At 37.1% G+C, this 57671-nt stretch carries 57 protein-coding genes and 3 pseudogenes (1 of these 60 running past the window's edge); 39 read left to right on the top strand and 21 right to left on the bottom strand.

Going from position 1 to position 57671, the window contains the following annotated elements; genetic code table 11:
- The 9 genes from J2S17_RS18475 to J2S17_RS18435 all read left to right on the top strand — a co-directional run.
- Positions 1-960 carry the 3' portion of a S1C family serine protease gene (locus J2S17_RS18475; protein ID WP_307477294.1) on the top strand. It extends 261 nt beyond the left edge of the window, so the window shows 960 of its 1221 coding nt (coding positions 262-1221); its start codon lies off the left edge, out of view; its stop codon occupies positions 958-960.
- A 109-nt stretch (positions 961-1069) separates the two neighbouring features.
- Positions 1070-1231 (top strand): CxxH/CxxC protein, encoded by a 162-nt coding sequence (locus J2S17_RS18470; protein ID WP_307477250.1) that lies wholly within the window; start codon positions 1070-1072, stop codon positions 1229-1231.
- Positions 1232-1310: 79 nt separating this feature from the next.
- Positions 1311-1790, top strand: coding sequence for a 23S rRNA (pseudouridine(1915)-N(3))-methyltransferase RlmH (rlmH, locus tag J2S17_RS18465; RefSeq protein ID WP_307477293.1), 480 nt, complete (start codon positions 1311-1313; stop codon positions 1788-1790).
- 119 nt (positions 1791-1909) lie between these two features.
- The gene (locus J2S17_RS18460) at positions 1910-2854 is read left to right on the top strand and encodes a HamA C-terminal domain-containing protein (protein WP_307477249.1); all 945 of its coding nucleotides are present in this window, start codon (positions 1910-1912) and stop codon (positions 2852-2854) included.
- Entirely contained in the window at positions 2855-5047 is a 2193-nt protein-coding gene (locus J2S17_RS18455) for a DEAD/DEAH box helicase (RefSeq protein ID WP_307477248.1), read from the top strand.
- Positions 5048-5298: 251 nt separating this feature from the next.
- Positions 5299-5472 carry a hypothetical protein gene (locus J2S17_RS18450; RefSeq protein WP_307477247.1) on the top strand — a complete coding sequence of 58 codons (174 nt, stop codon included), beginning with the start codon at positions 5299-5301 and terminating at the stop codon, positions 5470-5472.
- A gap of 192 nt (positions 5473-5664) precedes the next feature.
- Complete coding sequence (locus tag J2S17_RS18445; protein ID WP_307477246.1) at positions 5665-6555, top strand: pentapeptide repeat-containing protein; 891 nt, start codon at positions 5665-5667, stop codon at positions 6553-6555.
- Entirely contained in the window at positions 6552-7274 is a 723-nt protein-coding gene (locus J2S17_RS18440; RefSeq protein WP_307477245.1) for a nucleotidyltransferase domain-containing protein, read from the top strand. The genes J2S17_RS18445 and J2S17_RS18440 overlap by 4 nt, the downstream gene beginning before the upstream one ends.
- The gene (locus tag J2S17_RS18435) at positions 7261-7647 is read left to right on the top strand and encodes a hypothetical protein (protein ID WP_307477244.1); all 387 of its coding nucleotides are present in this window, start codon (positions 7261-7263) and stop codon (positions 7645-7647) included. The genes J2S17_RS18440 and J2S17_RS18435 overlap by 14 nt, the downstream gene beginning before the upstream one ends.
- A 214-nt stretch (positions 7648-7861) precedes the next feature.
- On the opposite strand, the gene J2S17_RS18430 is transcribed toward J2S17_RS18435, so the two are convergent.
- Together J2S17_RS18430 and J2S17_RS18425 are read right to left on the bottom strand one after the other, a co-directional pair.
- Positions 7862-8332 carry a hypothetical protein gene (locus tag J2S17_RS18430; protein WP_307477243.1) on the bottom strand — a complete coding sequence of 157 codons (471 nt, stop codon included), beginning with the start codon at positions 8330-8332 and terminating at the stop codon, positions 7862-7864.
- Positions 8333-9125: 793 nt separating this feature from the next.
- Positions 9126-9998: a polysaccharide deacetylase family protein gene (locus J2S17_RS18425; RefSeq protein WP_307477242.1), complete on the bottom strand. Its 873-nt coding sequence runs from the start codon at positions 9996-9998 to the stop codon at positions 9126-9128.
- A gap of 252 nt (positions 9999-10250) precedes the next feature.
- Here J2S17_RS18425 and J2S17_RS18420 point away from each other — a divergent pair, with 252 nt between their 5' ends.
- From J2S17_RS18420 to J2S17_RS18405, 4 genes are all read left to right on the top strand, one after another.
- On the top strand, positions 10251-11513 hold the full coding sequence (locus tag J2S17_RS18420) for a vWA domain-containing protein (protein ID WP_307477241.1): 1263 nt from the start codon (positions 10251-10253) through the stop codon (positions 11511-11513).
- A gap of 175 nt (positions 11514-11688) precedes the next feature.
- Complete coding sequence (locus J2S17_RS18415; protein WP_307477240.1) at positions 11689-12438, top strand: methionine ABC transporter ATP-binding protein; 750 nt, start codon at positions 11689-11691, stop codon at positions 12436-12438.
- Positions 12431-13093 carry a methionine ABC transporter permease gene (locus J2S17_RS18410; RefSeq protein WP_307477239.1) on the top strand — a complete coding sequence of 221 codons (663 nt, stop codon included), beginning with the start codon at positions 12431-12433 and terminating at the stop codon, positions 13091-13093. The genes J2S17_RS18415 and J2S17_RS18410 overlap by 8 nt, the downstream gene beginning before the upstream one ends.
- Positions 13094-13111: 18 nt before the next feature.
- Entirely contained in the window at positions 13112-13942 is an 831-nt protein-coding gene (locus J2S17_RS18405; RefSeq protein WP_307477238.1) for a MetQ/NlpA family ABC transporter substrate-binding protein, read from the top strand.
- A gap of 1374 nt (positions 13943-15316) precedes the next feature.
- On the opposite strand, the gene J2S17_RS18400 is transcribed toward J2S17_RS18405, so the two are convergent.
- Positions 15317-16696 (bottom strand): sensor histidine kinase, encoded by a 1380-nt coding sequence (locus tag J2S17_RS18400; RefSeq protein WP_307477237.1) that lies wholly within the window; start codon positions 16694-16696, stop codon positions 15317-15319.
- A 9-nt stretch (positions 16697-16705) separates the two neighbouring features.
- Positions 16706-17416: a response regulator transcription factor gene (locus J2S17_RS18395; RefSeq protein ID WP_307477236.1), complete on the bottom strand. Its 711-nt coding sequence runs from the start codon at positions 17414-17416 to the stop codon at positions 16706-16708.
- Between the two features lie 210 nt (positions 17417-17626).
- On the opposite strand from J2S17_RS18395, the gene J2S17_RS18390 reads away from it, so the two are divergent.
- The 6 genes from J2S17_RS18390 to J2S17_RS18365 all read left to right on the top strand — a co-directional run bounded on the left by J2S17_RS18390 (position 17627) and on the right by J2S17_RS18365 (position 23719).
- Entirely contained in the window at positions 17627-18394 is a 768-nt protein-coding gene (locus J2S17_RS18390) for an ABC transporter ATP-binding protein (RefSeq protein WP_307477292.1), read from the top strand.
- Positions 18381-20222: an FtsX-like permease family protein gene (locus J2S17_RS18385; protein WP_307477235.1), complete on the top strand. Its 1842-nt coding sequence runs from the start codon at positions 18381-18383 to the stop codon at positions 20220-20222. The genes J2S17_RS18390 and J2S17_RS18385 overlap by 14 nt, the downstream gene beginning before the upstream one ends.
- Positions 20223-20236: 14 nt before the next feature.
- Positions 20237-20599 (top strand): YxeA family protein, encoded by a 363-nt coding sequence (locus J2S17_RS18380; protein ID WP_307477234.1) that lies wholly within the window; start codon positions 20237-20239, stop codon positions 20597-20599.
- A gap of 230 nt (positions 20600-20829) precedes the next feature.
- Complete coding sequence (locus tag J2S17_RS18375) at positions 20830-21459, top strand: spore coat protein (RefSeq protein WP_307477233.1); 630 nt, start codon at positions 20830-20832, stop codon at positions 21457-21459.
- Between the two features lie 519 nt (positions 21460-21978).
- Positions 21979-22170, top strand: a complete 192-nt coding sequence (locus J2S17_RS18370; RefSeq protein WP_307477232.1) for a hypothetical protein — start codon at positions 21979-21981, stop codon at positions 22168-22170.
- A 100-nt stretch (positions 22171-22270) separates the two neighbouring features.
- Positions 22271-23719: a DEAD/DEAH box helicase gene (locus tag J2S17_RS18365; RefSeq protein ID WP_307477231.1), complete on the top strand. Its 1449-nt coding sequence runs from the start codon at positions 22271-22273 to the stop codon at positions 23717-23719.
- A 224-nt stretch (positions 23720-23943) separates the two neighbouring features.
- On the opposite strand, the gene rluF is transcribed toward J2S17_RS18365, so the two are convergent.
- Entirely contained in the window at positions 23944-24654 is a 711-nt protein-coding gene (gene rluF, locus J2S17_RS18360) for a 23S rRNA pseudouridine(2604) synthase RluF (RefSeq protein ID WP_307477230.1), read from the bottom strand.
- A 327-nt stretch (positions 24655-24981) separates the two neighbouring features.
- Here rluF and J2S17_RS18355 point away from each other — a divergent pair, with 327 nt between their 5' ends.
- The 4 genes from J2S17_RS18355 to J2S17_RS18340 all read left to right on the top strand — a co-directional run bounded on the left by J2S17_RS18355 (position 24982) and on the right by J2S17_RS18340 (position 29048).
- Positions 24982-26445, top strand: a complete 1464-nt coding sequence (locus J2S17_RS18355; protein ID WP_307477229.1) for a protein adenylyltransferase SelO — start codon at positions 24982-24984, stop codon at positions 26443-26445.
- Between the two features lie 274 nt (positions 26446-26719).
- On the top strand, positions 26720-26995 hold the full coding sequence (locus tag J2S17_RS18350; protein ID WP_307477228.1) for a GNAT family N-acetyltransferase: 276 nt from the start codon (positions 26720-26722) through the stop codon (positions 26993-26995).
- A 134-nt stretch (positions 26996-27129) separates the two neighbouring features.
- Complete coding sequence (locus tag J2S17_RS18345) at positions 27130-28797, top strand: BCCT family transporter (protein ID WP_307477227.1); 1668 nt, start codon at positions 27130-27132, stop codon at positions 28795-28797.
- 2 nt (positions 28798-28799) lie between these two features.
- Positions 28800-29048: a hypothetical protein gene (locus J2S17_RS18340; RefSeq protein ID WP_307477226.1), complete on the top strand. Its 249-nt coding sequence runs from the start codon at positions 28800-28802 to the stop codon at positions 29046-29048.
- Between the two features lie 36 nt (positions 29049-29084).
- Here J2S17_RS18340 and J2S17_RS18335 read toward each other — a convergent pair.
- A pseudogene (locus J2S17_RS18335) lies at positions 29085-29192 on the bottom strand (SDR family oxidoreductase); the annotation flags it as partial.
- A 416-nt stretch (positions 29193-29608) separates the two neighbouring features.
- Between J2S17_RS18335 and J2S17_RS18330 the strand changes: the two are divergent.
- The 3 genes from J2S17_RS18330 to J2S17_RS18320 all read left to right on the top strand — a co-directional run bounded on the left by J2S17_RS18330 (position 29609) and on the right by J2S17_RS18320 (position 32886).
- Positions 29609-30976: an alanine/glycine:cation symporter family protein gene (locus J2S17_RS18330; RefSeq protein ID WP_307477225.1), complete on the top strand. Its 1368-nt coding sequence runs from the start codon at positions 29609-29611 to the stop codon at positions 30974-30976.
- 82 nt (positions 30977-31058) lie between these two features.
- Entirely contained in the window at positions 31059-32519 is a 1461-nt protein-coding gene (locus J2S17_RS18325) for a carboxylesterase/lipase family protein (protein WP_307477224.1), read from the top strand.
- A gap of 16 nt (positions 32520-32535) precedes the next feature.
- Positions 32536-32886: a hypothetical protein gene (locus J2S17_RS18320; protein ID WP_307477223.1), complete on the top strand. Its 351-nt coding sequence runs from the start codon at positions 32536-32538 to the stop codon at positions 32884-32886.
- Between the two features lie 77 nt (positions 32887-32963).
- Here J2S17_RS18320 and J2S17_RS18315 read toward each other — a convergent pair whose 3' ends face one another.
- Entirely contained in the window at positions 32964-34055 is a 1092-nt protein-coding gene (locus J2S17_RS18315) for a CdaR family transcriptional regulator (protein ID WP_307477222.1), read from the bottom strand.
- Between the two features lie 192 nt (positions 34056-34247).
- On the opposite strand from J2S17_RS18315, the gene J2S17_RS18310 reads away from it, so the two are divergent.
- Together J2S17_RS18310 and J2S17_RS18305 are read left to right on the top strand one after the other, a co-directional pair.
- Entirely contained in the window at positions 34248-35387 is a 1140-nt protein-coding gene (locus J2S17_RS18310; RefSeq protein WP_307477221.1) for a glycerate kinase, read from the top strand.
- 20 nt (positions 35388-35407) lie between these two features.
- A complete protein-coding gene (locus J2S17_RS18305) occupies positions 35408-36760 on the top strand; it encodes a GntP family permease (protein WP_307477220.1) in 1353 nt (450 codons plus the stop codon).
- Between the two features lie 116 nt (positions 36761-36876).
- Here J2S17_RS18305 and J2S17_RS28940 read toward each other — a convergent pair.
- From J2S17_RS28940 to J2S17_RS18280, 6 genes and pseudogenes are all read right to left on the bottom strand, one after another.
- Positions 36877-36978 (bottom strand): annotated as a pseudogene (locus tag J2S17_RS28940) (SDR family oxidoreductase); the annotation flags it as partial.
- Between the two features lie 112 nt (positions 36979-37090).
- Positions 37091-37453, bottom strand: coding sequence for a ribonuclease toxin immunity protein CdiI (cdiI, locus tag J2S17_RS18300; RefSeq protein WP_307477219.1), 363 nt, complete (start codon positions 37451-37453; stop codon positions 37091-37093).
- 18 nt (positions 37454-37471) lie between these two features.
- On the bottom strand, positions 37472-39523 hold the full coding sequence (locus J2S17_RS18295) for an EndoU domain-containing protein (RefSeq protein WP_307477218.1): 2052 nt from the start codon (positions 39521-39523) through the stop codon (positions 37472-37474).
- Positions 39524-39665: 142 nt separating this feature from the next.
- Positions 39666-40610, bottom strand: coding sequence for an MFS transporter (locus J2S17_RS18290; RefSeq protein WP_307477291.1), 945 nt, complete (start codon positions 40608-40610; stop codon positions 39666-39668).
- Between the two features lie 350 nt (positions 40611-40960).
- The gene (locus J2S17_RS18285) at positions 40961-41854 is read right to left on the bottom strand and encodes a LysR family transcriptional regulator (protein ID WP_307477217.1); all 894 of its coding nucleotides are present in this window, start codon (positions 41852-41854) and stop codon (positions 40961-40963) included.
- A gap of 404 nt (positions 41855-42258) precedes the next feature.
- Positions 42259-42423 carry a hypothetical protein gene (locus J2S17_RS18280; RefSeq protein ID WP_307477216.1) on the bottom strand — a complete coding sequence of 55 codons (165 nt, stop codon included), beginning with the start codon at positions 42421-42423 and terminating at the stop codon, positions 42259-42261.
- A 27-nt stretch (positions 42424-42450) separates the two neighbouring features.
- Between J2S17_RS18280 and J2S17_RS18275 the strand changes: the two genes are divergently transcribed.
- Together J2S17_RS18275 and J2S17_RS18270 are read left to right on the top strand one after the other, a co-directional pair.
- Entirely contained in the window at positions 42451-42870 is a 420-nt protein-coding gene (locus J2S17_RS18275) for a hypothetical protein (protein ID WP_307477215.1), read from the top strand.
- Positions 42867-43473: pseudogene (locus tag J2S17_RS18270) on the top strand (hypothetical protein). Before J2S17_RS18275 ends, J2S17_RS18270 begins: the two are co-directional and overlap by 4 nt.
- Positions 43474-43514: 41 nt before the next feature.
- Here the strand turns inward: J2S17_RS18270 and J2S17_RS18265 are convergent.
- Positions 43515-44270, bottom strand: a complete 756-nt coding sequence (locus tag J2S17_RS18265) for a sulfotransferase family 2 domain-containing protein (RefSeq protein ID WP_307477214.1) — start codon at positions 44268-44270, stop codon at positions 43515-43517.
- A 426-nt stretch (positions 44271-44696) separates the two neighbouring features.
- On the opposite strand from J2S17_RS18265, the gene pxpB reads away from it, so the two are divergent.
- Genes pxpB through J2S17_RS18240 form a run of 5 tightly spaced genes read left to right on the top strand, consistent with a single transcriptional unit; the run spans position 44697 to position 49211 of the window.
- On the top strand, positions 44697-45410 hold the full coding sequence (gene pxpB / locus J2S17_RS18260) for a 5-oxoprolinase subunit PxpB (protein ID WP_307477213.1): 714 nt from the start codon (positions 44697-44699) through the stop codon (positions 45408-45410).
- Positions 45407-46405, top strand: coding sequence for a 5-oxoprolinase subunit C family protein (locus tag J2S17_RS18255; RefSeq protein ID WP_307477212.1), 999 nt, complete (start codon positions 45407-45409; stop codon positions 46403-46405). The genes pxpB and J2S17_RS18255 overlap by 4 nt, the downstream gene beginning before the upstream one ends.
- A gap of 12 nt (positions 46406-46417) precedes the next feature.
- Positions 46418-47191, top strand: coding sequence for a LamB/YcsF family protein (locus J2S17_RS18250; RefSeq protein WP_307477211.1), 774 nt, complete (start codon positions 46418-46420; stop codon positions 47189-47191).
- Between the two features lie 21 nt (positions 47192-47212).
- Positions 47213-48403: an NRAMP family divalent metal transporter gene (locus tag J2S17_RS18245; protein ID WP_307477210.1), complete on the top strand. Its 1191-nt coding sequence runs from the start codon at positions 47213-47215 to the stop codon at positions 48401-48403.
- Between the two features lie 16 nt (positions 48404-48419).
- A complete protein-coding gene (locus J2S17_RS18240; RefSeq protein ID WP_307477209.1) occupies positions 48420-49211 on the top strand; it encodes a putative hydro-lyase in 792 nt (263 codons plus the stop codon).
- Between the two features lie 247 nt (positions 49212-49458).
- On the opposite strand, the gene J2S17_RS18235 is transcribed toward J2S17_RS18240, so the two are convergent.
- From J2S17_RS18235 to J2S17_RS18205, 7 genes are all read right to left on the bottom strand, one after another.
- On the bottom strand, positions 49459-49665 hold the full coding sequence (locus tag J2S17_RS18235; RefSeq protein WP_307477208.1) for a hypothetical protein: 207 nt from the start codon (positions 49663-49665) through the stop codon (positions 49459-49461).
- Positions 49666-49843: 178 nt separating this feature from the next.
- Positions 49844-50230, bottom strand: coding sequence for a DUF3221 domain-containing protein (locus J2S17_RS18230; RefSeq protein ID WP_307477207.1), 387 nt, complete (start codon positions 50228-50230; stop codon positions 49844-49846).
- A 239-nt stretch (positions 50231-50469) separates the two neighbouring features.
- The gene (locus tag J2S17_RS18225; protein ID WP_307477206.1) at positions 50470-50973 is read right to left on the bottom strand and encodes a DUF6262 family protein; all 504 of its coding nucleotides are present in this window, start codon (positions 50971-50973) and stop codon (positions 50470-50472) included.
- A 129-nt stretch (positions 50974-51102) separates the two neighbouring features.
- A complete protein-coding gene (locus J2S17_RS18220; RefSeq protein ID WP_307477205.1) occupies positions 51103-51306 on the bottom strand; it encodes a hypothetical protein in 204 nt (67 codons plus the stop codon).
- A 17-nt stretch (positions 51307-51323) separates the two neighbouring features.
- Positions 51324-51836 carry a tyrosine-type recombinase/integrase gene (locus tag J2S17_RS18215; RefSeq protein ID WP_307477204.1) on the bottom strand — a complete coding sequence of 171 codons (513 nt, stop codon included), beginning with the start codon at positions 51834-51836 and terminating at the stop codon, positions 51324-51326.
- Between the two features lie 478 nt (positions 51837-52314).
- Entirely contained in the window at positions 52315-53103 is a 789-nt protein-coding gene (locus tag J2S17_RS18210; protein WP_307477203.1) for a TraX family protein, read from the bottom strand.
- 120 nt (positions 53104-53223) lie between these two features.
- Positions 53224-53697: a hypothetical protein gene (locus J2S17_RS18205; RefSeq protein WP_307477202.1), complete on the bottom strand. Its 474-nt coding sequence runs from the start codon at positions 53695-53697 to the stop codon at positions 53224-53226.
- Positions 53698-54139: 442 nt separating this feature from the next.
- Here J2S17_RS18205 and J2S17_RS18200 point away from each other — a divergent pair, with 442 nt between their 5' ends.
- The 4 genes from J2S17_RS18200 to J2S17_RS18185 all read left to right on the top strand — a co-directional run bounded on the left by J2S17_RS18200 (position 54140) and on the right by J2S17_RS18185 (position 57160).
- On the top strand, positions 54140-54451 hold the full coding sequence (locus J2S17_RS18200) for a magnesium transporter CorA family protein (RefSeq protein ID WP_307477201.1): 312 nt from the start codon (positions 54140-54142) through the stop codon (positions 54449-54451).
- Between the two features lie 126 nt (positions 54452-54577).
- Positions 54578-55672, top strand: coding sequence for a polysaccharide deacetylase family protein (locus tag J2S17_RS18195; RefSeq protein WP_307477200.1), 1095 nt, complete (start codon positions 54578-54580; stop codon positions 55670-55672).
- A gap of 67 nt (positions 55673-55739) precedes the next feature.
- Positions 55740-56456, top strand: a complete 717-nt coding sequence (locus tag J2S17_RS18190) for a sulfite exporter TauE/SafE family protein (protein WP_307477199.1) — start codon at positions 55740-55742, stop codon at positions 56454-56456.
- Positions 56457-56635: 179 nt separating this feature from the next.
- The gene (locus J2S17_RS18185; RefSeq protein ID WP_307477198.1) at positions 56636-57160 is read left to right on the top strand and encodes a methyl-accepting chemotaxis protein; all 525 of its coding nucleotides are present in this window, start codon (positions 56636-56638) and stop codon (positions 57158-57160) included.
- Positions 57161-57671 lie beyond the last annotated feature (511 nt).

Genomic DNA, 57671 nt, shown 5'->3' with positions numbered 1-57671 from the left:
GCAGCAGATGCCGTTGTCAGCATCTCGAATATTCAAGCCTCAGGTTTTTGGTCAAATGATGAGAATGCAGAAGGCGTAGCAGCTGGTTCAGGCTCAGGTGTCATCTATAAAAAAGAAGGCGGTAGAGCTTTTATTGTGACCAATTATCATGTAGTTGAAGGAGCAAAGCAGCTTGAAGTGAGTCTTACAAATGGTGAAAAGCTGCCAGCTAAAGTGGTCGGTAAAGATATTTGGACTGATTTAGCAGTCATTGAAGTGGACGGTTCACAAATTAAAACGGTTGCTGAATTTGGCGATTCAGACTCATTGAAAATTGGAGAGCCAGTGATCGCGATCGGGAACCCTTTAGGGCAATTTGAAGGCTCAGTTACACAAGGAATTATCTCAGGCTTAGAGCGGACAGTGCCAGTAGATATTGACCAAAATGGCACGGTGGATTGGCAAGCTGAGGTTATCCAGACAGATGCAGCAATTAACCCTGGTAATAGCGGGGGCGCCCTTGTGAATATCAGCGGGCAAGTTGTAGGGATCAATTCAATGAAAATTGCCCAATCAATTGTTGAAGGAATAGGTCTGGCCATTCCCATCAATTTTACAAAAACCGTCATTACTGATCTGGAGCAGCATGGAGAAGTGAAGCGCCCATATATGGGACTGCAGCTTGCTTCTGTTAATGAAATCCCAGGCTACTATCAAGATGAGGCATTAAAGCTTCCTAAAGATGTGACATCTGGTGTAGTCGTCAGCGGAGTGGAGCCAAATAGTCCAGCATCTTCGGCAGGACTTCAGGAAATGGATGTAATCGTTGAGATGGACGGAGATAAGATCAACGATGTATTAGAGCTAAGACATCATCTTTACATCAAGAAAAATATCGGCGATAACTTGAAGATTAAATACTATCGTAATGGTCAATTGGAAGAAACAACAATGAAGCTAGCAGCAGAAAATACATTCTAAAAGGAGAACAAGGAAGCATCCAAAGCTTCCTTGTTTTTTTATGATTTGGTAAGATGAGATGTGGATAAATAATAATAGATAATAAAGCAAGTAAAAAGGAGACTGTAACATGATTTATAGCTGCGAAGAACATATTGAAGTAGCAATCGACACGATTGTGGACGAATACGAAACATTTCCCAAATTAACGAAGGTATCAGATGTGGATAACTTAACAACAACCTGTGAATATTGTCAAAAACCTGCAATATATATTGTAGCGAACAAGTGATTCCATACAAGATGTGGATTAAAAATGTGGATATGTGGATAACTTCTGTGGATATCTTGTTTATGAAATGAGGATGGCTGTGAATATCTCAATAATCACTGTAGGAAAACTAAAAGAAAAATACTTAAAGCAAGGAATCGATGAATACCTAAAAAGACTTTCGGCCTATGCAAAAATAGAAATCATCGAAGTTCCTGACGAAAAAGCCCCAGAGGAATTAAGCGAAATCGAAATGCAACAGGTGAAACAAAAAGAAGGAGAACGCATCCTTGCAAAAATTCACCCCGACACTCATGTTATCGCTCTCGCTATCGATGGCAGGATGAAATCATCTGAAGAACTGGCAGACAACCTGGACAAACTTGCTACCTACGGGAAAAGCAAAATTGCATTTGTAATTGGCGGGTCACTGGGGTTAAGCGATGAAGTGCTGAACAGAGCAAACGATAAACTTTCTTTCTCTAAGATGACTTTCCCGCATCAGTTGATGAAGCTGATTTTGCTGGAGCAGGTTTATCGGGCTTTTCGGATTAATCGGGGGGAACCGTATCATAAGTAAATGAGGTTTTTTGTTAAGAATAAAAGAAGCCTAACTTATTTAGTTAGGCTTCTTTATGTGGTATAATTACCTATAAATTTACCAATTACTAACATTAATTTTTGATAGTTGGAGGATATATGACTACTGTTGCTAGTGCTTCAAAAATACTCAATACAAGAATAATGGAATGTGATTTAGTTACATATTATATAGGCTATGACTTGAATGATGATGGAGAGATGGTTTATCGATTAAATGAATTTATAAGTTATCTCATAAACATTATCCCAGAGTTTGCATTTGGGTTTCATCAAGGAACCTCAACTTCTAATGATGAGCTTGTTAATAAAATATACCAAGCGGCGAAGTCAATATACAAGATTAAAGAGTTTAGAGAAGTTTCAGATTTGTATTTATCAGACCAAGTACTTGACGATGATATAGAAATTGATAAAAAGTATTTGAAGAGAGGAGAATTTGGAGAAGTAATATTGCATTTTATCTTGAAAAACTTTCATGGAACAGTTCCGTTAATATCAAAGGTTTATTTTAAAGATTCATATGGACATGCAGTTCATGGTTTCGATTCTGTACATATTAACGAATTAAATAGGACTTTGTGGTTGGGAGAATCTAAACTTTATACAGATGGTAAGAAAGGGCTCTTAGCATTAATCGAAGATCTTAAAGAACATTTCAAAAGGGACTATTTAAACGACGAGTTTACAATAATATCAAATAGGCTTAAAGATACAGCACCTAATGAAAAAGTGGATCATTGGTTAAGTTTATTAGACAATACAACGAAATTAGCTGACCAACTAAATCAAATTGTAATACCGTTAATTTGTACTTACTCATGCGATCTATTTACTGAACATTCAGATGAAAGAGATGAAAAATTTATTCAAGCCTATGAGAATGAGATAAAAAAATTAAAAAAGTATTTTGATGATAAATATGATCATCCGCTAAAAAGTCATTTAAATATAATAGTTATATTATTTCCGGTTAAATCTAAAGTTGATTTAGTCAAAGGACTACATAAAAAACTTGTTATTATGCAGAATTTAGGTGAATAAATGGGTATTAATATAGAAGAAATTTACAATAAGGAATTTATTGATTTTGAATACAGTTTTACTTTAACGGGTATTTGTTCAAGGTACTTGAGAAGTAAGGATGATCAAATAGGAAGAGATATTTTATTGGCTATAATTGATAATTGGGAAAAGGTTGATGAAGGAACGAAAAAGATTTGGCTAGACTTACTGGACTCAGCAGGTTTCTATCCGTATTTAAAAGTATATGACAATAATGACATAAAAGATTTAGGTCAAGAAATCAGGACATATTATCACGAATCTAATAATATTAATAACATTACTTTACATAGAGAACAAAAAATAATTTTATCTCATTTAGAAAACAATAAAAATTTAGTTGTAAGTGCTCCAACAAGCTTTGGGAAAAGCCTTTTAATAGAGGAGATAGTAGCAAGTGAAAAGTATAGAAATATAGTAATTATACAACCAACTCTTGCACTTATACATGAAACATTTAAAAAATTAATAAAGTATAATAATTCCTATAATATAATAGTAACTACCAGCCAAGAAGCTGAAAGTAATGAAAATAATATTTTTATATTAACTGCAGAAAGAGTAATAGAGTATAATAATCTTCCTAAAATTGATTTTGTAATAATAGATGAGTTTTATAAGTTAAGTTCCAAGAGAGATGATGAACGATCAGATGTTTTAAATATGGCAGCTAATTTACTTATAAATAAACATAGATCACAATTTTATTTACTAGGGCCCAACATAACCAATATCTCACCAGGTTTTGCTGAGAAATATAATGCAATCTTCTACAAAACCAATTATTCCTTAGTAAATATCGAGATTATTGATTTATATACAAAATATAAAAAAGAGCTTAATTCTCCAGGGAAAATAAAATTTAAAGAAAATCTTTTATTTGAGTTATTATTGGACTTAAAAGAAGAACAGACAATTATTTATTGCTCCTCACCAAATAAGGTAATGAGTCTATCTATCAAATTCTTGGATTACCTTATGCAAAAAGAAAAGATAGAAAAAGAAGAAGATCTAGAGTTAATTGAATGGATAAATGAAAATCTAACCTCACAATGGTCTTATAACACACTTTTAAAATATAAAATTGGGATTCATAATGGAGCAATTATTAAGCATCTCAATGAAAGTGTGGTCGATTATTTTAACAACAAAAAATTAAAGTATTTATTTTGTACTTCTACTCTTATTGAGGGAGTGAATACTACTGCAAAAAATGTGGTGATATTCGATAATATTAAGGGTGGAAAAGATATTGATTATTTTGATTTTAGTAATATTAAAGGTAGATCGGGCAGATTTATGAAACATATATTAGGGAAGGTTTATTTATTTAATGAAATTCCAAATAATAATGATGTAATAATAGATATTCCTTTCTATGATCAGGTTGAGGCTTCAGATGAAGTTATTATTAGCTTGGAAAAAGATATTATTAAAAAGGAACAAACTGAACGTTATAATAACTTAGTTGAGACTTTAGGCGATTATTTTGAGGTAATCAAAAATAATAGTATATCTGTTAATGGACAATTAAATATAATAAAAGAAATAGAGAAAAATCTTACTGACAATCAAGAACTGATTTGTTGGGAGGGTATTCCCACATATAAACAATTAACATTTATATTAGAGTTAGGTTGGGATAACCTTTTAAAACCTGGTGAGACTACCTTACCAATGACAAAAGGAAAATTAGTTTTTATGACTAATAATTTTGGAGTAAAAGATGGTTTTATAGAATCTATACGGTCTGAATACATATATCAATCTAAGCAGACTGCTAACAAGAATAAAAATAAGAATCAAATTTTGGACTCAGCAATACTTAATACAATGCAGGTTCATAGACATTGGTTAAAGTATAAGGTACCTAAATGGTTAAATGTAATTGATAAGCTTCAAAGGGAAGTTTGTCATAAAAATGGAATAAAACCTGGAAATTATAAGATATATGCAAGCTTAATAGAAAATGAATACGTTTCAAATAATTTATCACATCTAATAGACTTAGGTGTTCCTTCTTCAGCAATTAAAAAAATTGAAAGGTATATTCCTAAAGATTTACCTATAAATCATGTTTTAAAATTTATTAGAGATGAGAAAGTTTGGAATGAGGGCAGTCTTTTAAATTATGAGAAGAAAAAAATTCAAAATTTAATAAGTTTCACATAGATTATCATGTAGAACCTGAATCATAAATAAATGGTATTTATAAAAACAGTAAGGGCACCATTCAAATCTAAATGGAATGGTGCTGTTTTTAATAAATTGACATTTTCTGCATGAGGGCTTTTCTAAATTTTTCTAACAAATTCTCTTCTAATATAAAGTAATTTTCTTTTTGAAGTCTCCTTTCATATTTACAATATATTCCGGATACAAGGCCTTATCCTAATCATTACGTTTCTATTGGGGAGTTTATATTGTTAGAAAATTTAAGGATAGCTGACTTTAGGGAAATAAACTTACTACATTTTTATAATAATGACAGTAAGTTAGAGGAGTATGTATTATTAAGAAATATATCAGAGAGATTTTCTATGCCAATTACTCCTGAGGAAAAAGAAGGCTACCTTTTTACACAATTAATTACTTAAATAATTAGAATACTTTGATTTGATGGTATTTGTTTTAATAGTTCAATTTCTTTTTCTTATGAAACTGGTTATAACATAGTCGATTCATTAAAGAGAATAGAAAAAGTGAAATTTGAATTTGTTGATGAAAAATTCGATTCTAAAATATACTATTATTAGTGGATTTTGGTTTATATATAGGGGGATATATTATTGGACCTTGAAATAATAAGTATTAAGGAAATTAATTTAGAAGTAGAACGTGAAAAAGTATGTATTAGATATGAAGAAGAAGATAATCTCTTATTACAGAAAGTTAGACTATTTAAGTCTACTTTTTCAAATGTTGGTCTTAAAAAAGCTAATTTTAATAGTTGTAGTATAAATAATTCACTTTTTGAAAATTGTTATTTAAGATATGCAACTTTTAATAATGTGGATTTAACAGGTTCAGTTTTCATTAATTGTGATTTATCGAATATAAAACTTAATTCATGCAATATTAGATATGTTGAATTTAAAAATTGTCAAATTAATTTAAAAGAAGTTTTGGGATGTTTACCACAAGAGACAAATTTGAAAATACAATTATTAAAAGAACTTAGATTAAATCAAATAAGCATTGGTGATAACAAAGGTGCGGACGAATTATTATTAAAAATTTTAGATGCTGAAAAGTCATTATTGATGGAACGTGTAAAATGCGAAACTAGTTATCATCAAGAGAGAGAAGATTTTGTTTCTAGAGTTAAAGCCTACTTTAATTATATTTTGTTAAGTCTGAATGATTTGATCTGGGGATATGGTTTAAAGTTATCGAGACTTTTTAGAGCAGCACTTACTATAATAATTGTATTTGCTATTTTAATTTACTTTTGCACCAATGCAGAATATCTTTCAACAACAACAGCCGGTAATGTTTTAGTAGAATTGAGTTTTTGGGATTCTATATATGTTAGCTATACTAATTTTATAACAATGGGCTATGGAAACTATATTCCTAACACAACGACTACAAAAATTATTTTTGTTACTGAAAATACATTAGGTTATATATTTCTTGGTTTTCTTGTATCAGGAGTTTATAGGAGAATCTCGAAATGATAGAAGGATATAATTTTAATTATATAAAAGGTCTAGAAGTTGTAATGGTTTATGGTTCGGTGGCAAGAAATGAGGCTGATATTAATTCTGATATAGATATTTTTGCTTTAGTAGTAGATTCTCTTACAGAAATAGAAAGAGAAAAGTTAATAGAGAAAATATATTACCAATTTCCTGCTAAAGAAGTGAATGTCTCTTTATATACTAAAGAGATATTCAACAAAATGTCTAGAGATGGGTCCCTATTTTTATGGCATTTAAAAAAGGAAGGAAAATATCTTTTTAATAAAAGAAATGAAAATATCTTTATAAACTTATCAAATTTTGATGGCTATCAAAAGAATATGAAATTGTATAGGGACTTATTTAGCAGTGTTCAGAAGAGTTTGGTAGAAAATGGAGTAAATAGTTATGATTTATCAATGTTATTTTTCTTATGTAGAAACATTAGTATATTAACCTGTTTTAAAATAGGTAATCCTAATTTTGGACGATATTCTGCATATGAAAATCTTACAAAATATTTAAATTATGAACCAGTAAGTTATTCAAATTTTATCTCTTTATCTAAATGGAGAATTGATTACACCAGGGGGCTTGAAGAGGAGTTGGCTTATCCTAATAGGGATAGATTAATAAAGATGATAAATGAAGTATCAAATTTACTAGATGTATGTGAAAAAATTATTAACAGTGAGGATAAAAATGAAGAGTATTGAGATATTAAAATCTTTTTATAGAGAAATCAATAAAGATAAAACCTTAATTTTTAATTACTCAAAGGTTAGCGAATTTGAAAGGAATTTATTTATATCAATTTCAAATTTTATTAATAAAAAATATAATTATCAGCTTAAAGGATTAACTAAATTACACTTTCACAGATTAGAAAATGCTATTGATATAACTAGTGATGATAAGATATTAATAAATCGTGCTAATAAATTAAATTCAATGATAACTACACGGACGATTACTATGGGCTATGGCGGCAATGCTGAAAAGAAGATAATAAAAAATTACAAATTAGACATATTTATTGAAGCATTGAAAGAATATATAGAGGAATACGAAAGAAAAGCCCTCACTTAGATACATCACGGTGAACCGTATCATAAGTAAATGAGGTCTCTATTATAATAATGTGAATTTTATAGAATTGTTTGGTTAGACATTATTGGTTGATAATTCAACTATATGAGCGTAGAACAGTATAAATAAGGTTCAATCCTATCTTTTTATTAGTAGGTAATTAAACGCAGAGAGGATATTAATTATCCTTTCTGCGTTATGAGTTTTTAAAATATTATTGGGATTTCCTATCAAAATATAAATTTAAATCCGTTTTATCTGTATCTTCTGCTAGAGCGTCATGTATAGTATTGTTTAATAATTGCATTTTTTGTTTTTCGAAAAATGGGACCATTATTAAATAGGGTGTTCCTGATTTTTCAATTTTTAATATTGTTTGAAGACCATTACCTGCAATGCCTATTCCTAAAATTAGAAGTAACAAACCAAAGATAAAGCTATTTCCCAGAGATCCCAATCCTATGAAAAATATAAATAAACCTAAAATAATTGGTTTGATATAGTATTTGGTAGATAACATAGCTCCAGATATATTTTTTAGAGGGACATTTTGTTGGTCTTTACCAGCAGGGATAAATCCTAATAATGTGTTTGATAAATTTGTTTTTACAAACCTATTATCGACCTCAACCTTACCTTTTATCCAAAAGAATAGTAAACTAGTTGAGAATTCAATTTCTTTCATTTTTTATCCTCCTCTTACAAAATTAACAAATATTAAAATCAGTACTATATTATCATAAAAATTACATAAAATGTACATTTTTATGAAAAGCATGATCCGATAATCCTTGTTTTTTATCCTTTTGTTATGGAAGGAAAATAGTGTTTTTTTAATACAAAAGACTATTTAAATCACTTGGATACAGATTATGCAGTAAATGTAGACAATACTTTAATGAGTTAAAAGAGTCGAGAGAATTATTTTCTAATAATTTCCCATCAACAGGGCTAAATATTGTAAGTGAATACGACCTATATGGGATTATTGAGATATGTAGCACACTCTGTGAATTAGCTCAGTACACCAGTGTGCAAATTATGAGGAATGAAGCAGCGTAGATTTAAATTATTTAAAAAACACACCTGTAGCTATAAGGGCATAACAGATTCAGAAGATTGGCGTAGATTTGATTATATTAGAAGGAAACAGCCATTTCTAGCTAGTATATATTATACAATGACCGAGTGAATGGTAGAGGACTACTTTGGAGCTTGGTGTCCTGATGATGATTAAAACTCACTTAGATATAATACGGTTCACCGTATCATAAGCAAATGAGGTTTAGTAGAATTTTTAAAAATAACTGGGCTGATAGAAAGTAGACCAGTTATTTTTTTCGGAGTAAATTAAAGGATAGGAATGAAGAGCTAATTCTAAGTTTATCAATGTGTTTTCATTGGGAAGGGAATATAGAGGTTGAAATTAAAAGGAAAACTTTAATACAAGAAATGAAAAGAAATAGAAGAAAGATCTTCTATTTCGCAAATGGAACATTCAACAATTCTGGTACAGTGACAAATTCGTAGCCTTGCTCTTGCAGTGTCGGGATAATTTGGTGAAGTGATTCGATTGTATTGGTTCGATCTCCATCCACACCTGCACCGTCATGCATGAGAATAATCGCTCCTGGCTGCACGTCGTCTAACACATTTGAAGCGATAACCTCTGGCGGGTCTTCCTGCCAATCTAACGAATCCACCGACCAGCCAATCACTAAATATTGCATCTCCGCAAGCTTTTCGACCAATTCATTGTATAAGAAACCATAGGGGGGTCTGAATAAATGTGGTCGGTAACCAATAATGTCATTAAGAGCATCTTCAGATCTAGTTACTTCCTGCTCTAGCATTTCGATGTCGGATTCATCTACAAGGTTAGGGTGGATGTATGTATGGTTTCCAATTACATGACCTTCATTTTGAATCTGCGTGACTATTTCAGGATAAGCAACAGCTCTCGAGCCTAATAAGAAAAACGTTCCCGGTACATTGTACTGGTTTAATACTTCTAATACATCATTAGTAAAACGTGGGTCAGGGCCATCATCAAAAGTTAAAGCAACTCGTTTTTGATCAGTAGAACCTTGTAAAAAAAATATATCTGGATACCGTTGCTGTAAGACTGTCATATCAACAGGTTGCTGACGTGCTCGATTGGGGATTTCCGGTCCTCCTCTAAGGTCAGGAAAACCTTCCTTGGGATTATCCCGTTTGTCCTTTTTCCACCATTGCTGCGAGATATCACCCAAGGATTCCTCATCCGCATGTATAATCATGACATTTGTCATTTGAAAAAATAACAAAAGTCCAACTACCAACGTCCACTTGATTATTTGCTCTTTTTTCATCCATTCATCTCCTTTTATATTAAAAACTTATTGTTATTTTTGATAAAAAAGGATAGTTTATTCAAAAAGAAGGAAAACACCCTTTTTTTTCCTAACTAACCTCACTAACATTCATCTGGTGAACTGTTCTACAATTTAAACCTCAATAGAAACAATAAATATTTCCATATCAAAAGAAAAAAATTTTTATGAATTGTAGTAATCAATTCCTATTATTATAATAAAAAGAAAACTAGAATGGAGATTTCTGTCATGTCTAACACAGTTTCCCTAAAAAAAGGAGCTAATACACTTCTCCCATCAAGCGGAATAATCACTATAGAAGTGCAATGGTCTTCTTCATCAGAATTGGATGTTAGTTCTTTCTTAGTGACTGCCGATGGGAAGGTGCCATCCGATGATTACATGGTATTTTACAACCAGGAAACAGATCCTGAACGAAGTGTTTCGCTCAAGGAAAATGAGAAAAACAGAGTCGTTTTTACAATTGATTTAGATCGACTTTCACCTTCAATCCAGCGTGGTGCTTTTACAGCTACTCTAGATGGTCATTTAACGTTTAGCACGGTTCAAGGTCTTTGTATAAATGTTAAGAGTGTACAGGGAGAAGTTCATTATCAGGTGGATGATGTGGCTGAGGAGAAGGCACTTGTAATTGCTGAGGTTTATCGACATCAGTCCAATTTTAAATTTCGCGCGATTGGCAGAGGATTTAATGGAGGATTAAAACCGTTGGCAGAGTCCTTTGGTGTGGATGTTGAAGAGCCTGAGAGTCCTTCTTTGCCTCAAGTTGAAGCGCCTCCGGCTGAAGCTGCTCCCGCGCCGAAAATTAACTTATCCAAAATAGACCTGCTTAAGAAAAAGGTTGCCGTTTCTTTGGAAAAGAAGAAGATTCCGCAAGTGAAGGCGCGTGTAGCTGTTGTTTTTGATGCTTCTGGTTCGATGACAGCATTATATGCAAAGGGAACAGTGCAACGCGCGTTTGAGAGGGTGCTTGCTGTAGCTGCATGTATGGATGATAATGGAGAATTAGATGTTTGGTTTTTCGGCTCAAAGTCTATGAGAGCGAAGAGCGTAAACGAGCGGGACTATGAGGATTATATTAAACGGACGTATCCCACACCAAAGATATTCAGTGGGCTGGGGGTAGGTAATAATGAGCCTGCTGTGATGCGGGATGTGATTAAAAAATACGTGAAGGAAGAACCGAGAAATGATATTCCAACGTATGTGATCTTTTTCAGTGATGGCGGGATTTATGAGGATAAAAAGATTTCAAAGATATTAGTAGACTCCTCAAAACAGAACCTATTTTGGCAATTTGTCGGGATTGGCAATGCAAATTACGGCGTACTGCAAAAGCTCGATAATCTGCCTGGCAGGTTCATTGATAATGCTGGCTTTTTCGCATTGGATGATTTGGATAATATAACAGACGAAGAATTATACAACCGTCTGCTGGATGAGTTTCCTACCTGGCTTGCTGAGGCGAAAAGGCATGGTCTCTTGCATTAGGATAAGAAAATGATTGCAAGCAAATGCTATAAAAGGTCCGGCCCCGTCGAATGGAGCTGGATCTTTCTATTCGCCCTAGTTGACTAAATCTTCTGCCAAAATGACATCCTAAAATTATTAGGCTATAATAATAGACGTTATGATCACCTTTCCCATAATAGAAAGGGGTTTTTTTATGATTAAATTACATCAAGTGAGTAAAAATTTTTCGCAGTTCCAGGCCATTAAGTCTGTCTCTTTAGTAATAAATAAAGGTGAGATCCATGGAATCATCGGAGCGAGCGGCGCGGGTAAATCAACCTTGCTGCGGCTAATGAATTTGTTGGAATCCCCAGATGATGGTGAAGTGGAAGTGAATGATCAAAAGCTGACAAGCTTGAGCAGCATAGATCTTCGACAAGCACGGAAATCAATAGGGATGATCTTTCAGCATTTTAATCTAGTGGCGAATAAAACGGTTTTCGAGAATGTGGCTGTATCTTTGGAATTGGCAAACTATCCAAAGAAAGAACGTCGGAACCGCGTGATGGAGTGTCTGCAATTTGTCGGACTCGAGACTTTCATGGAAAAATATCCTTCACAATTAAGCGGTGGAGAAAAACAGCGTGTGGCTATTGCAAGGGCATTGGCGAATAACCCGCAAGTGCTGCTATGCGATGAACCAACCTCTTCGCTTGATCCGAATACCACGGCTGAAATATTAGGTGTGTTAGAAAATGTAAATAAAAGTCTCGGTGTGACCATTGTCATTGTCAGTCATGAGATGGAAGTGATTAAGAGCATTTGCAATCGCGTAACGGTCATGACAGATGGCGAAATCTATGAAGAAGTATCAATTGAACCAAAGGGAATCCAAGATATAGATGATAGTCCCAAACGCTTTGTAGAACAACTAACAAAGGATGGTGAGATGCACCATGCCTGAGATATTAGTTCAATATGAAGCTGAGATTTGGGGAGCGATTGGCGAAACCTTTGTAATGGTGGGTGTTTCTATTTTCGCTGCCGTTCTAATAGGGCTCCCGGTTGGAACATTGCTTTTCCTTTGCAGGAAGGGGCAAATGATTGAGAACAAGTTTGTTTTTTCGACATTAAATTTATTCGTCAATATTATCCGTTCTTTCCCGTTTTTATTATTGGTAGTTTTTTTAATCCCATTTACAAGATTCATCATCGGGACTGCTATTGGCACAGCAGCTGCAACCATTCCGCTATCCATCATCGCGATTGCCCATTATTCGCGATTGGTCGAGCAATCTTTATTGGACGTGCCAAGGGGTGTGATGGAAGCAGCTATTTCAATGGGTGCTTCTGTTAAGGAAGTGATCTTTAAATTTCTTTATGTCGAGGCCCGTTCTGGACTAGTTCTCGGATTAACCACATCGATTATCAGTTTCATCTCCTATTCAACGATTATGGGAGTGGTGGGAGGCGGTGGCATAGGTGACTTTGCCATTCGTTACGGCTATCAGCAATTTAAAACTGATTTGATGATATATATGATTATCATCATGGTCATACTGGTTCAGCTTATACAATTCACTGGAACCACTGTATCAAGAATGATTGATAAAAGATAACTAATGGAGGAAAACATAATGAAGAAAATCCTTTTACTTATGACCGTGTTCCTATTTATTTTAGCTGGCTGCGGTCAAGATAATGAAGCCAAAGATAGTGAAAAAGCGCAAGGTAATGGCAATGAAGAAGTAACATTGAAAGTAGCTTCACTGATTCCCCCAATGACGGAAATTCTTGAGCTTGTGAAACCAAAACTAGCAGAGGACGGCATTAACCTCGAAATGGTTGTATTAGGTGATAATGTTCAGCCTAACAGTGCACTTGCGGCAAAAGAAGTGGATGCAAACTTCTTTCAGCATGTTCCTTATATGGAGGAATTTAATCGAAACAATGAGGCAGAACTAGTGCCAATTACACCTATCTATTTTGCGAATTATGGTGTGTACTCTAAAGAATACAATTCGGTGGAAGAATTACCGGAGGGTGCTGTAATTGCCATTGCGAATGACATTTCAAATATAGATCGTTCATTGGCTCTGTTAGCTCAACATGATGTCATCACATTACAAGAAAAAACGGGTCCATATTATACGAAAGCTGATATTGTTGACAACCCAAAAAACTTTAAGTTTGAAGAAGTAGATTTATTAATGTTAGCGAGAATGTATGATGATGCAGATGCAGTAGTCATGACACCTGCTTATGCTTCACCGCTTGGATTGACACCAAAAAGTGATGCACTCTTAACTGAAGGAGTAGATAATGAATTTGCGATAACCCTAGTAGCACGCAAAGATAATGCAGACTCGGAGCCCATTCAAAAATTAGCCGAAGTCATGACGAGTCCGGAAGTACGCGAATTCCTGGAAGAAAATTATGATGAAACAGCCATTCCAGCTTTTAAATAAAGAGATCAAGAAAGAGTCTGTCCAAAGGTCATTTTGTACCTTGGACAGACTCTTTTCTTAAGGAGGTTTTTTTTGGCAAATTAGCACAAAAAAAGTCTTAGCCCCGATCAATCTGTATTCTAAAAATCGGATTAGAACATCAAATCAGCGAAAATCGAACCAATCGTGTTCTAATAATCGGATTAGAACATCAAATCAGCGAAAATCGAACCAATCGTGTTCTAATAATCGGATTAGAACATCAAATCAGCGAAAATCGAACAAATTGTGTTCTAAAAATCGGATTAGAACACCAAATCAGCAAAAATCGGACAAATCGTGTTCTAAAAATCAGATTAGAACATCAAATTAGCTAAAACCAATCAAATCGTGTTCTAAAAATCGGATTAGAACATCAAATCAGCGAAAATCGAACAAATCGTGTTCTAATAATCGGATTAGAACATCAAATCAGTCAAAACCGCACAAATCATGTTTTAATAATCGGATTAGAACACCAAATCAGCGAAAATCGAACAAATCATGTTCTAAAAATCAGATTAGAACATCAAATTAGCTAAAACCAATCAAATCGTGTTCTAAAAATCGGATTAGAACACCAAATCAGCAAAAATCGAACAAATCATGTTCTAAAAATCGGATTAGAACATCAAATCAGTCAGCGAAAATCAAACAAATCGTGTTCTAAAAATCGGATTAGAACATCAAATCAGTCAAAACCGCACAAATCATGTTTTAATAATCGGATTAGAACACCAAATCAGCGAAAATCGAACAAATCGTGTTCTAATAATCGGATTAGAACATCAAATCAGTCAAAACCGAACAAATCGTGTTCTAAAAATCGGATTAGAACATCAAATCAGCAAAAATCGAACAAATTGTGTTCTAAAAATCGGATTAGAACATCAAATCAGCGAAAATCGAACCAATCGTGTTCTAATAATCGGATTAGAACATCAAATCAGCGAAAATCGAACAAATTGTGTTCTAAAAATCGGATTAGAACACCAAATCAGCAAAAATCGGACAAATCGTGTTCTAATAATCGGATTAGAACATCAAATCAGTCAAAACCGCACAAATCATGTTTTAATAATCGGATTAGAACACCAAATCAGCGAAAATCGAACAAATCATGTTCTAAAAATCAGATTAGAACATCAAATTAGCTAAAACCAATCAAATCGTGTTCTAAAAATCGGATTAGAACATCAAATCAGCAAAAACCGAACAAATTGTGTCCTAATCATAATTCATTTTAAATGAGAGATTCTTTTTTAAATTTCCGATTTTTGATTCTTCTTTGCTGATTCTCCCTTTTGGGACAGCCTTATAAAATGACCGTTGAAGCAGAAACCTCACCATAAGACACTATTCACTCAATCGAATCTCCACTGCTGTACCAATCCCAACTTTACTCGACAAACTCACGCTTCCGTCATGTGCCTCAACGATATCTCTGGAAATCGCCATGCCGAGTCCTGTGCCGCGAATGTTTTCAGTATTTGTTCCTCGGTAGTAGCGTTCAAAGATTTGTTCAAGGTCTCGTTCTGCAATGCCTTTTCCGTTATCTTCAATGGAAATGCTGTCTGCTGTGACACGAATTGTTACTGCGACGGTTTCATCATTGTGAATGAGCGCATTGTAAACAAAGTTTAAAATGGCGCGTTTCATTAGATGGCGGTCGATATTCCACTTCAAATCAGGGGAAGCACTAGTAAAGGAAATCTCATATTTGCCAAATTGCGGGTCATTTAACAAGTCAATCACAATTTCACGTACAAAGCTTTCGAGCCGTGTTTCCTGCAAGGTGAGAGGCATGTCCTGATTGCGCAGGCGCATGGTTAAATTAAAGTCATCAAGCAGGTCCTTCATATAAATCGATTGACGTTCAATGACTTCAGCGTATTCTAACCGTTCGATTTGCGATACGTCTAAGTCGCGTAGTAATTCCGCATATCCTTGAATGGAGGCGAGGGGCGTTTTCAAATCATGAGATACATTGCTAATCCATTCATCCCGCATGTTTTCAAGCTTCAATCGTTCTTCTTCATGGGTTTGCAGTGTTTTTGAGACATCATTTAAATTGGCAAAAACGGGTTTGTAGATGCCAGGTCTTTTCGTTTCTTGCACAGAGAAATTTCGTGTTTTGAGCTGTGATATTCGGTCGATCAAATAGGAAACTGGCTTTGTTAAGACCGTACTAAACAGCAAGCCAACAAGCATTGCAATGAGCAGATCGACGATGATAATAGCGATTAAAGACTTTGTCGCATAAGACAAAATGGATTCTGCATCCACCATGAATACTGCGCGTTCTTCTTTAGAATTCGGGACAGCGATTAAATAGCTGTAAGATTCAAATTCTCCGATAAAATAAGTGTTAAACTCATCATCCATATACTTATATTTGTGAACTAGCTCAATTGGGCTGTAGTGTGTTGGTACATTATTGGGTGCAAGAGCAGATGATAAAACCTGCCCGTTTTTATCTAAAATTTGCAGCCAGCCGCCGAAAGCATGAAGTGCTTCTAAGCCTTCATCTGAGACAACAGGCTGTCCATTTTCAAGCGAAAAATACTTATTGAATTCTCGTGTAAAGGTTTCACCTGAGTCGCTGGAAACTTCATCAATCCCGCGAGTCTGCTGGTAAAATAGCATGCCAATTAAAATAAATGTATTGACGAAAATGACAATGAAGACAATGCTGAGCACCGAAATTAAGTAGCGGGCTGTTATTTTCCATTTCACTTGATTCACCTATTTCGCTATAAATTTATAGCCAAGACCTTTGACAGTGATGATAAAAGCTGGCTTTGAAGGGGTGTCTTCAATCTTTTCGCGGAGTCGCCTAATATGGACCATCAATGTATTATCTGCACCGTAAAAATCTTCTCCCCACACTCGTTCAAACAGTGTTTCCTTACTTAAAATGCGGTTTGGATTGCGCATAAAACATGCCATTAATCCAACTTCTTTTGCTGTTAGTTCAAGGAGTTTACCATTCCTCATCACTTCTGTTTCATCATTATTAATTGAAAATGGCCCGACCGAAATCGTTTCGGAGGCATTAGGTTGAGCAGGAACTTCCATCGTATATAAGCCCGCGCGTCTAAATTGTGCTTTTACACGAAAAGCCACTTCTTTTGGACTAAACGGCTTTGTAATATAATCATCGCCGCCAATGGCCAACCCTAAAATCTTATCAACCTCATCTGATTTAGCAGATAAAAATAGCACAGGTATGCGCGATATCTCACGAATCTTGTTGCATAAATCATAGCCCTCGCCATCTGGCAGCATTACATCTAAAATGGCGATATTCGGTGAAAAGGCTTTGAATTTCTCCCAGCCTTCATGTACAGAACCAGCCATTTCAATATCGGTAAAGCCTTCCTTTACAAGTGCTGTTTTTATTAGATGGCATAAGTCGCTCTCATCATCCACTATTAAAATGCGTGGCTTCTCCATTACTCGCACATCCTTTCTTTCTCATCTAAGCCGCTGCCGCATGCCCATGCACTTTTCTAACAGTATAAAGCAACTGGCAACTCGTTTTGAATAAATAACATGTCTTCCATTTTCATTCTATACGTGATTTAAGGATTTTGTAAGATACGCGTGAATTTAGTGTAAGGTTCGCTCGATATAGTAAGGACATAAGAAAGAGGTGCTTATTTGATGGAACCATTATTAGTTGTGCAAGACGTTGAAAAAATTTACGGAAAAGGCGCGAATACATTTAAGGCGCTTGAACATATATCATTTGAGATTGACCATGGAGAATTTGTTGGTGTGATGGGGCCTTCTGGGGCAGGGAAGTCGACATTGCTCAATGTACTTGCAACGATCGATTCACCGACGCATGGCGATATTTTGATTGGCCATGACAATATTGCGAAGATGAAAGAAGAGGCGCTCGCGGATTTCCGTCGTGATCATCTTGGATTCATTTTCCAAGACTATAACTTGCTCGACTCATTAACCGTACGTGAAAATATTTTACTGCCATTAGCGATTGCGAAAAAGCCAGCAGCTGAGATTAGAGAACGTGTAGACACCATTGCCCGTACATTCGGTATCACACCACTACTGGACAAATACCCATACCAGATTTCTGGTGGCCAAAAGCAGCGAACGGCTGCAAGCCGCGCGTTAGTCTCAAATCCAAAGCTCATTTTTGCGGATGAGCCTACTGGTGCATTGGATTCGAAATCAGCAGCAGACTTGCTGGAAAGTTTGAGTAAATTAAATGATGAGCATGAAGCAACGATCATGATGGTTACGCATGATGCTTATGCAGCAAGCTTCTGCCGTCGAATTTTATTTATCAAGGATGGCCAATTGTCCAAGGAAATATTCCGTGGAACGAAAACACGCAAGGAATTCTTCCAAATGATCTTAGCTGAACTGGCGCAAATAGGCGGTGACGTCCATGACGTTATTTGATTTGGCGCTGAAAAATATTCGCCGCAACTTAAAAAGCTATTCACTTTATATCGGTTCAACGATCTTTTCAATCGTTATTTATTTTACATTTGTGACGCTGAAGTATAGCGAGGATATTAGTGTACTGGCAGAAACATCAAAACAAATTAGTGGCATAATGAGCGCTTCCGCCTTTGTATTAATGATATTCGTGGCGATTTTCATCGCCTACTCGAATTCATTCTTTATGAAGAAGAGGAAGAAGGAGGTGGCGCTTTATTCACTTTTAGGCGTTCGCAAACGTTCTATCGGCTTTCTGTTATTTTTTGAAAATATGATGATCGGATTACTTTCACTTGTTGTTGGAGTAGGGCTTGGCTTTTTGTTATCACGCGTATTATTGACAATTTTAATGAAATTGATGGGGCTGGATATCGTCATTGGATTTGCATTTTCAATGGATGCGGTGGTCAATACATTCATTGTATTCTTCATTATCTTCTTATTTACCTCGATGCAGGGATATCGCGTCATTTATCAGTTTAAGCTAATTGATTTATTCCATGCTGAGAAAAAAGGCGAGGAATTGCCAAAGGCGCGCTTGATTTCAGCTATTTTAGGCGTGGCCACCTTAGCAGCAGCCTATTGGCTGGCTTTGCAGGATTTAATGACATCCCCAATCTGGCGTATGCTTAGCTTGGCCATGCCGATCGTGATTATTGCCTTAACAGTGATTGGCTCGGCATTAATCTTTAGCAGCGTACTTGTATACGTTTTATCAGTAATGAAAAAACAGGAACGCTGGGCTTGGAAAGGGTTAAACTTAATGACTGCATCGCAACTGTTGTACCGCATCCGAGGCAATGCGAAAACGCTGACTATTATCGCCACTTTGAGTGCAACCACCATCACAGCGGGCGGGGCAGTGTTTGGGCTTTACTATAATGCAGAAAAGGATGTTCAAACCTATACTCCATATACATTTATGTGGGAAGGAGCCCCGCAGGATATTAATCCCGATATTATAGAGCACGCTGAAACAATTAAAAGTAAGACACTGCGAATTGAACAAGACATTAATGAAATGGAATATGCAGTTATTAATCAATCAACATTTGAAAAACTGGCGAAAAACCTGGAATGGTCAGATATACAAGTGGCTAATGAAGGAGAAGTATTGATGATTGATGCGTTTTATGATCAGCGCTGGTCACAAAGAGAAGAATCGGTAATGATTGATGGTGCAGAATTCGCGGTGGCGAAATTATATGACAAAGCTGTATTTAATACATTTACGCTTGGTGCTAGTGCCATAGTTGTAACAGATCAGCTATACAGTGAAATCAAAGCAGATGAAAAAACATATCAAGCTGTAAAAGTAGAGGATTATAAAAATCAATTCGCATTGTCAGAGGAATTAGCAGCTTCAACTGAAAATTTCTCAAGTGCGACACAAGACTATAAGGCTTCAATTGAAGCAACTGGTTCGTTGCTATTTGTCGGAAGCTTTTTAGGGCTGGTTTTTCTAGTAGCAACCGGTAGCATCATTTTCTTTAAAATGATGACAGAAGCAGAGGAAGATAAAGCAAAATATGCCGTGCTTCATAAAATTGGTGTATCGAGACGAGAAATGAGGCGTACGATTCGCAATCAGGTTGGTGTGATTTTTGCAGCACCACTCGTATTAGGACTTATTCACGCAGCAGTTGCCTTAACAGCATTCTCAAATCTATTTATGATGGATCTCCTAGTACCAGTCATCATCTGGATGCTTGCCTATACAGTGATCTACACAATTTACTATTTCGCCACAGTACGTAGTTTTAACAAAACCATTCAACAAGATTAACTGGAGGGATAAGTATGAAAAAGGTATTCATATCACTAAGTATTGTAGTAGCTTTATTAATTGGTGCCATCATTATTTTGGCAACAGTCGACTTTAATCGATTTGGAAAAGACAATGCATATGTGCATATTACAACACCAACTTCTGTGGAAGAAATGAAATTGGATTCAGGTGAAATTATGAAGAGCTACTGGTACACATTACCGGCATATAAAGAAAATGGCGACATGATTCAAGTTGAATTTTCAGGGGCAAAAGAGCTGCGCCAAGACGCATACTTGATGCTATATATAAAAGATGGTAATCACGTAACATCGTTTGATGAAGTACAGATAAACGATATCCCTGAAAAAGCAAAAGAAAAGATTGAAGGATAAGAAGAGGCCCTTGAACTGCTTTTGAAGCGGTTTGTGGGGCTTTCTTTATTTGGAAAGATGAAATGTCTGAAGGAATGGTTAAGCAAGGAGTTCTGAATGAATCATTCTGAAATATTTAACTCTGACCTAGAGTGGCGAATGATCTATCATGCGCGATTATTATAGCGCATAAGTATACAATCAATTGGTCACACTACATCAAGTAAACCATAATAATAGGAGGCATACGCATGGAATCCCAACAACCATTGAACCACCAAAACATTGAAACAGGTGCTATACCGCCACAAATGAATCATGGCGGCCATGAAATGTTTGATGTCCACGAAGTGTTGTCAGGCTCAATTAACACAATGAATACCTATACAATGCTTAGTGAGCATGTGCATGATCCAGAGCTTCGTGATATATTGCAACGCCAAAAGCAATTCATGGCAGACGAATACAACATCACCCAAGAATGCTTTAAAACGGGACAAGATCCTTCAAAGCCTACGCAAAGCTATAAAATGAAACAGGGCAATGACTTCACTTTTGGCATGAAACCGAGCCAGTCAAAGAAACCGATGCAGTCCGCTGCCGAAATAACGGATGAAACAATTGCGCTTAGCATGTTAAATGCAGTTAAATCAGGTGCCCTAGTCAAAACAGGCGCAGCAATGGAAGTAACAAATCCGGTAGTCCGTCGTGTACTTGCAGATTCTCTTCCAAACTGTATTGAAATGGCTTATGAGATTTCACTTTACCAAAATAAGCACGGTTTCTACCAAGTGCCGCAGCTTTCACCACAGGACATGCAGCAAATGCAAAATGGCTACTCTCCTGCCCCAATTCAACCTGGGAACTTTTCTTCCCATTAGAGATGAAACGCCGCTTCCCTTATGGAAGTAGCGTTTCTCTTTATTTAGAGAACCTTATTAATACAAGCCACTTCATTAAATGCATTTTTTCAACGGTAATCACTAAACGACACAAATGCCATGGTCATGATTGGTATCATATAGATCTAGCAATGTTAATGTACTTTCTTATGTATAGCCTGTCCCAGGTAGAAATGGTGTTTTCTTCCTACAATTGTCTTATACGGCAAAGTTGTCGGAACCTGGGAAAAAACAAATAAGAAAAATTTAATTGATATCACGCTTAGCTTGTTTACTCAACTGGATTAATAAGGAAGCCAAACTGCAACTATATTGGTTTACCGCTAAAATCAATAACCATTTTAAGTAAATGAGGTTATAAGTCAAGGCGGTGCCCACTTAAAGAGTAGGGTTCTTTACTAATTCCAATAATACCCTGATTAGATATACAAATAAGAATGCCATAATTAATGTTATACTTGGTGGACAACATTAGATCCTGAAAGGATTGAATACCACATGAAATACATGAAATCGCAAATGAAACAGCTGGTTAAAGAGAATAGGGAATTGCAAAAAAGTTTAAAAGTGTTGATGGCTGAACATGACTTGGAGAAAAACTTTGCGCTTAAAGCTTTGTATCATTCAGAGGTTGCTGAGGGCGGAAAGTATCAGCTGGATTACCAGGCACTGGACTTGCCCAAAGGGTAGGTCATTTTTTTTATTCTAATGTAAGGATCAATTCAGGTATAATAGAAGTTTGTATACGGAAATAATAAGAAAAATAATTCAGAATAAAAGAGGCTTGGTTATGAGTGAAAAAGGCTTTAAAGACTACCAATTAAGTGAAGAAATAGTAAAGGCTCTGGATAGCTTAGAATATAAAAATCCAACTGAGGTTCAAAGTAAAGTGATCCCTCTTGTGTTGGAGAAAACGGATCTTGTTGTGAAATCTCAAACAGGCAGTGGAAAGACGGCTTCCTACGGGATACCCATTTGTGAATTAGTAGATTGGCAGGAAAATAAACCGCAAGCGCTAATTTTAACTCCAACGAGGGAACTTGCAGTACAGGTGAAGGAAGACTTCACAAACATAGGCCGATTTAAACGGATTAAAGCAGCAGCAGTCTATGGGAAACAGCCCTTTGCCATTCAAAAAACAGAATTAAAGCAAAAAACGCATGTAGTTGTTGGTACTCCTGGCCGTGTGTTAGATCATATTGAAAAAGGCACTTTGGATTTAGATCAAATCAACTATCTAGTTATAGATGAAGCTGACGAAATGCTGAACATGGGTTTTATTGAACAAGTTGAAGCGATTATTAAAGAGGTCCCTCAAAATCGAGTGACGATGTTATTTTCAGCGACTTTACCAGAAAAGGTCAAGAACCTATCACTTAACTATATGAAAACACCTATTGATATTGAAATTAAAGCAACTGGTCTTACTACAGATAAAATCGATCATTCGCTTTATAACGTAGCAGAAGACAAGAAACTTTCTATGCTTGAAGATGTAACCATTGTTGAAAATCCGGATAGCTGTATCATCTTTTGCCGTACAAAAGATCGAGTAGACACGCTTTGTGATGAGCTAACAGATATGGATTATAACTGTGATAAAATCCATGGCGGCATGGAACAGTATGACCGGCTTGATGTGATGAATGATTTTAGAAGAGGCAATTTCCGTTATTTAATTGCTACAGATGTAGCCGCTAGAGGAATTGATATTGATAATATTACACATGTGATCAACTATGACATTCCATTAGAGAAAGAAAGCTATGTGCACCGTACAGGAAGAACCGGACGAGCAGGGCAAAAGGGGAAAGCCATCACATTTGTTACACCGTATGAAGATAAGTTTTTAAATGAAATAGAAGAATATATCGGTTTTGAAATTCCTCAATCAACAGCTCCTTCTAAAGAAGAAGTTGCAAATATGAAATCTGACTTTGAAGAAAAAATGAATATCGAGCCAACCATTAAAAAAGCAAAAAGCGAGAAATTAAACAAGCAAATCATGAAATTGTATTTCAATGGCGGCAAGAAAAAGAAGCTTAGAGCAGTGGATTTTGTTGGAACGATTGCTAAAATTGATGGCATTACAGTGGATGACATCGGCATTATTACCATTCAGGATACGGTTTCATATGTAGAAATACTAAATGATAAAGGTCCGATTGTACTTAAAAAGATGAAAAACACAACCATAAAAGGCAAACAATTGAAGGTATATGAAGCGAATAAGAGATAAGTAATGAATTTGCTGAGAAAAAGATGAGAATGAGGGGGCTAAGCAAAGTTTGTCGCCTAAAGCCAATTAGATTCCTATTTTGATGGCTATCTAGCGGGTTAGGGTAACTAACTTCGGATTGGGTTACCATTTCAGTGGTCATCTGACCGATTAGGGCACCTAACGCCGAGTTAGGTTACCATTTCGACCATAATCCCGCAAAAGCCAACTCATTCTCTACTTTTCTAATACCATTCCTTTGGCTCATAGTTTAGCTCTCTAAATAATGCTGTCCGCTCTTTTTTTGATAAATCTCTCCATTGGCCAGGCGGGAGATTGCCTAAATGAATATTCATAATTCGGGTTCTTTGAAGTCTGTAAACTTCGTAGCCTAACTCTTCGCACATGCGGCGAATTTGGCGATTTAAGCCCTGTGTTAAAATAATTTGGAAATCAAATTTTGATATTTGTCTTACCTCACAAGGAAGTGTTTTTGTGCCTAATATGTGTACTCCCTCTGACATATTCTTTAAGAATTCAGGAGTGATTGGCTTGTCTACTGAAACAATATATTCTTTTTCATGCTTATTTTCTACGCGTAGAATTTCATTGACGATATCACCATCGTTTGTAAGGAGAATTAAGCCATCCGAGTCTTTATCCAATCGTCCAATATTAAAAATTCGTAACGGGTGATTCACTAGGTCAATAATGTTGCCTTTTACTTTCTTTTCCGTTGTGCTTGTAATGCCCACTGGTTTATTTAAAGCGATATAGACATTGTTTCTCGCTATCCGGACAGGTGCCCCATTTACAAGAACATCATCTCCCGGCTCGACTTGGCTGCCTATCTCTGCACGTTTCCCATTTATAAGAACTCTGCCTTCAGTAATTAATTTATCTGCACCACGCCTGGATGCTTTTCCAGCCTCACTAATATACTTATTAATACGCATGTTAACCACGACCTTTAGCCTGAGGATTTTTTTACTAGAATATCTAACTATACCTTATTTTTAAGAAGGAATCAAAAGCCTTAATGGAGATAGATTACGGTAAACCGCAATATACTTGATCGCAGATGAAAATATAGAATTTTACTATAAGAGCGTTGATAGATTCTATTTTTTCCAGTCAAGATAATTTTTCTCTCGACAACAACATGGCTTGATGTGAGAAATCAATCTATGAAAGCGGTATAATAGAACGAACAGAATAAGACTTGCTTTTATGGAAGATAACTAATTAAAATAACCGACAAGAGAAGAAGGAAAGGAGAAACTATGACGAATAACAAAGATATAGGATGGAACTTAGACAATAGTTATGCCCGTCTGCCAAAATCCCTTTTTTCCCATACGAATCCCACCTCTGTAAGCTCGCCTAAGTTAGTTATATTAAATGACGACTTGGCGGAATTCTTGGGTTTGGACGATCAAGCGCTCCAAAGCGAAGAGGGAGTAGCAGAGCTGGCTGGGAATAAGCCTCCTGAGGGTGCTATGCCTCTTGCGCAAGCTTACGCCGGGCATCAATTTGGGCATTTCAACATGTTGGGGGACGGCCGAGCGGTACTGCTTGGAGAGCAAATCACTCCCAAAGACGTGAGAATGGATATTCAGCTTAAAGGGGCAGGCAGAACACCCTACTCCCGTGGCGGAGATGGCAGGGCGGCACTTGGACCGATGCTGCGTGAATACATCATTAGTGAAGCGATGCACGCCCTTGGTATTCCTACCACCAGAAGTCTTGCGGTGGTGACATCTGATGATTCAGTAATCCGTGAAGCAGAGCTGCGGGGTGCCGTATTAACTCGTGTGGCTGCCAGTCATATCCGCGTTGGAACGTTCCAATATATTGCGAGATGGGGCACGGTTGAAGAACTTCGCACCCTGGCTGACTATACATTAAAGCGTCATTTTCCCGAAATTGAAGCGGATAATGACCGCTATCTTACCCTTTTACAAGAGGTAATTCAGCGTCAGTCTGAGCTCGTTGCCAAATGGCAATCTGTTGGCTTTATTCATGGGGTAATGAATACCGATAATATGGCTATTAGCGGAGAAACGATTGATTATGGACCTTGCGCCTTTATGGACGCTTATGATCCGGAAACGGTGTTCAGTTCCATTGACGTCCAAGGACGATATGCTTATGGCAATCAGCCTTATATGGCGGGATGGAATCTTGCGCGCTTTGCTGAATCCCTATTGCCATTGCTGGATGATGATCAGGAACAGGCTGTCAAATTGGCCCAAGAGGAGATTTCCAGTTTTAATCAGGTGTATCATGATAAATGGCTTAAGGAAATGAGGGCAAAACTGGGCATATATAACGAAGAGACACAAGATAAGGATCTTATTAATGGACTGCTTGAGATGATGAAGAAGTATGGTGCTGATTATACTAATACTTTCCGTGCATTGACTTTCGCTAAGCTTGAAGACACTGTGCTCCTTGGAAAGCCTGAATTCGCACCCTGGCATGAGCTTTGGCAGACAAGATTAAGTCGGCAGCAGGAATCAAAGGCTGCTTCGGATCAGTTGATGCGGAACAGTAATCCTGCAGTCATTCCACGGAACCATAGGGTAGAGGAAGCCCTGGAAGCAGCAGTGGATCGTAGCGACTACAGTGTAATGGAAAAACTCTTAAATGCGCTTTCGAATCCATTCGCACATTCTGATGACCAGGATGAATACTCGACACTGCCTATTTTAAAAGGTCCTTACCGAACGTACTGCGGAACGTGAATAAATAAAAAAAGGCGTCATCCAAAGTCATTTGACTCTCTGGGTGACGTCTTTTAATTTGCACCATAACTTCAAGTGCGTTTCCCATTTATCTTAAAATTCTTTTTGATTCAAAAGGGTGATTCAGTGCCAACCTCTTAAGGTAAGGTAATATGAAAGGTAATGTCGACAAACACAACAATAATTGATTGATGGTTTTCTCATTTACTTCAATATTTAATTTTCCTCCCAAAGGGTATATTAACCATACCCATAAGAAAGGGATGATATCAAAATGAACATACAAAAAGAAGAAGGCCGACATTTTATTCAGGATGACTTAGGGAACTCAGTTGCAGAAATTTCTTATTCTCAAAACGATGATCAGACAATCACGATTGATCACACGTTTGTAGATGAAGATTATCGCGGGCAAGGAGCTGCACGGAGGCTCGTTGATTCTGTCGTTGAAGAGATGAAACAACAAAATAAAAAGATTATTCCTGCATGCAAATTTGCTGCAGCCGTGTTTAAAAGAGTTCCTGAATACCAATCACAGCTTGCTAAGTAAGATGACTCAAATCCCAGTGCCCTATCTACAGATGGCGCTGGTTTTTTTTGTGCACTATTCACTGTATAGGTCAATCTATCACAGGAAAAGCTACTTATTAACATAATAGGCTTTTATAAAGGACGGTTTTACATATGAATGAGGAAAGTAAACAGCGATTTGGACCTGTCTTTTACTGGTCAGTAGGTATCCTTATCTTATTAATCATTATTGGCGCTGCGGCACCAAGAGCGATGGAACAGTACACTGCTGCGATTCAGAGTGCGATAACATCGACTTTTGGCTGGTACTATTTGATTATCGTTTCGATTTTTGTATGTGTGTGCCTGTTCTTAATTGTCAGCCCATTTGGAAACTTAAAGCTTGGGAAAGCGGATGAAGAGCCGGAATATAATTATCCGACTTGGTTTGCCCTATTATTTAGTGCAGGGATGGGGACTGGGCTATTGTTCTGGGGAACGGCGGAGCCAATTTCTCATTTTGCTATTCAATCGCCAACAGGTGATACTGGCACTAGCCAGGCAGCGATGGACGCTTTGCGATACGTATTCTTTCATTGGGGTATTCATGGCTGGAGCGTGTATGTCCTTATTGCTCTATGTCTTGCTTTTTTCAATTATCGAAGAGGCGGAGATGGATCGATTAGTTCAACACTTTCGCCTTTGATGAATACCGATGGAGTAATAGGGAAGCTCATTGATGTTGTTGCTATTATTGCTACGGTAACAGGGATTGCTACTACACTTGGCTTTGGTGCCACGCAGATTAATGGCGGTATATCCTATGTTTGGGATATTCCCAACTCTTTTTTAATACAGCTGATTATTATCGTGATTATTACTGCTGTCTTTTTAATCTCAGCAACAACAGGTATCAATAAGGGCATTCGCATTCTTAGTAATGTAAACATGGTTCTTGCATTAATTCTGCTGGCCTTTTTTATTATCTTTGGTTCAACAGTTTATTCGCTGAATCTGTTTACTGATACGATTGGAAAGTATATTCAGCGCTTGCCAGAGATGAGCTTTCGTCTATCACCTATGAATAGTACTAACAGGGAGTGGATCAATGATTGGACAATATTTTATTGGGCATGGTGGATGGCATGGTCGCCCTATGTTGGAACTTTTATTGCTAGGGTATCACGTGGCCGTACGATTCGTGAGTTTACGATTGGCGTGTTAATCGTGCCAACATTAGTAACATTCATTTGGTTTGCTTTCCTAGGCGGAACGGCAATTGATATGCAAATGTCAGGTGTGACTGATTTATCTATAATGGATACTGAACAGATGCTGTTCGCTGTGCTGGAGCAAATGCCATTAAGTTTTGTTATATCAATATTATCAATTATTCTCATTGCTATCTTTTTTATCACTTCGGGCGATTCAGCAACAGTGGTTTTAGGAATGCAGTCGGTTAAAGGAACGTTAAACCCTTCCACCCGGAACAAATTGATATGGGGCGTTCTCCTTTCAGCTACGGCAACGGTTTTGCTGTACTCAGGTGGACTTCAAGCCTTGCAAAATACAATGATTATTGCTGCCTTTCCGTTTTCCTTCGTCATGATATTAATGACAATCGCCTTAATTAAAGAACTGCGGCAGGTCAGGCGGGAAATGGAGCTCTCTAGTGCAACAAAGGAAAAGCTGAAGACACGCCGTTTGCAAAAGCAAATCATTAAACAAGAGCTAAAAGAAGAAAAACGCTGGATCGATGAGCAAATGAAAGAAGAAAAAAAGAAAGTGGAAAGAGAGAAAAAAGCAAAACTTCGTGATTTGGAGAAGAAGAAAAAACAGTAGGGATGGCTATCAAACAGGACATTGCTGGATTTCATATCCAAGTAACAGTAAAGACTTGTGTAGATGAAAAGGTATTATTAAAGCTTGCGAAGAATAAGGGTGTTCGGATCTATGATTTCAATCAAATGTGGATGAGACGTAAAAATGAGGGATTTCCTCATTTTTATTTAGGATTTGCTGGAATGATTGAAGCGGATATGGAAATGGGGATTTGTTCATTAAAAGAGGTTTGGGAAAGCGTTTTAATATAAGTTAAAAGCAGCCCATTGGAGCTGCTTTTTCAATAATTAGTGTAAAATGGATCCGCTATCGATAATTAATTCTGTTCCCGTTACAAATTTAAATTCATCAGAGGCTAAGTAAAGAACACCATATGCAATATCTGATGGTTGTCCAAAGTGCAATTAGCAATCATTAAGCAAATATTTTTTGAGTATATAAAAGCGAAGTAAAAAAAGTGTCCCTATTTAAGGGACACTTTTTTCAACCCTTAAGATTAATCCGTAAATGAAATAAAATCCACTATGACGTTCTTCCGGTTCAATAACGCAGAACGAATGATAGTTCCACTAGCGGGATATTTTATCTATTTACTATATGATTATTTCTTTAAATAAAATAATGCAAAATGCCTTTCCTTCATTCATTCGTCAAAATACCTATTAAAATTGGATTTTTATAAGGAATTATCCATAAAAATCACTAAAATAGGAAAATATATTCCTTTTTTCGACAAAAACCATTATAATATAAAAATTCATTCTATTTAGATTTTTGTAAGTATTCTACATGATAATAAGGAGGAGAGTCAATGGAATGGTTTGAAAGTCTCATAGCTACAATAGGAAATATTGTATGGGGTCCGGTTACGTTAATTCTAATAGTCGGTACTGGTATACTTTTAACTTTTAGGCTAGGTTTTTTACAAATTCGAGATTTACCCTATGCGCTTAAGCTTACTTTCAGTAAAAGCGACAAAGAAAAGAAGAATAAAGGGGATATTTCTCACTTTCAATCCCTAATGACTGCAATGGCAGCTACATTAGGAATTGGTAATATGACTGGTGTAGCATCAGCCATTTTAATGGGGGGTGTAGGCGCACTTTTCTGGATGTGGTTGGCTGCTTTTTTCGGAATGGCAACCAAATATGGCGAAGCAATCTTGGCAGTCAAATACCGAGTGACGAATCATAAAGGAGAAATTTCCGGTGGACCTATGTATTATATCGAAAAAGGTCTTGGCTGGAAATGGCTTGCTGTATTATTTGCTTTATTTGGCTTCTTAGCGTCCTTTGGAATCGGCAATATGACACAAGCAAATACAGTAGCAGGTGCTCTCTCTGCGAACTTTGACATTAATCCTTGGATAACAGGATTTGTTTTGATGGTATTAACAGGGATCGTCCTCCTTGGCGGAATCAAAGGCATAGGCCGTGTTTCGGCAATCTTTGTTCCTTTTATGGCACTTTTCTATTTAGCTGGTGGTGTCGTTATTATTCTCATGAATATCACAGAGGTTCCAGCAGCATTTGCTTTAATTATTAGTGAAGCATTCAATCCATCTGCGGCTGCAGGAGGAGCGATCGGTATGGCTATTCGTTACGGGGTAGCACGGGGAGTATTCTCTAATGAAGCTGGGCTTGGATCTGCGCCAATTGCAGCAGCAGCAGCAAAGACAGATTATCCGGGAAGACAAGCGCTTGTGTCTATGACTGGAACATTTATGGATACGATTATCGTATGTACAGTTACAGGACTGGCCATTGTAATGAGCGGGATTTATACGGGTCATGGAGATGCATCCAGTCTAACTGGTGATGCGTTCGAATTCTTTTTGCCAGGTGTAGGTAATTATATTGTCATATTCGGTATTATTTTATTTGCCTATTCAACAATTATCGGCTGGTCATATTATGGAGAGAAATGCTTTGGATACCTATTCGGCGATCATCGCACAATTATCTATAAAGTGGTTTTTGTGGGCGTTGTAATGCTTGGTGCGGGTCTCAAGTTGGAGCTTGTATGGAACATTGCCGATATCTTTAATGCATTAATGGCGATACCAAATTTAATTGCGCTCCTGTTATTATCAGGTGTGATTGTTTCTGAAACTAAGAAATTCCAAGAAGTACGTAAAAAAGAAAGATTAGAAGTAAAAAGGAAAAAGATGGCGAGTTAATTGGAAGAAGATAAAAGGGTTTTCATATACTCTCTCGAATTGTAAATATACTACTATTTTCAAAGAGAAGAGGGAGATCCATATGGAAAATACGCTAGTTCAAACAAAGCAAGGACAATTAAAAGGTCTTGTCGAACGAGAGGTAAGGGTATGGAAAGGGATTCCTTTTGCAAAGAGTCCTATAGGTGATTTGCGGTTTCAGCCACCAAAGGCGCCTGAAGAATGGGAAGGCACTCGGGACGCAACTGAATACGGGTCTGTTTGTCCGCAAAATCGTGAAATTGCAGAAAGACTGGGAACACCGGTAGATCAGATGTCAGAAGATTGCCTGTACTTGAATGTGTGGACTCCTTTAAAATCTGAAGAGAAACGTCCGGTTATGGTTTGGATTCATGGGGGAGCGTTCCGTTCAGGCTCGGGTAGCACACCTCTTTACAATGGAGCTAAACTTGCCCAAGAAGGGGATGTGGTAGTTGTTACACTCAATTACCGCCTTGGTCCACTTGGTTTTCTCCATTTGGCAGGTATGGATGAAAGCTATACAGCTAATTTAGGCTTATTGGATCAAATAGCAGCTTTAACATGGGTGAAAGAGAATATTTCAAGCTTTGGCGGAGACCCAGAGCAAGTGACCATCTTCGGTGAATCAGCTGGATCCATGAGCATTGCAAGCTTATTAACTATGCCGGCTGCAAAAGGACTATTCCACAAAGCGATTATGCAAAGCGGTGCATCACAAATCATTTCTCCTCAGAAGGCATCTGACATTGCGAGATCAGTGCTGACAGAACTTGGTATTGGGATAAATCAATTATACAAACTAGGCGCACTTTCGACAGAAGCAATCATAAAAGCAGGGGAAGTAATCGGTCAAAAATATGGTGCGGACGGAATGATGTTGTTCCAGCCTACACTCGATGAAAAAACGCTGCCACTTTATCCAACTGCAGCCATTGCAAATGGATATGCTAAGGACATTCCGCTTCTAATTGGTACAAATCATGATGAAGGGCATTTTTTCTTTGATGAAGAAACACCGTTAACACCTGCATCAACAAGGGAAGCCGTTCTAGTAAAGCAAGTTGGCGAGGAACATGCTCAAGAGCTTAAAGCGCTTTATCCAGAAACACTCGACGGTGCTGCACAATTCATGACTGATTTTATATTTTGGAAGCCAGCGATTGAATTTGCGACGGCCCAAGCACAATTTGCCCCTGTCTGGATGTATCGGTTTGACTGGATTGAGCCCAATCACCCTCAACTAGGAAAAGCGGTTCATGCATTAGAAATCCCGTTTATATTTAATAATCTTGGCTATTTTAAATCATTGCATGTGACAGTAAATGAAGAAATGCAAGGCCTGGCTGCGCAAATGCAATCTGCTTGGATTGCATTTGCTACGTCAAGTGATCCGAATGTGGATGCACTTGGACAACAATGGCCGACTTATGATTCCAGCAAGCGTTCTACATTTATATTTAATCGCCAACTCAGTCTATCTCAAGACCCTTACTCAGAAAAAAGAGGACTGCTTCAGATATAAAACATATTTAAGCCACATGCATGATAAAACACGGATTTACAAAAAAACGGTTAAAGAAAATTCAATTATTTTCTTTAACCGTTTTTATTTAGGTCAGCTTTTAAGTAGTTGGCATAGGAACCAACAATTGCCCGAAAAGCTAATGGTAATCCTAAAAGGGAAGCTAGATGCACCAACTAGTGCCGAAATGACAGTCCCAGTCCCAAAAGGGTTACTAGATTCCCCAACAAGTGTCTGGTTTGTCCGACCTGAATCAAAAGGGTCACTAGTTTCCCCAGCGCTAGTGCCTAATTCAACAGTCACTTTAACAGCGAGAGGGGGATATCCTGAAAAAAGGTCAAAGAGGCAGCAAATGAAAAACCAATAAGGTTGATTGAACAGCCTTTTGCGTTTTTAATTGGGCATCTATTGATCAATATGAGACTGTTTGACAGCAGATCCATTTTATTTACTCTGCATCTGTCTCAGCCAAATAGCCAGTTGCAATGTGATTACATCATTTGTATTTTGCGGGTTATAGCCTGTAATATCTTTAATTTTTTTTATGCGATAAATAAGAGAATTTCGGTGAATATACATTTTCTTTGAGCATTCACCGAGATTTAGGTTACTTGCAAAAAACTGTTCTAAGGTATCGATTAATTTTTCTGATAATCCATTTAAAATCCGTTCATAATATAACTGTTGTGCCTTGTCATCAAGCTGGTTTAACAACGCTTTTGTTTCAACTTCTTTGAAGGTTGCGAAAAGCTGATGTGTCTCGCTTAATGTCACCGAGGAGATTGACTCATGATAGGAATGGAGAATATGGGACATTGTATCCCCACTTGTACCCATACCAATTTTTACAACAATCCCTTTTGCTTCCCAATAATCGATGGTTCTCATTAATTTATCTTTTACTTTTGTTTCGGGAAGGCCGGAAGTAAGAATGAATTGCTGGTTTACCCCTAAAAAGCCAATGAGTGTATGGTTTTTATTAAATATCCCCTCGAAAAATTGAATGATATCGTTCCTTTTTAAATGATTTGCACCTGTTTCAATGACGGAGACCTGGTAAGGGGGCTTAATCGTGATTCCAACGAGCTCAAGCCTTTGATGGATCGATTTCTCATTCAAATTCTCCTGGAGTAAATCATCAAAAATATGATCTTTGATTTTTTGCTGCCACTCAAGCTGATCTGCCACAGAGGATTGTTCAATCATCATTTCAGTAATCATCTTTACTAATTCTCCAAATTCCATTATGTCTTCTGGATTGCCAGTGATGCCGATGACACCGATGATTTTTTGTTTGAATTGAATTGGTAGATTAATGCCAGGTAAGGAATTTTCCCATTTGTTCAGGTCATCCTCATGTATGATAATGGTTTTTCCCGTTCTGAGCACTTCCCTGGCGCCATCATGTATTTGATGTATTCGTTCAGGATTCCCGGAGGCGAGGATCATTCCTTGATCATCCATAATATTAATATTTCGGTTGAGTCTGATCGTCGTTTGCCTAACAATTTCAGCAGCAATTTCCTGAGTTAGCATTTGGGTCACCCTCGTTTTAAAGATTTGAATAGGTTTTTTGTTATATATCAGATAGATAATATCATATTCTGTTTATAATAGATAAAAAAGTAGTGCAATAGATCAGATTTTTTTGGTTATTCAATACGATGACTTTCATACAATCACATCTTTATAATAAAGATAACACGATATACGTTAGGTGGGGAAACAATGAAAGTAGTGATTGCGCCAGATTCTTTTAAAGGCAGCTTATCTGCTGTTGAGGCATCAAGTGTGATGGAAAAAGGCATCAAGAAAGCGTTTCCAAAGGCCGAAACGGTTTTAGTTCCAGTAGCGGATGGCGGAGAAGGAACGATGGACAGCTTAGTGGCAGCTACAGGCGGACATAAGGTAGAAGTAGTCGTAACAGGTCCATTACAGGAAGATGTAAAAGCCGAATACGGTATTTTAGGCGATAAAGAAACATGTGTCATCGAAATGGCTAGTGCTTCAGGACTAATATTGGTTGAACCCGAAAAACGAAATCCATTAATAACAACAACATTTGGTACAGGAGAATTATTGAAAAAAGCAATGGACGATGGCTATCGAAAGTTCATTTTAGCTATTGGTGGAAGCGCTACCAATGACGGTGGAGCTGGAATGCTCCAAGCGTTGGGTATGCGTCTTTTAGATGAAAGCGGGGTCCCAGTTGGTGTTGGAGGGGCAGAGCTTGAAAGGATTGCGACTATAGATAATGGACAGTTTGATTCTCGCATTGAAAAGAGTGAATTTCTTATTGCTTCAGACGTACAGAACCCATTTATTGGACCTAATGGGGCATCATTTGTATTCGGTCCACAAAAAGGAGCAACACCAGAGATGGTAGAGCTGCTTGATCACAATTTAACTAGCTGGGCGGATGTCATCGAAAAGACAACCGGTACTCGACTGCATGATGAGCCGGGTGCTGGTGCTGCAGGTGGCATAGGTGGAGCATTCCAAGCCTTTTTCCCTGCCCAAATGGAACGCGGAATCGATATAGTCATTAGATATACAAATTTTGAAGAGAAAATTCAAGGTGCAAGCTGTGTGTTTACAGGTGAAGGACAATGTGATTTCCAAACAGCTTCTGGGAAAACGCCAATGGGTGTAGCAGAAGCAGCGAAAAAACAAGGAATCCCGGTATTCGTCCTTGCAGGCTCAATTGGTAAGGGAATTGAAGAATTGTACCAACATGGAATTACAAGTGTTCATAGTCTTATGAAAGGGCCGATGAGTCTCCAGGATGCAATGAATGAGTCACATGAACTGTTAGAGTCAGCGGCAGAACAAGTAATGCGCACATTTAATGCCATTTATAAAAAATAGAAGGTTAGGAGGAATTCAAGATGTTATTCTTAATTATTGCACTTGGTGTATTATTAATCGTTATTGCAACGACGAAATTTAAACTTCATCCATTTATGTCGCTCTTATTAGGTACTTTGTTTGTTGGATTTGCCTCAGGCATGTCATTCGATTTGATTGTTGAAAGTATCAATACAGGATTCGGCAATATTATGACCAATATTGGTCTAGTCATTGTATTTGGTACAATCATTGGGGTTATTCTTGAAAAGGCAGGCGCTGCTTATCGTATGGCAGAGGTTGTTCTTCGTGTGGTTGGACCGAAAAGACCACAGCTTGCAATGAGTATTATCGGTTTTATTGTTTCTATTCCAGTATTCTGTGATTCAGGATTTATCATATTAAATAGTTTAAGACAAGCGTTGGCAAAGCGGGCTAAAGTTGCGCTGGCATCCATGTCAGTTGCGTTGGCTACTGGATTATATGCTACGCATACACTTGTACCACCTACTCCGGGTCCAATTGCAGCTGCAGGGAATATCGGTGCAGATGCTTATCTGGGTACCGTCATTCTAATTGGTTTGATTGTTGCAATTCCGGCAACAATTGTTGGTTACCTATGGGCTGTTAAAGTAGCGGTAAAAATTGAGGTTCCTGAAGAAAAAAATGAGGATGGCGAGGAGTTTGACTACGATAAAGTTGTTGCTTCATTTGGGAAAATGCCATCAACGTTTCAAGCATTCTTTCCTATTCTATTCCCAATTATCTTAATTGGATTAGGTTCTGTCATTTCTGTTCTAGGTTACGACGGTGGATTTGCCCAATTCCTTATATTTATAGGAAAACCAGTTATCGCATTATTATTGGGTGTAGTAGCAGCATTGCCGCTATTGCCTAAATATGATGAGGAAACATTAACTGGCTGGTTTGGGAAAGGGTTACTTGATGCAGCGCCCATTCTGTTAATCACTGGTGTAGGTGGATCTTTCGGAACGGTTATTAAAAACTCTGGTGTTGAAGAGATCATCCAAGGCTGGGATATTGCTGGTATCTTTACAGGTGCATTCTTCCTGCTTGTACCGTTTTTAATCGCAGCTGCATTAAAAACGGCACAAGGTTCTTCAACCACATCTCTTGTTCTTACATCATCATTAATTGCGCCAATGCTTCCGGTAGTAGGTATTGAAGGTGCGGTTCCATTAGCATTAGTTGTTATGGCAATTGGAGCAGGAGCAATGACAGTTTCTCATGTAAATGACAGCTATTTCTGGGTGGTTACTCAATTTACAGGCATGAAAGTAACAGATGCCTATAAAGCGCAAACAATGGCTACATTAATGCAAGGTTTAACGACAATTATTGTGACTATGATTCTTTGGGTCATTTTAGTCTGATAAAAAGGTACCCTATAGACATTTTGTCTATAGGGTGTTCTTTGTATAAATAAGCGCATGTTTATACCTGTTCATGTAAATAGAATGCCTTTGAGATAAAAGTCTTAGAGGCTTTTTTAAAAAGCACCTCTACCGCCAACAACAAGAAGCTGATGTCCAGTAATATAAAAGCTGTCATCTGATGCTAAAAATACAATCATTTTTGCAATTTCATCTGTTTCTGCGAATCTAAAGTCAGCCTTAAGTCAAGACCACATTTCTTGATGAAGCTAATAAATATAAAGGCTAAGAAATCAGTTAAGAGAAAAAAAGACCCTAATGGAAAGTCCATCAAGGCTCAATAATATTAAATCGTTGCTTTATAGTTTCTAGTACTGTTCTTACTTCTGTTTCATCCTGTGGATTCGCTTTTAAATAGGTTTCACAATCATCCCTCAAATATTGGAAAAAGGTTGGGTAATCAAGGATGATTTCCTCGTCTTCTTTTACTAAGGGGGAATCAATGTAATACGCAATGCCTTCTTCCCCAAAATAATCGTCTTCCCATTTTTCATAAAAGTCAGCGAAGACAAAGCGAGCGTACTCTGTCCCATAGCCTTTACCGTCTGCATAGCTCTGCAGTATTCTGATAAACTTTCCTGTGCCCATATGCTGATAAAATGTATTGATTAACTGCCGCTTATTATCCTCCATGAAAATTCACTCCTTTATTTAATCTAATGTTGGGAAGAAGTTTGATATTTCACCATGCTCATTAATAAAGCCTCTAAACTCTAGCCCATTGGAAGATGTTCCAACAATTTCTCTGCCATTGATGGTTCCATTCTTCATTGCTTCCTCACCCCATTGAATGATTTGTTCATCAGAAATTACTTTCGGATCATATACTGTTTTGGGATGAGAGACATTTTTTAGCTCCCCAGGAATAATCTTTCCTTCCATATCAAGCTTAGGAAATCCATATTCTATTTCATAGACCCCATCAATGGTAGGGTGCTTTTTCCTAGAAATAATACATTCATCTAGGTCCCAGCCTTTATCTTTAAAGGCTTTTTCAAAGTGCTCGAGATTATGGCCGCCAACGATGCCTTTTCCTTTTTTCCTGACGATATCCACTACTTTCACTAAATGCTCTTTATATCCTGGCTTAAATGAAACATTATTCTTCGGCGGCTTTGGTTTGTTATTGTCAGGTCGTTGTGGTGAGGGGGTGCGGTCCCTTTTGCCAAAAAGAGAATCCAGCCAGTTTTTTATCTTTTTGGATCCCAGTTTACCGAAAGGAATCCGGCTTAAGAGAAACCCTAACCCGGCTGCTAGAGCTGTTTCAGGTGTAAGTAATTTCTTTGGATTTCTAATGATGTCTGCAATCTGATTCCCGCTTTCAGCTAAACCAATCCCGGTGGACACGGCACCAATAGCTCCCCAGAGCCCTAAGAGAGGGAAGGTAAGAGCAAATGCACTGAGAATGATCATCCCTTTTTGAGAGGTGGATAGCCCACTCCACCAATGCTGTAAACTCTCAAACAAACAAGCAAAACAGGTAGTAGGGTTATTACCATTCAGGCTGATGTCCGAAAGAAGCCAGGTGGTGAATCCAATCAATAATAAGGTAACGAATGCAGTAAAAGATTTCAGCATGTTTGAGTTTAGTCCTGAAAGCAACTCTTTAGCTTCATGATTTCCATGAACGATGGTAAGACCTACTTCACGGCGCTCACGATAAAAGAGTAACAAAGATATATAACGTTGTTTGTCTAATAAGAAAGATCTGCAAAGCTGCCATATTTCTGAAAAAGGCTGAATCATCCTTTCGTGTTTTAAAAGAGGAAGTTGAGAGCGAACGGTATTTATATCTCGATAGTCAATGAATAAAGCGCCACATAGCATAAGTAAAAATAATGGCTTGGCTGCATAGCCGCTTCCAAAAAGGTCGTGGAAAAAAGTTAACCAGTCTGGCGCGCGAAAGTTAGCATTCCAGATGGCATGATCAAATATGGCCCAAGTTAATAAAAAGAGCGGAAAGAAGAAGGTAGAGTAGGTGAATTTATGTTTGAAGCGGAAGGCTAGACCAATACCCAGAGTAATAATAGCGGTTAAAAGTGGATGGCCAGCAGTCATTTTATCAGGTAGAAAACTTTCTTCAAAGTAACCAGGGAAAAGGGTGAATAGGTCCCAATGGAGGACCTTTCCGCCAAATAAAGTGACGCCATAATCAAATAACCCACCAGTGATCATTCGACGGGCGGTTTCCTCTAAGAATTGAAACCCAGCACCTATAGCGGCTCCAATCAGTGCATAGTCTGTTAAGCTCAATGTTGAGGCGCGCCGGGATAAAAATAAATAGAAGATGAGTGGAACCAGCTTCAGCACCTCCTCTGAAATGGGGGTGAGAAAGGCCATGCTCCATCCATCACTTGTAGAACCGCCCAAAATCGAGGTCATGGTGTAAACAACAAATGTATTAAGCGGAACAATTAGCCAAGCGCCTGCTAAAAAGAAATAAGTGTATTTTTTCCAAGTAAATGTTTTACTCCGACAGAGGAACCAGAATTGAATCAGAACATAGAAAGACCAGAAAAACTGAACAAACATTTTTCGAGCATCTTCCATAAAAATGATACTGAGAACGAGAACAATGATTGAAATCCATGAAAAAATGGTGATCAGCTTTTTTGTGAATGGATATTTTTGAATTAAATTTTTGCCGAATTGAGCAATAGATTCAAAAAAATTTCTTAGGGATATCCTCATTTTTAATACCATCTTCATCACTCCGAAGCAGTTATTGTATCTTCCTCACAAGACTTTAAATAACAATGCTTTCGGTTTCATACTATATACTAACTTCAATGAAAAATGAATAGGTCTAATATTCTAAATATTTTTCGAAACCCTTTTCAAATGGTCATTCTCCCATCTGACTTCCTGCCTTTTGAAAGGATTTAGCTTTATATAGAATGAATAAGGCGATCAATAAACCAGTCAAACCAAAGCTCAGAAGAATCGTATGAATGGAAACATCAAAGCTGACAAGTCCTGAAACAATCGCATAAGAAATAGGGTCAAATCCATTCATTGCTAAGAAGATGATGCTCATGACTCTGCCCATTAAACGATTCTCTGTAGTTTCTTGAACAGCAGTAAATATGGGAATAAACACAAAGGGCATACATAAACCAATAAAGAAGACAAGAGTAATTAAAAGAGATAAATGAGTTAGTCGGCTGAAGATGATAAATACAATCAAACAATAGATCAAACCGAATAATGCAACCTTCCCTTTAGACTTAATCGTATATTTGCTTAGGATGAACGTGCCTATTAACATGCCAGTCCCTAAGCTTACTTCCATATAGCTTAAATGAAGGGGCGTGCCCCCATGAATATCGACAAGTAATGGGATGGCGATTTGGAGGGAACCGAAGATAAAGAAATTCAATGTGATGAGAATCAGAATGCTCATGATGAGGAAGGATGATTTTCTGACGTAAGATAATCCCTCTTTAAAATCTTTTATCGGACTTTGGTGCTTATTATTTTCAACAGGTGCTTCTTTTAAAAAGGGTGGAAAGATGACAAATGCAGACATAATAACAAGACATGTAGCAATGATATAACTTAACGAAACCCCATTTGTCTCCATGGCAAGGCCTGCCAAAACAGGACCGATAATGAAGGAGACTTGGTCAGCGCCTTGAAAAACGGCGTTGGCTTCTTGGAGCTGGCGTTTCGCGACAATTTTGGGAATCATTGATGTACTGGCTGGTCCGAAGAAAGCATCTAATAAACCGAACATAGCCGAAATTGCTAATAGAATCGCAAGGGTCATCTGTTCATTCATGACGAGCATCGAGAGGACGACAAGCAGTAAACCCTGTGTCAGGTTGGTCACAAACATAATGGTCGTTTTTTAATATTTATCCGCGACCATTCCTCCGAAAATCATCATTAAAAGCCTTGGGATGGTCGCGGTCATTAAAACAATCCCCAATGACGAGGGAGAGCCTAAATCAGTTATGACATACCAAGTGGTCGTCGTTAAAAACATACAACAGCAAAGATTCCAGCAATAAAAAGTAAAATAAATGTACGGTTTTTCCAGATGCTCTGTATTGCTGGCTTCATAAGGATCCTCCTTAAAAGGAATAAATCATTGAGTATTAGTATTCCTTAAATAGTGGAGGTTACGCATTTGAGTTTTTACGGCTTTACCTTACTTATTTCATGGTTAAGCCGTCTTATGAAGGCCTTCGTAATCTTACTCATATGTTTTTTCTTTAAATGAACCCATCCATAATGAACAAGTTCATTCTCCAGTTCCTGTAATTGAACCATAGTAATCCCTGGTATTCCGAGGAAGGAATAATCCAACCCGATGGTGATGGCTTCACCAGTTGAAACTAAGTGGGTAATGGCACTCGTGTGATTGGTCTGAAAGATTAGTTCCTTTCGTGATCTTTCATCAAGCAGCCGATTCATTGTTTCATTTAAGTAATCATCTTGATAAAGCACAATTTCATGCCTTTTTAGATCTTCAGTCGTAATTAATCCTTTTTGAGCGAGTAAGGAGCCACTCTGCACACCAATCACCAGCTTCCCATTAAGAAGGGGTTCAAAGTGGAAACGATCCTCATTTACATCAAATGAGGATCCTGAGACAAGCTTACCTACATCGACTTCCTCATTTAATAATCGATGGGTGATTTCTTTAGGACCGAGTTCTTGCAATTCAACAATCACGTTGGGATTCTCTTTTTTAAAAGCAAATACAGCTGAAAGTAATGCGGTCGCTGGACCTGGTATGGTTGCGATGCGAATATGACCTTGCAGTATATCCGTGTAAGACATGGCCATTTCTTTGAATTCATCCACATTCGTCATGATTTCTTCTGCCTTCTTGATGAGTAATTCCCCTTCAGTCGTCAATTTAGCTCCTGAGCGCAACCGTTTAAAGAGAACAATATCTAATTCTGATTCAAGTCCGCTGATGGATTGGCTTAGGGCTGATAATGAAACATAAAGATTATTGGCAGCTGTTGTCAGCGATTTTGTTTTTGCCACTTCTATAAAATGACGGAGCTGTTCAAAGGTCATAGGATTCTCCTAACTTTCATTTTAATGTACCTAGCTTTAGTATATGTGAAGTCATTCCAAAGTAAAAAGAGTGATCATGCTTCATGGCGCAATAGGGTATCAGAGTGGTAGCGATTGTTTCTTGTGTAGTTGATACGCGCATTATTCAAGGGTATAAAGATGCCGGTTTAAAAGAATCAATGCAGAAAAAGATTATGGGCGGCGAATAAACAAAACGAAAAACCTTACCGATCCAATCAATCTCGTTTCGCTAATGAAGGTTATGCTTCTTTTAAATATGGAAAAAAGTTTCATGTGAAACATTCAAGGCAGTCTTCGTTTTTATTTAGTTTAAACCATCAGTATATAAAAAATGAAGAACGAGTTGAACCCCAATTGTTAGACACAATTGAGGCTCAGCCTTTTTACATTTTGGAACCAAAGTAAGTGGGCACAATTGTCTCAAAAGTAGTATTGTTGACCTCTTGGACAAGCTTTTTCACTTCGATATTGAAATAATTTAACATATTTTCCTCTGTCATGATATCAGAAACCGAACCAGTGATGACTGGTTGGTCTTTGGCTACCATAAGCACCTTTTCTCCGAAATAAAAGGCATGATTGGCATAGTGATTGATGATACAAGTAAGTCCTCGTTACCAGGCTGCTCCCTTTTTTCACCATGTGAGATCAATCATTACACAGATTATGAGATTTCACTTGTAAAGCCACACCCTATTTTTGCAGGAGTAGACCCTGATGATCTAACTTTTAATAAAGGAGTGGCGGGATTCTTTGCGAGAGGGACACATTCACCGATTCCAGCTGGTGCGGAAGTATTGATTACATTACCTGATGATATGCCAGTAACTTATATTGATCGCGTCTCTACAAAAGGAACCATTCTAGTTCATGCTGGAAGGGATCTCTTTGCCAATCGGATGCAAGGCAAGTCAACAGATCGAATCAGTGTTCAGCTATTGAAGTGGGTTTATGAAGAATCTAGCTTTATGAAAAGTTCAGGAGGGGGAAAATGAGAAAAATAGCCGTGATTTATAGTGGTAATAGTTCACATTACCGTACGATTAATGAACCGAAATATCGTAGGTATCTACATGAGCTCATTTATTTCCCTGATCTGCTGGAAACGTCTCTTGATCCGTATGATGTGCTAATTGTTCCTTCTCAATTAAATGAACAATTACTACTTGGGGCAAAACAAAAAATTGCTGATTTTGCCAATTGTGGAGGTGTGGTTGTGGCTTTTGGACCGTAGCCATGGGTGTGGCTGCCTAACCAAAAGTGGGAAGAACGGGAAACGAATTTCTGGTGGTGGAAGGAAGAAAGGTGCCAAAAGCGGCTTAGTTTTGGCGTCTCCAAAATATGACTTGTTTAACTACATTACTTTAGAGGATGCAACATGGCATCAACATGGTGTTTTTTGGCCGGTAGAAGGCGCACAAAAGCTTATTGCAACGGAAGATGGCGGGGCAGTCATGTATCTTGATCAAGTGAGTACTAAAGGTACTTGGCTGATAACCACATTGGACCCTGACTATCCTTTCGGCTCCTATTTTATGCCGGCGACTGAACGTTTTTTAGATGGGTTTTTACCTTGGCTCGCAGAAGGGGAAATATAAGATTAAGAAAAGGCACTTAAATGTTTTAAAGTGCCTTTTTTTTATAATTCTTGTTCATCATATCCATAAATCTCGAAATCCTTCTTATATAGTGTCCGTACAAGGCTCATTGTCTCCTCGTTATATAGACTTTCATACGACGGTATACAATCAGGGGAATCAAAAGGTATTGTTAAATCTGCATTTGTTCCATCCAAAGTCATAAACTTTGATAGGTGGTGGGGTGAATGGGTGATATCCATGATTGGAGAGGGAGGCAATTGATATTCCTGTTCCAGCATTTTAATACTTGATTGAAAATCTTCTACTTTAATATAGTCTTTTACGATATGTTCCTCACCATCAAGAAATTGTTGTGATATATGGATATCGATTTCTCCCGGTTTTACGCCTTTCTCCTTAATTAAATATAGAAACTCTTTAAACGAAAATCCTTCAGTGTGGTTTGGAAATGCATGATCTCTAACTGTAGGCCCATAAAGGACAGCATAAAAAGAACTGACCGCCCTTTTATAGGGGTTTCTTACAAGTTTATAAGTATTTTTCTTACCCTCTAATAAATCTGTATATACATTTTCAAAATACTCTTTATTCTGTTGAATAGATCGATAAGCATGAACCCATTGATTATACGCTAATGCTTCAGAAAGTTGGTCTGTTTGATGATAGAACCATTTGATGATGGATGTACAACCAGCTTTTGGACTCCAATAAATCACTAATGGAAAATCTGGATCATATAATGGTAATCCATTTTGGAAGGATTTTAAAATGATATCTCTCATATTATTATCCAATTCTTCACCTCATTTTTGATTTACTCCATTTTTCTGGTTTTGCATTTATACTAGAATATGATGAAATCCATGAAATGAAAGGTACAGGGGTTTATCAATTTTAAATCTTTTTAGATTATTCTTTGCAGTCTGTACTCTATATAGGAAAACAATAAAATGAGTGCATGGATAGGCAGTCATTTTAAGGCAAGTCGAAAATGATTGGTATATTTATAAAAAATTTAGAATACTTGCCATTGTATAACCAACACAATAACTATATAATAATAGCAATATAAAAATCAGAAATTACGGAAGATTATGGTTGTTTCCTTTTGTTATATCTAATAAAAAACATAAATGTAATAAAATATAACATTATTGGAAAATGATGTATTTAATTATCTTGGAATAGTTTTAAATAAGATTGTTAATGGAGGGATATGAATGGAATATAAACTGCTTCCGTTAGGTGACCAAGCTGTCATCATTGAATTTGGAACAGAAATCTCAACTAATATACAGAAAAAAATTCATTTAGTGACAGCTTATTTGGACGAGCAAGCCCCACCATGGATGATTGAATATATACCAGCATTTACGACGGTAACCATTTTTTATCAGCCTGCAGCCATATCAAGGCTTTGCAATCATCGGTATTTACCATTTGAATATGCTTCCGAATTAATAACTAGCTTGCTATCGTCAATAACTGGAGGCAAAACATCCGAACCTCGAGTGGTGAAAATTCCTGTTTGTTATGGCGGAGAATTTGGACCAGATATAGAAAACGTTGCAAAGCTAAATGGACTAACAACCGAAGAGGTTATCCATATTCATGCTACCGGCGTTTATTCTGTTTTCATGATAGGGTTTGCACCTGGTTTTCCATTTATCGGAGGAATGTCAGAAAAAATTGCAGCACCTCGAAGAGCTACCCCTCGTTTGAAGATTCCAGCTAGATCCGTTGGAATAGCGGGTATTCAAACAGGCGTTTATCCAATAGAAACGCCAGGAGGATGGCAGCTCATTGGACGTACTCCGCTAGAACTTTTTCGGCCAGATGATGCTGTGCCGAGTTTGTTACAGGCTGGAGATCAAGTTCAATTTACACCAATTAGTCTTGAAGAATATCAGGAATGGGAGAATGAGAACCAATGATTACGATCATTAAACCCGGCCTTCTTACGAGTATTCAAGATTTAGGCAGGTACGGGTACCAAAAGTATGGAGTGATAGCAAGCGGAGTGATGGATCCAATTGCTCACCGAGTTGCTAATCTGCTCGTCGGCAATGAGGAAAATGAATCGACAATTGAAATGACATTAATAGGGCCAACCATTCAATTTCACCAAGATACATTAATCGCTATATGCGGCGGGGATCTTTCTCCAGCTATAAATGGCAAGCCTATTGGTCTCTGGAGACCAATCTTCGTAAAAAAGGGCAGTGAACTGGCTTTTGGTAAGTGCCAAGCTGGCTGCCGTGCGTATCTTGCAGTTGCCGGGGGATTTTCAATTCAGTCAGTTATGGAAAGTAAATCAACGTATTTACGTGCTGAGATCGGCGGATATAAAGGACGAGCTTTCAAAAAAGGTGATGTTATTCATTTAGGGCAACCTAGTGAATTATCATCAAAAATGGTGCAAGCCTATAAAAGTCATTTATCCTCGGATTTTTTCTCAGATGCCTGGACTGTAGATGCAGGTTTTATACCAATTTATCAAAAGAAATCTGCTATAAGGGTGTTACAGGGAAGACACTACCACTTATTTTCAAAAGAGAGCCACAAAAAACTTTATACAGAAGGCTTTGAGGTTTCACCGCAATCGGATCGTATGGGCTATCGATTAATGGGTCCAAGTTTAACCTTGGAAAAGCCTGAGGAAATGATCTCTGAAGCAGTGGCATTTGGAACGATTCAAGTGCCTCCCGGTGGAGATTCAATTATTTTGCTGGCGGATAGACAAACGACAGGTGGATATCCAAAAATTGCCCAAGTGGCAACGGTTGATTTACCTTTCCTTGCACAGGCAAAGCCAGGAGATCAACTTCATTTCACCGAAATCACTCATGATGAAGCACAGCGTTTGATTCTTGAAAGGGAGAGAGAGCTGCAGGCACTGAAACAAGGTATCCAACTTAAATTTGCATAGGAGGAGTAAGTAATGGCGATAGTTGATTTGAATTGTGATATGGGAGAAAGCTTTGGCGCCTACAAAATGGGACGAGATGAAGAAATTCTAGATTATGTGACAAGTGCAAATATTGCTTGTGGATTTCATGCAGGCGACCCGGCAACAATGCGTAGAACTGTGCAATTGGCATTAGAAAAAGACGTAGCGATCGGTGTGCACCCTGGTTTGCAGGACTTAGTAGGCTTTGGCAGAAGAGAAATGAAAGTATCTCCGCAGGAAGCATACGATTTGGTTGTTTATCAAATCGGTGCTTTATCTGCTTTTGTTAAATCTGAAGGTGGAAAACTCCAGCATGTAAAACCCCATGGAGCACTCTTTAATATGGCTGCAAAGGATGTCCCGCTTTCTGAGGCGATTGCGGAGGCCATATATAAAGTGGATCCTGAACTTATTCTTTTCGGTCTGGCTGGAGGAGAACTAGTGGGAGCTGGGGAAAGAATCGGCTTGCGTTCAGCAAGTGAAGTGTTTTCTGATCGCACCTATCAGGTGGATGGCACATTAACATCGAGACGAGAAGAAAATGCACTAATTAAAAATCATGAAACGGCTGTCAATCAAGTCATTCGCATGGTTAAAGAGGGGAAGGTGTTGTCTCTTCAAGGCGTAGATGTAGCAATAAAAGCAGATACGGTTTGTATTCACGGTGATGGAGAAAATGCGCTGGAATTTGCCAAATATATATTATCAGCTTTGCAGCAAGCAGATATTCAAGTGGCTAAAATCGGTGACTTTTTAAAAAAATAACTTGAAACAGGGGGGTAATTTATGAAAACACAATCAACAAGAAGTATTATTTTAGGTGCTGCATTCCTGATGGCAACATCAGCTATTGGACCAGGATTCCTCACACAAACGACTGTTTTCACAGACAAGCTTTTAGCTAGTTTTGGTTTTGTTATTTTAATATCTATTATTATTGATATTGGTGCGCAAACAAATATTTGGCGTATTCTCGCCGTTTCTGAAAAGAAAGCTCAAGACATTGCAAATGATGTACTCCCTGGCCTTGGCTATTTTCTGGCAGCTCTCATCGTAATGGGGGGGTTAGCGTTTAATATTGGAAATATTGCTGGTGCCGGACTAGGAACCAATGTATTATTCGGCGTATCTCCAGAACTGGGCGCCTTATTGAGTGGAATCGTTGCAATATGTATATTCTTAGTGCGCGAAGCAGGTAAGGTAATGGACCGTTTCGCACAAGTAATGGGTTTTGTTATGATCGCCTTAATGGTGTATGTCATGTTTACTGCTCAGCCTCCTTATGGGGAAGCAGTTATTAAAACTTTTGCTCCTGATACCATTGATCTTTTAGCCATCGTCACCTTGGTTGGTGGAACTGTAGGAGGATATATCACTTTTGCTGGCGGTCACCGTTTGCTCGATGCTGGAATTAAAGGAAAAGAAGCGCTACCACAAGTGACAAAAAGTTCCGTAAGTGCAATCGGAATTGCTTCCATTATGAGGATTTTCTTATTCTTGGCGGCCTTAGGAATCGTATCCCAAGGATTGGCACTTAATCCTGATAATCCTGCGGCATCTGTATTCCAACATGCTGCTGGTGATGTAGGCTATAAAATCTTTGGTGTGATCATGTGGGCAGCTGCTGTTACATCCGTTGTTGGTGCGGCTTATACGTCCGTTTCATTTATTCGCACATTCAGCTCGTTCATAGATAAAAATGCCAAATGGTTTATTGTGGGTTTTATTGCTGTATCAACTATCGTATTTATTTCTATTGGACAACCAGTTAAGATTTTAGTATTAGTAGGTTCATTAAATGGACTAATTTTGCCAATTGCTTTAGGAGTCATGCTAGTGGCAGCTCATAAAGTGAAAATCGTCGGTGATTATAAGCACCCGTTTTGGATGACCATCTTTGGCATTATCATCGTGGTTGCAATGGCATTAATGGGCGGATACACATTATTTAATGGTATTCCACAATTATTTAAATAGATTGGAGGAACTTGAATTGTCTTCTTTTGCATTACTGAGTCCTTCTAAGGCTAGGGATATGATCCGTCAAGGCGAATGGGTAAAGCCAACATCAGGCGTTTCAAATGGATATATTCAAGCAAATCTTGCTGTTATTCCGAAAGAGCTGGCTTTTGATTTTTTACTCTTCTGCCAACGTAATCCAAAGCCTTGTCCGATTATTGATGTTATGGAGCCTGGCTCAGGTATACCCGAGCTCGCAGCACCAACTGGAAATATAAAAACGGATATTCCTAAGTACCGAATTTACAGACATGGTGAATTTGTTGAAGAAAGAACAGATGTATCTGACATATGGGATGACAATATGGTAGGTTTTTTAATTGGCTGCAGTTTTACGTTTGAGGATGCTCTATTAACCAATGGTGTACCAATCAGACATATTGAAGAAAACTGTAATGTACCGATGTATAAAACAAATATTCCATGTGTGAAGGCAGGTGCATTTGAAGGTCCTATGGTGGTCAGTATGAGACCCATGACAGAGAAGGAAGCGATTAGGGCTGTGCAAGTCACAAGCCGCTTCCCATCGGTTCATGGAGCACCTGTTCATATCGGCAATCCCGGTGCAATCGGAATTGAAAATATCCATCAACCAGAATTTGGAGACCCGGTAACAATTAAAGACGGTGAGGTACCTGTGTTTTGGGCTTGTGGAGTTACACCGCAAGCAGTGGCGATGCAAGTGAAGCCGGAGATTATCATTACACATGCGCCAGGTCATATGTTTATTACTGATTTGAAAAACGAGCAATTTGCGATTATTTAATAAAAATAGAGAGCTGACTCCCAGTCTGATTATAAGATATCAACTGGGAGTCAGTTTTTTTAATAAGGAGAGTGGCTGTGTTTTAAAAATTTGTAAACCGTTTGGTTTTCAATTCAAGGGGTATAAATGGTATAGATGTCCAATGCGCGGAGGTGGAATGAATGGTTCCTGAAGAAAGTTCCCTTATAAAATTGCCCTTTTTCTAATTCTAACCCGATTAAATCATGACGACTAAACTTAACCCTGGTCATTGAAGCTCTCTCCCATCCATTTCAAGAGCATAGACAAAAATTCTATGTGCAGCTTTTGCATAAGAACAATCCCACTTTACGGTAAATTCAAATAACATATTGTAATATCTTTCTTCAAGTTTGGCTCTTCCCTTTTTTGAATCGCTTTTAGGATATGGGACTTCTGGAAAATCCTTTTTTTCCAGAAGTAATGCCTTTTTCAATAATCTGAGTACAGACATAAGTCGATGTTATCGCTTCCTGATTTTTGATTGCATTATCTTTCATTCTTTTAGTAATCCTTTTAAGCAGCTGCCTTTGAGGGTAGCGTTTCAGAAAAAGGTTAAAAGAATAAAATTTGGTGATGAATCAATTTTTAAACTCGTTAAAAGTTTCTTTATATTAATCTCTTTTCTCTATTTGGATTAATTTAATTTCAGCTGGGTATGATTCTAATACTACTTCATACCAAATTGCCACCTTATCACCATTTTTTATTCCTTTTCCAAGAAACTTCATTCCACTATCATTTATTATTGATACTTCCTCAAACTTTCTTGAAAACATGATATCTTCATGTGAAAAGCCTTCTAAATCTGAAGTCTTGATATTTTCTCCTTTTATAAAATATGTGGTTCCTTGATAAAAGACAACATGGCCAATGTCGGTTGGTTGTCTTCCTTTTATAGAAATATTGTTACTAATTTCACTAAAAATCCAAATTCCAATAAGGAAAAATAGTAAAATTCCAAGATTAAAAATTGGTTTTGGGATTTTATTTTTTTTCATTGATTACACCGCCAAATAAAATTCATTTTATTTTCGTTTTGGGGAATATATTGATTGTTAACGCATATGTCTGTACCCCATAAAGCCGATTAAACTGATTTTTCAAACATCTGATTGAATGGAACAATATCTTGTATCTTTTGGTACTTTTTATATTTCGTCATATATTTTATTTAGATATCTTTGAAGCTGAAATTTTAACTCTTTGTTTTCCTTTTTTAATTCTTCATTTTTGTTTTTCAAGGAAGCAATAATAACATCTTTTGATGAGTCAGTGGTTTTTTTTTCAATTGTTTGGCTGATTTAAGCCCGATTTGTTGTTTTCGTAGGTGTTCAATTCTATCTCTTAATTCAGAATGATTATATAGAAAACTTTTTGAAACGCCAGATTTATTAGAAACATGATTGAAATTTATCATTTCTTTCTCATTTATCAAATCCTTTATAGCCTTATCAACTTTCTGATAAGCCACTTCAGTTTTTTCTTTTGCATGTCTTGAAATCCCTTTGATATTAGGGTTTTTATTCAAACCTTCCTTTTTTGGCAAATCTTCTCTCTTTTCTTTAGATATTCCGTAAATCCCCTCACCATTTTTTAATCCGTTAACAATTTGCTTATATCGTTTTAATTTCTCTGAAATAAGTTCTATAGGTCTCTCACGTTTCGCTCGTTTGTATATCTTTATATCTTCTTCCATTTTATGAACTTGCTCCTCATAAAAAGAAAGGAATGTCTGATCCACATGAAAGCTCCGACAGTTATTTTTAATACAAGGAGCATCCAACGATTGATTTAGGAAATCACAGTTTAATTTGGGGCTTTTAATACAAAAGCCATGCTCTAGTCTAATTGAATCTAAATTATGTCTAATTCATTCTAACTCTATTCCGTTTTCTTCTGCCTGAGAGGAAATATCAGCCGAAATTACCTCTCCTGATAATTCTAGCCTAATAGCCCCTTTACTTCTTGCTTGCTCCCATTCTTCTCGTAAAGTACGATCATGAATTTGGGCATAAACCAAAGTCATTTCTGGACTTGCATGTGCCATTAACTTTTGAACATGTATTAATTTCATTCCATTATTTATTAAGTTCACTCCATACCTATGGCGGAACCCATGTTTTTTAAAAAATATATCTCTCCGTTTTGATCTCTTATCTCACATTCTTGAGCCAATTTATTTAAATTCCTTGATAAAGTATTAGGAGAAATAGGATTTCCTACTCGAACTCCTGATAGAGTAGGAAACAAATAATTATTTGGGTTATTAATTTGGTTCGACAATTGTTTCGTCAGTTTTTGTTGTGCAATGATTGTTTTTGCTACTTCTTCAGAAATTGGTACCTTATGAGATTTATATTTTACTTTACTCTGATCTCCAACTAACCACCATCCATCCTGTTGTTTTAATAAACAGTCCAATTTTAGTGATACAACATCACTTACTCGAAATCCTGAAGCCTCCAATACTATTAGTATAGGAACAAATTTTTTGGGAAGTAATTCAAGATGATCTAATACTTGATTCCAGATATCATCAGGGATATATTTAATTTTACCCTCACGGTTATGCCTTCTATCAGAAATTTTTTTGTCTTCTGGCACAATATATTATGTATTTAACCCTAAAACAAAGAGCAGTAAGATAACGTAGAAAACGTTAACTACTGCTCTTCATGATAGTCTATATAAAGCATCAAGCTTTGAAATATTGTCATACGTCTCACCCCCCTCCCTAATGGAATGGAGTGAGCCGCCCCCCTTGAAGTACGGTCCATTATTATATTATAACATCATTCCTATGGAGTATTGAAGAAAGCCAAAAAATCGTTCCATTTAAAGGAGCGGTTTTTTAAATTCGCAAGCGATTGCTATTAGGATGTAAGATTTCTCATAAAGGGCTACAACCAGTAGTCCCCTTAGACTAGAGAAACAACTTTATTATCCGATTTAACATCAACTTCCGTACATGCAACTGAACCATTGCAAATTTCTCCACTATAATATCCTTAACATACAATATTTCCATTTTACTATCTGTACTCCATTAATAGCAAAGACATCAATAAATTGATGTTAAACCTTATTTTATTAATACTCCGATTATATATAAAATGACGATATGTACTGGATAGAATACATAGAAAAAATATTTTATCTCAATTCCTTTTTTACCATTATAAAATAATATAAAAGGAAGAGCAGCTATCATCATCCATTGATAGTTTGCAAAAGGGAACAAGTAATAAAGTATAGCATTCATGCTGCTTCCCCATTTATGAAATACTAGAAAAGTAATAATAGAAAAAAAACTATAAGAGATAGCAACTTTTACTTTATTATCTTTCATAAAATAAAATAAAACTCCTAAAATAATAAATAAGAATCCACCTTCTGAAAAAAACACATTTCCAAATAGCGAGCCATAAAATAAATATATTGGTTGAGTATTGTTAAGATTAGGTAATGAAATCACTTCAGCAAAAAAGAAACAAGCTAAGGTTGATAGAATCTGCCAAATAATAAAATAAATGATATATTTTACTTCTCTTTTATCAATTATAAATATAATAAAACCAATTAAGAACAAAGGAGTAAAAAAATTATTAGTAATATAGTTATATGTATCATTAAAATAGTAGTTAATAAAAAGATTTAAGAATGCCATAAAAACACTAAAGGAATACATACGTGACAAATACTTTATTCTGTTTGAAGTATGCATATAACCTATAGTGATACAATAAATAAAAATAGGAGCAGCGATTCTCCCAATCCAACCAAACCATTCAGGTGTATATGGAATAAATTGTCCAATATGATCAACTAACATAGCGAAAAGTGCTATAAATTTAAGAGTAGATGTTGTCACTAAATTCACCCTATTTGAAAATATTTTACTATTTTAAAAAGTCTATTCACAAAAATATTAACACCACTAAAATTTGTGGTGTTAATATTTTTTTCTATTGGAACTTACAAATTTATTTGATTACTGAAATGAGCCACTAAAATTACTCGGTGCATAGAAAGCTGCATAATAAAGGTCATTTGCATTCAATCCAGAGATGGGAGTATACACACCACTATTTGGACTTATTGTAATAGTCTTATGTGCTATAAGACTTCCTCGTTTGTATATTTTTACAGTTAGTGTGCGATTGGTATGATTCCAAAGATCCATATGAACTAAAGTTTTACCTTTAAAATGATTATTTGTATATAAGGTGCTTGCTTGCGCTGAACCAGAAACATTCATCTTTTGATATCTAAGATCAATATATGCACCTGCACCAGGTTTGTTTAATCCAAATGGAGTTATTTCACCATTCAATACTTCATCTTCGACAATAGGAGGCTCTGTGGAAACATTAATATTTTCAGTTTGTTCTGCTGCACTTGTATTTATTGTGCCCCAAAAAAACATAAACACAATAGATAAGATAGATATTTTTACTTTATTCACTTGTTATCTCCTCTTTTTTAATTTTTTGTATTAAAAGGTATATATATCCATGTTGCATGCAGGTAAAATTTTACTAAATCTCTTTAAATTATACAACACAAAATTTGAAATATTTTAAAATATCTTATAATTAATTAGTAAATATACGACACATTATTACATCGGTCCCGCATCAAGAGGTACTACTGCCATCCAAAAACAAAAACAGTAAGTACTTGATTTTCAACCTCAGAATATTTCTTTTTCGAAGAATTTAGTAGAAAAATAAAAACGTGCTAATTTTAGTATATTATTTTTGGGGTTCAGCCGACAAAACGCAGATATTATACGCTAACGATTACCAAAAACGATCACACAATTTTCCACAAAATATTATATATCAGAGGTCAACAGCACTACATCCGGTAAAGAAATTTCGAGAATATTAGGTGGGATTTTCCGCGTGGAAGAACTCTACCAGGAGGTGAAAGAGAGGCTTTCCTTCCTTTACCAAAACCAGCAGAGCATCTCTGATAAAAGCATGAATTACTTATTACAAATCCTAACTATTTTCTCAACGATATCCGGTCTCTTCGGTATGAATTTAATCATTGAGGATTGGCAAGGTAGAATCCCTTGGAATAAAATGGGCAACTACTCAATATTCGAGTGGATTGCTGTCCTGGTGACAACGACAGGGGTATTCATTTCACTTATTCTGGGAGCTGTTTTCATAAAAGACTGGTTAAAAAGCCGGAAAAACCAGATTCGTTAATATGCTAGGATTCTTACTTTAGTAGGAATCTTTTTTTGTTTTTCAATAGAGAGTGCTTTACAGAGTAATATCATCCTTATATAGTAAATAATGGTATATAATGTTCTTTTAGAAAGGGTAGTCAAAATGAAATGTAGTAAGTATTTTGCTTTGTTATCTATGATGAGTCTGGCTATATTATTTTCTTGGGGTTGTGGAGTGAGGGAGCCTGTGACAGTGGAGAATGATTTATTTGAGGCAACTAAACAAGTATCCTTGGACGGGAACCAAGAGACACAGAAATTATCTGTTGAAGATGAATTTACTATCCCTTTGCATGACGATAGGGCTGAGCCTTTAATTGTCTATCATACAACCGAACTTTTGAACTTGAGGGAAGGTCCCTCTGGCGAAAATCCTATCATAACAACCATTCCTAAAGGGGAAGAGCTTACATATCTTTCTGCTGATGGCGAGTGGCTGGAGGTTTCTTACGGAGGAGATAAGGGCTATGTGCATAAAAATTATTTGCAAGAATCTCATCGGCAGCAGTTAGTAGGAAATATCTCTGTAACTATGACTGAAGAGCGTGATGTAGTTATTTTAATGTATCATGCGATAGATGAATATAATGGTAAAGGCGGGCAGGAGCTTTACGTCACGCCAGCAAATTTCGAAAGCCAGATGCAATATTTAAAATCAGAGGGTTTTACGCCAATTTCCTTTGCAGACTTAGTAAATTTAGAAGGTATTGAAAAGCCAGTATTGATTACTTTTGATGATGGCTATAAAAATAATATGAATGCTTATCTAATATTGCAGAAGCTGGATGATGAAGATTTCCAGGCAAAAGCAACAATCTTTATGATAGGCAGCAAGATTGATAAAAAAACAGGTTTATCTACAGAACAATTAAAGGAAATGGCCGCCTCTGGCATTATTTCCATTCAATCTCACACTGAAACACACCCATCCTTGACAGAGATTACTGATTTTGAACAGGAATTAAATGAGATTAAATTTAAGCTTGAAGGTATTACAGGTGAGAAGGTTATTGCCATTGCCTATCCTGCTGGAAAGTATGATAATAGAGTAATAGAAGAAACGCAGAAATATTATGAGTTTGCTGTAACGACCCATCAGGGTATTGCCAATACAAGTGAATCTCCATACGAGATGAAAAGAATTCGGATTAATTACAGTACAGATTTATCAGGATTTAAATACTTGGTCAATCATTAAAGGGAAATTAGGTTAAAAGAAGAAACTAAAATAGTAGTTTTTTTTTCTTTGTTGAGGTGTTTTTTATATGGAAATCTTTTTGTTTTTTATTATTATCTTTGTTGCCTCGGTCCTTCAAGCTAGTACAGGCTTTGGGTTCTCTATCTTGGCTACTCCTTTTTTATTATTGTTATTCCAACCGGCTGAGGCCATTCAAATCAACTTGATTTTATCGCTGTTTATTTCGCTTTCATTAATGGGCAGAGTCAGCAAGGATATTGACAAGGGGATATTAAAAAGGCTGGTGCTTGGGAGTACGTTAGGACTGCCAATAGGGATGATTATCTTTTTATTTATTGATATAGAATGGCTTAAAATAGCGATTGGTCTTATGGTGCTAGTATTAACGATTCTCATGATGCTTCAATTTAGGCTTCACCAAACAAGTGGAAGAGATCTGGGTGTTGGTAGCATGTCAGGGGCATTGACAACGAGCATTGGCATGCCAGGACCACCGTTACTACTTTACTTTTCGGGTACGGATACGGAAAAGAAAAAGCTACGTGGGACAACGCTTGCCTTTTATTTGTTTATATATGTAATCAGTTTGCTGATTCAAATGATATTTGCTGGAACAACAAAGACTGTTTGGATTTCTAGTGGAGCGGCAATACCGATTGCTATATTAGGAATCTTTGCTGGACAAATTCTTTTCAAATGGGTCAGCCAACGTGTCTTTCAGATATTTACTTATATTATTTTGCTGTTTACAGGGCTGTATTTGCTGGTGGAGAGTTTGTGGTAAAGACAGAAAAGGAGACAGGTGGAGGTTTTATCCACCTGTCTTTTTAGTTCCTATTAAATTTCGGTTTTCACTAATTCCTCAAAGAATTTGATGTTTTGCTCAAATTGAGGTATGGAGTGATTTGTCTCAGCTTCTTTCACAAGTGTGACTACTAAGTCATTAAATGGCGTACGAACGCCATGCTCTTTGTCTTTTGCAGAAGCGACACCGTTAATACCCTTGAATCAGCACGTGCAGGTGAACAGGGGAAAGGGTTTGCGGTAGTTGCTGATGTAGTGCGAAAGCTTGCTGAGCAAAGTGCAAATATCACTGTTTCCATTTCAGAAGTGACGAACACGCTTTTCCATAAATCGAAGGAAGCATGGGAAAAATCCATCGAGGGGGAAGCGGCAGTCATTGAAGGACAAAATCTTTTGAATGAAGTAGCTTCCTATTTCACTGAAATCAAAGATGCATTTCAGGAGACAAATACGGATTTGTCAAAAGGTATGAGTGAAATTAAGTCGGCAACAGACTCGTTCTCCCATATTCAAATGCAGATAGAGAACATTGCTAATATATCTGAAGAAAATGCTGCTTCAACAGAGGAAATCGTGGCGACACTAGAGGATGAGCATGATATGATTTCATCCATTAACAAATCTGTTGCTGAAATCAAGAAATTAAGCAGGTCTTTAAAGGAAATGACAACCCAGGATCAATAAAGGTAAAAATGGGGCTATCCCAAGAATAAAACGGTTGGAGAAAAGTATATTTTTTCTCCAACTGTTTTTGTTTTTAGAGATCTTTCTTGAAAATGTATCTGAATCTGTTCAGGCACTGGATTGGTAGGGTAAATAGATTAATCAACTAGTGACCGGTTTGCCTGTCACTCGGTCAGAGGGGTAACTAGTTTAATCAACTAGTGCCCTGTTTGTCTGTCACTCGGTCAGAGGGGTAACTAGTTTAATCAACTAGTGCCCGGTTTGCCTGTCACTCGGTCATAGGGGTAACTAGTTTAATCAACTAGTGCCCGGTTTGCCTGTCACTCGGTGGGTAACTAGTTTAATCAACTAGTGCCCGGTTTGCCTGTCACTCGGTCATAGGGGTAACTAGTTTAATCAACTAGTGCCCTGTTTGCCTGTCACTCGGTCAGAGGGGTAACTAGTTTAATCAACTAGTGCCCGGTTTGCCTGTCACTCGGTCATAGGGGTAACTAGTTTAATCAACTAGTGC

This window comes from Cytobacillus purgationiresistens (genome assembly GCF_030813235.1).
Taxonomy (GTDB): Bacteria; Bacillota; Bacilli; order Bacillales; family Cytobacillaceae; genus Cytobacillus; species Cytobacillus purgationiresistens.
The sequence above is the reverse complement of the archived record's forward strand: the minus strand, read 5'-3'. Positions and strand labels throughout refer to the sequence as shown.

What these genes read in the sequence shown, in the direction of transcription:
- J2S17_RS18470 (WP_307477250.1), top strand. Translation starts at nt 1,070, where the DNA reads ATGATTTATAGCTGCGAAGAACATATTGAAGTAGCAATCGACACGATT.
- J2S17_RS18460 (WP_307477249.1), top strand. Translation starts at nt 1,910, where the DNA reads ATGACTACTGTTGCTAGTGCTTCAAAAATACTCAATACAAGAATAATG.
- J2S17_RS18455 (WP_307477248.1), top strand. Translation starts at nt 2,855, where the DNA reads ATGGGTATTAATATAGAAGAAATTTACAATAAGGAATTTATTGATTTT.
- J2S17_RS18440 (WP_307477245.1), top strand. Translation starts at nt 6,552, where the DNA reads ATGATAGAAGGATATAATTTTAATTATATAAAAGGTCTAGAAGTTGTA.
- J2S17_RS18435 (WP_307477244.1), top strand. Translation starts at nt 7,261, where the DNA reads ATGAAGAGTATTGAGATATTAAAATCTTTTTATAGAGAAATCAATAAA.
- J2S17_RS18430 (WP_307477243.1), bottom strand. Translation starts at nt 8,332, where the DNA reads ATGAAAGAAATTGAATTCTCAACTAGTTTACTATTCTTTTGGATAAAA.
- J2S17_RS18425 (WP_307477242.1), bottom strand. Translation starts at nt 9,998, where the DNA reads ATGAAAAAAGAGCAAATAATCAAGTGGACGTTGGTAGTTGGACTTTTG.
- J2S17_RS18420 (WP_307477241.1), top strand. Translation starts at nt 10,251, where the DNA reads ATGTCTAACACAGTTTCCCTAAAAAAAGGAGCTAATACACTTCTCCCA.
- J2S17_RS18415 (WP_307477240.1), top strand. Translation starts at nt 11,689, where the DNA reads ATGATTAAATTACATCAAGTGAGTAAAAATTTTTCGCAGTTCCAGGCC.
- J2S17_RS18410 (WP_307477239.1), top strand. Translation starts at nt 12,431, where the DNA reads ATGCCTGAGATATTAGTTCAATATGAAGCTGAGATTTGGGGAGCGATT.
- J2S17_RS18405 (WP_307477238.1), top strand. Translation starts at nt 13,112, where the DNA reads ATGAAGAAAATCCTTTTACTTATGACCGTGTTCCTATTTATTTTAGCT.
- J2S17_RS18395 (WP_307477236.1), bottom strand. Translation starts at nt 17,416, where the DNA reads ATGGAGAAGCCACGCATTTTAATAGTGGATGATGAGAGCGACTTATGC.
- J2S17_RS18390 (WP_307477292.1), top strand. Translation starts at nt 17,627, where the DNA reads ATGGAACCATTATTAGTTGTGCAAGACGTTGAAAAAATTTACGGAAAA.
- J2S17_RS18385 (WP_307477235.1), top strand. Translation starts at nt 18,381, where the DNA reads ATGACGTTATTTGATTTGGCGCTGAAAAATATTCGCCGCAACTTAAAA.
- J2S17_RS18380 (WP_307477234.1), top strand. Translation starts at nt 20,237, where the DNA reads ATGAAAAAGGTATTCATATCACTAAGTATTGTAGTAGCTTTATTAATT.
- J2S17_RS18375 (WP_307477233.1), top strand. Translation starts at nt 20,830, where the DNA reads ATGGAATCCCAACAACCATTGAACCACCAAAACATTGAAACAGGTGCT.
- J2S17_RS18370 (WP_307477232.1), top strand. Translation starts at nt 21,979, where the DNA reads ATGAAATACATGAAATCGCAAATGAAACAGCTGGTTAAAGAGAATAGG.
- J2S17_RS18365 (WP_307477231.1), top strand. Translation starts at nt 22,271, where the DNA reads ATGAGTGAAAAAGGCTTTAAAGACTACCAATTAAGTGAAGAAATAGTA.
- rluF (WP_307477230.1), bottom strand. Translation starts at nt 24,654, where the DNA reads ATGCGTATTAATAAGTATATTAGTGAGGCTGGAAAAGCATCCAGGCGT.
- J2S17_RS18355 (WP_307477229.1), top strand. Translation starts at nt 24,982, where the DNA reads ATGACGAATAACAAAGATATAGGATGGAACTTAGACAATAGTTATGCC.
- J2S17_RS18350 (WP_307477228.1), top strand. Translation starts at nt 26,720, where the DNA reads ATGAACATACAAAAAGAAGAAGGCCGACATTTTATTCAGGATGACTTA.
- J2S17_RS18345 (WP_307477227.1), top strand. Translation starts at nt 27,130, where the DNA reads ATGAATGAGGAAAGTAAACAGCGATTTGGACCTGTCTTTTACTGGTCA.
- J2S17_RS18340 (WP_307477226.1), top strand. Translation starts at nt 28,800, where the DNA reads ATGGCTATCAAACAGGACATTGCTGGATTTCATATCCAAGTAACAGTA.
- J2S17_RS18330 (WP_307477225.1), top strand. Translation starts at nt 29,609, where the DNA reads ATGGAATGGTTTGAAAGTCTCATAGCTACAATAGGAAATATTGTATGG.
- J2S17_RS18325 (WP_307477224.1), top strand. Translation starts at nt 31,059, where the DNA reads ATGGAAAATACGCTAGTTCAAACAAAGCAAGGACAATTAAAAGGTCTT.
- J2S17_RS18320 (WP_307477223.1), top strand. Translation starts at nt 32,536, where the DNA reads ATGCATGATAAAACACGGATTTACAAAAAAACGGTTAAAGAAAATTCA.
- J2S17_RS18315 (WP_307477222.1), bottom strand. Translation starts at nt 34,055, where the DNA reads ATGCTAACTCAGGAAATTGCTGCTGAAATTGTTAGGCAAACGACGATC.
- J2S17_RS18310 (WP_307477221.1), top strand. Translation starts at nt 34,248, where the DNA reads ATGAAAGTAGTGATTGCGCCAGATTCTTTTAAAGGCAGCTTATCTGCT.
- J2S17_RS18305 (WP_307477220.1), top strand. Translation starts at nt 35,408, where the DNA reads ATGTTATTCTTAATTATTGCACTTGGTGTATTATTAATCGTTATTGCA.
- cdiI (WP_307477219.1), bottom strand. Translation starts at nt 37,453, where the DNA reads ATGGAGGATAATAAGCGGCAGTTAATCAATACATTTTATCAGCATATG.
- J2S17_RS18295 (WP_307477218.1), bottom strand. Translation starts at nt 39,523, where the DNA reads ATGGTATTAAAAATGAGGATATCCCTAAGAAATTTTTTTGAATCTATT.
- J2S17_RS18290 (WP_307477291.1), bottom strand. Translation starts at nt 40,610, where the DNA reads ATGCTCGTCATGAATGAACAGATGACCCTTGCGATTCTATTAGCAATT.
- J2S17_RS18285 (WP_307477217.1), bottom strand. Translation starts at nt 41,854, where the DNA reads ATGACCTTTGAACAGCTCCGTCATTTTATAGAAGTGGCAAAAACAAAA.
- J2S17_RS18280 (WP_307477216.1), bottom strand. Translation starts at nt 42,423, where the DNA reads ATGGTAGCCAAAGACCAACCAGTCATCACTGGTTCGGTTTCTGATATC.
- J2S17_RS18275 (WP_307477215.1), top strand. Translation starts at nt 42,451, where the DNA reads ATGATTGGCATAGTGATTGATGATACAAGTAAGTCCTCGTTACCAGGC.
- pxpB (WP_307477213.1), top strand. Translation starts at nt 44,697, where the DNA reads ATGGAATATAAACTGCTTCCGTTAGGTGACCAAGCTGTCATCATTGAA.
- J2S17_RS18255 (WP_307477212.1), top strand. Translation starts at nt 45,407, where the DNA reads ATGATTACGATCATTAAACCCGGCCTTCTTACGAGTATTCAAGATTTA.
- J2S17_RS18250 (WP_307477211.1), top strand. Translation starts at nt 46,418, where the DNA reads ATGGCGATAGTTGATTTGAATTGTGATATGGGAGAAAGCTTTGGCGCC.
- J2S17_RS18245 (WP_307477210.1), top strand. Translation starts at nt 47,213, where the DNA reads ATGAAAACACAATCAACAAGAAGTATTATTTTAGGTGCTGCATTCCTG.
- J2S17_RS18230 (WP_307477207.1), bottom strand. Translation starts at nt 50,230, where the DNA reads ATGAAAAAAAATAAAATCCCAAAACCAATTTTTAATCTTGGAATTTTA.
- J2S17_RS18220 (WP_307477205.1), bottom strand. Translation starts at nt 51,306, where the DNA reads ATGAAATTAATACATGTTCAAAAGTTAATGGCACATGCAAGTCCAGAA.
- J2S17_RS18195 (WP_307477200.1), top strand. Translation starts at nt 54,578, where the DNA reads ATGAAATGTAGTAAGTATTTTGCTTTGTTATCTATGATGAGTCTGGCT.
- J2S17_RS18190 (WP_307477199.1), top strand. Translation starts at nt 55,740, where the DNA reads ATGGAAATCTTTTTGTTTTTTATTATTATCTTTGTTGCCTCGGTCCTT.
- J2S17_RS18185 (WP_307477198.1), top strand. Translation starts at nt 56,636, where the DNA reads ATGCTCTTTGTCTTTTGCAGAAGCGACACCGTTAATACCCTTGAATCA.